This is a genomic window from Ruegeria sp. CL5, assembly GCF_056536485.1.
In genome coordinates this window covers 225,907-275,438 of record NZ_JBQFPS010000006.1, presented here as the reverse complement: position 1 = coordinate 275,438, position 49,532 = coordinate 225,907, and the positions used below count along the sequence as shown (strand labels likewise).

Annotated in this window: 42 protein-coding genes, 1 tRNA gene and 1 pseudogene (1 of these 44 running past the window's edge); 22 read left to right on the top strand and 22 right to left on the bottom strand. The window is 54.7% G+C overall.

What is annotated here, in order from left to right; translation table 11 throughout:
• The coding region (locus ACR0IU_RS12800; RefSeq protein ID WP_480567056.1) for an EF-Tu C-terminal domain-related protein at positions 1-110 on the top strand (110 nt) is incomplete at its 5' end.
• A gap of 87 nt (positions 111-197) precedes the next feature.
• Here ACR0IU_RS12800 and ACR0IU_RS12795 read toward each other — a convergent pair.
• A pseudogene (locus ACR0IU_RS12795) lies at positions 198-538 on the bottom strand (RidA family protein).
• A 369-nt stretch (positions 539-907) separates the two neighbouring features.
• Here ACR0IU_RS12795 and ACR0IU_RS12790 point away from each other — a divergent pair.
• On the top strand, positions 908-1,114 hold the full coding sequence (locus ACR0IU_RS12790; RefSeq protein ID WP_010443359.1) for a hypothetical protein: 207 nt from the start codon (positions 908-910) through the stop codon (positions 1,112-1,114).
• Positions 1,115-1,180: 66 nt separating this feature from the next.
• Here the strand turns inward: ACR0IU_RS12790 and ACR0IU_RS12785 are convergent, their stop codons facing one another.
• Positions 1,181-1,885: a lysophospholipid acyltransferase family protein gene (locus tag ACR0IU_RS12785; RefSeq protein WP_480716516.1), complete on the bottom strand. Its 705-nt coding sequence runs from the start codon at positions 1,883-1,885 to the stop codon at positions 1,181-1,183.
• A 132-nt stretch (positions 1,886-2,017) separates the two neighbouring features.
• On the opposite strand from ACR0IU_RS12785, the gene ACR0IU_RS12780 reads away from it, so the two are divergent.
• A tRNA-Trp gene (locus tag ACR0IU_RS12780) sits at positions 2,018-2,093 on the top strand.
• Between the two features lie 222 nt (positions 2,094-2,315).
• Here ACR0IU_RS12780 and ACR0IU_RS12775 read toward each other — a convergent pair.
• Together ACR0IU_RS12775 and ACR0IU_RS12770 are read right to left on the bottom strand one after the other, a co-directional pair.
• Positions 2,316-3,557, bottom strand: coding sequence for a hypothetical protein (locus tag ACR0IU_RS12775; protein WP_480716515.1), 1,242 nt, complete (start codon positions 3,555-3,557; stop codon positions 2,316-2,318).
• Positions 3,554-3,943 carry a plasmid mobilization protein gene (locus ACR0IU_RS12770; protein ID WP_480716514.1) on the bottom strand — a complete coding sequence of 130 codons (390 nt, stop codon included), beginning with the start codon at positions 3,941-3,943 and terminating at the stop codon, positions 3,554-3,556. Before ACR0IU_RS12770 ends, ACR0IU_RS12775 begins: the two co-directional genes overlap by 4 nt.
• Before the next feature lie 329 nt (positions 3,944-4,272).
• Between ACR0IU_RS12770 and ACR0IU_RS12765 the strand changes: the two genes are divergently transcribed.
• Positions 4,273-4,452, top strand: coding sequence for a hypothetical protein (locus tag ACR0IU_RS12765; protein WP_480716513.1), 180 nt, complete (start codon positions 4,273-4,275; stop codon positions 4,450-4,452).
• 59 nt (positions 4,453-4,511) lie between these two features.
• Positions 4,512-4,700, top strand: a complete 189-nt coding sequence (locus tag ACR0IU_RS12760; RefSeq protein ID WP_480716512.1) for a hypothetical protein — start codon at positions 4,512-4,514, stop codon at positions 4,698-4,700.
• A 214-nt stretch (positions 4,701-4,914) separates the two neighbouring features.
• Here the strand turns inward: ACR0IU_RS12760 and ACR0IU_RS12755 are convergent, their stop codons facing one another.
• Positions 4,915-5,127, bottom strand: a complete 213-nt coding sequence (locus tag ACR0IU_RS12755) for a hypothetical protein (RefSeq protein ID WP_480716511.1) — start codon at positions 5,125-5,127, stop codon at positions 4,915-4,917.
• Between the two features lie 616 nt (positions 5,128-5,743).
• Between ACR0IU_RS12755 and ACR0IU_RS12750 the strand changes: the two genes are divergently transcribed.
• Positions 5,744-8,512: an AsmA family protein gene (locus ACR0IU_RS12750; protein WP_480716510.1), complete on the top strand. Its 2,769-nt coding sequence runs from the start codon at positions 5,744-5,746 to the stop codon at positions 8,510-8,512.
• An 11-nt stretch (positions 8,513-8,523) separates the two neighbouring features.
• Here ACR0IU_RS12750 and ACR0IU_RS12745 read toward each other — a convergent pair whose 3' ends face one another.
• The 5 genes from ACR0IU_RS12745 to ACR0IU_RS12725 all read right to left on the bottom strand — a co-directional run bounded on the left by ACR0IU_RS12745 (position 8,524) and on the right by ACR0IU_RS12725 (position 13,837).
• On the bottom strand, positions 8,524-9,024 hold the full coding sequence (locus ACR0IU_RS12745; RefSeq protein ID WP_170361923.1) for a hypothetical protein: 501 nt from the start codon (positions 9,022-9,024) through the stop codon (positions 8,524-8,526).
• Positions 9,025-9,148: 124 nt separating this feature from the next.
• The gene (locus ACR0IU_RS12740; RefSeq protein WP_480716509.1) at positions 9,149-10,762 is read right to left on the bottom strand and encodes a mechanosensitive ion channel family protein; all 1,614 of its coding nucleotides are present in this window, start codon (positions 10,760-10,762) and stop codon (positions 9,149-9,151) included.
• Positions 10,759-12,081: a mechanosensitive ion channel family protein gene (locus ACR0IU_RS12735; protein WP_480716508.1), complete on the bottom strand. Its 1,323-nt coding sequence runs from the start codon at positions 12,079-12,081 to the stop codon at positions 10,759-10,761. Before ACR0IU_RS12735 ends, ACR0IU_RS12740 begins: the two co-directional genes overlap by 4 nt.
• A 199-nt stretch (positions 12,082-12,280) precedes the next feature.
• The gene (locus tag ACR0IU_RS12730) at positions 12,281-12,646 is read right to left on the bottom strand and encodes a cupin domain-containing protein (protein WP_480716507.1); all 366 of its coding nucleotides are present in this window, start codon (positions 12,644-12,646) and stop codon (positions 12,281-12,283) included.
• Positions 12,647-12,724: 78 nt separating this feature from the next.
• Positions 12,725-13,837, bottom strand: coding sequence for an AI-2E family transporter (locus ACR0IU_RS12725; RefSeq protein ID WP_480716506.1), 1,113 nt, complete (start codon positions 13,835-13,837; stop codon positions 12,725-12,727).
• Positions 13,838-14,155: 318 nt separating this feature from the next.
• On the opposite strand from ACR0IU_RS12725, the gene ACR0IU_RS12720 reads away from it, so the two are divergent.
• The 10 genes from ACR0IU_RS12720 to ACR0IU_RS12675 all read left to right on the top strand — a co-directional run bounded on the left by ACR0IU_RS12720 (position 14,156) and on the right by ACR0IU_RS12675 (position 29,835).
• Complete coding sequence (locus tag ACR0IU_RS12720; RefSeq protein ID WP_480458161.1) at positions 14,156-15,217, top strand: HlyD family secretion protein; 1,062 nt, start codon at positions 14,156-14,158, stop codon at positions 15,215-15,217.
• Positions 15,207-16,250 carry a hypothetical protein gene (locus ACR0IU_RS12715; protein WP_480716505.1) on the top strand — a complete coding sequence of 348 codons (1,044 nt, stop codon included), beginning with the start codon at positions 15,207-15,209 and terminating at the stop codon, positions 16,248-16,250. Before ACR0IU_RS12720 ends, ACR0IU_RS12715 begins: the two co-directional genes overlap by 11 nt.
• 515 nt (positions 16,251-16,765) lie before the next feature.
• Positions 16,766-20,071, top strand: a complete 3,306-nt coding sequence (locus tag ACR0IU_RS12710) for an adenylate/guanylate cyclase domain-containing protein (RefSeq protein ID WP_480716504.1) — start codon at positions 16,766-16,768, stop codon at positions 20,069-20,071.
• A 123-nt stretch (positions 20,072-20,194) separates the two neighbouring features.
• Positions 20,195-21,760, top strand: coding sequence for an FAD-binding oxidoreductase (locus ACR0IU_RS12705; RefSeq protein WP_480716503.1), 1,566 nt, complete (start codon positions 20,195-20,197; stop codon positions 21,758-21,760).
• Between the two features lie 39 nt (positions 21,761-21,799).
• Positions 21,800-23,473, top strand: coding sequence for a hypothetical protein (locus tag ACR0IU_RS12700; protein ID WP_480716502.1), 1,674 nt, complete (start codon positions 21,800-21,802; stop codon positions 23,471-23,473).
• Positions 23,466-25,226, top strand: a complete 1,761-nt coding sequence (locus tag ACR0IU_RS12695; RefSeq protein WP_480716501.1) for a ferritin-like domain-containing protein — start codon at positions 23,466-23,468, stop codon at positions 25,224-25,226. Before ACR0IU_RS12700 ends, ACR0IU_RS12695 begins: the two co-directional genes overlap by 8 nt.
• Positions 25,223-26,533, top strand: a complete 1,311-nt coding sequence (locus ACR0IU_RS12690) for a radical SAM protein (RefSeq protein ID WP_480716500.1) — start codon at positions 25,223-25,225, stop codon at positions 26,531-26,533. The genes ACR0IU_RS12695 and ACR0IU_RS12690 overlap by 4 nt, the downstream gene beginning before the upstream one ends.
• Before the next feature lie 4 nt (positions 26,534-26,537).
• Positions 26,538-27,953, top strand: coding sequence for a flavin-dependent monooxygenase QhpG (gene qhpG / locus ACR0IU_RS12685; RefSeq protein WP_480716499.1), 1,416 nt, complete (start codon positions 26,538-26,540; stop codon positions 27,951-27,953).
• Between the two features lie 72 nt (positions 27,954-28,025).
• Complete coding sequence (gene lptF, locus ACR0IU_RS12680; protein ID WP_480716498.1) at positions 28,026-29,159, top strand: LPS export ABC transporter permease LptF; 1,134 nt, start codon at positions 28,026-28,028, stop codon at positions 29,157-29,159.
• Positions 29,160-29,244: 85 nt separating this feature from the next.
• On the top strand, positions 29,245-29,835 hold the full coding sequence (locus ACR0IU_RS12675) for an HD domain-containing protein (protein WP_480457739.1): 591 nt from the start codon (positions 29,245-29,247) through the stop codon (positions 29,833-29,835).
• Here ACR0IU_RS12675 and speB read toward each other — a convergent pair.
• The 10 genes from speB to ACR0IU_RS12625 form a co-directional block, all read right to left on the bottom strand.
• Positions 29,832-30,674, bottom strand: a complete 843-nt coding sequence (speB, locus tag ACR0IU_RS12670; RefSeq protein WP_480716497.1) for an agmatinase — start codon at positions 30,672-30,674, stop codon at positions 29,832-29,834. The two genes, ACR0IU_RS12675 and speB, sit on opposite strands and share 4 nt — an antisense overlap.
• Entirely contained in the window at positions 30,671-31,840 is a 1,170-nt protein-coding gene (gene nspC / locus ACR0IU_RS12665) for a carboxynorspermidine decarboxylase (RefSeq protein WP_480716496.1), read from the bottom strand. The genes speB and nspC overlap by 4 nt, the downstream gene beginning before the upstream one ends.
• A 106-nt stretch (positions 31,841-31,946) precedes the next feature.
• The gene (locus ACR0IU_RS12660; protein ID WP_480716495.1) at positions 31,947-33,170 is read right to left on the bottom strand and encodes a saccharopine dehydrogenase family protein; all 1,224 of its coding nucleotides are present in this window, start codon (positions 33,168-33,170) and stop codon (positions 31,947-31,949) included.
• A 26-nt stretch (positions 33,171-33,196) separates the two neighbouring features.
• Positions 33,197-35,086 carry a biosynthetic arginine decarboxylase gene (gene speA / locus ACR0IU_RS12655; protein WP_480716494.1) on the bottom strand — a complete coding sequence of 630 codons (1,890 nt, stop codon included), beginning with the start codon at positions 35,084-35,086 and terminating at the stop codon, positions 33,197-33,199.
• Positions 35,087-35,188: 102 nt separating this feature from the next.
• Positions 35,189-36,274, bottom strand: coding sequence for a DUF1513 domain-containing protein (locus ACR0IU_RS12650; protein ID WP_480716493.1), 1,086 nt, complete (start codon positions 36,272-36,274; stop codon positions 35,189-35,191).
• 3 nt (positions 36,275-36,277) lie between these two features.
• The gene (locus ACR0IU_RS12645) at positions 36,278-37,288 is read right to left on the bottom strand and encodes an imelysin family protein (RefSeq protein WP_480716492.1); all 1,011 of its coding nucleotides are present in this window, start codon (positions 37,286-37,288) and stop codon (positions 36,278-36,280) included.
• Between the two features lie 3 nt (positions 37,289-37,291).
• Positions 37,292-38,839, bottom strand: coding sequence for a di-heme oxidoreductase family protein (locus tag ACR0IU_RS12640; RefSeq protein WP_480716491.1), 1,548 nt, complete (start codon positions 38,837-38,839; stop codon positions 37,292-37,294).
• On the bottom strand, positions 38,799-39,284 hold the full coding sequence (gene bfr / locus ACR0IU_RS12635; RefSeq protein WP_010443342.1) for a bacterioferritin: 486 nt from the start codon (positions 39,282-39,284) through the stop codon (positions 38,799-38,801). The genes ACR0IU_RS12640 and bfr overlap by 41 nt, the downstream gene beginning before the upstream one ends.
• Positions 39,232-39,525, bottom strand: coding sequence for a (2Fe-2S)-binding protein (locus ACR0IU_RS12630; protein ID WP_010443341.1), 294 nt, complete (start codon positions 39,523-39,525; stop codon positions 39,232-39,234). Before ACR0IU_RS12630 ends, bfr begins: the two co-directional genes overlap by 53 nt.
• A gap of 128 nt (positions 39,526-39,653) precedes the next feature.
• Positions 39,654-40,922 (bottom strand): imelysin family protein, encoded by a 1,269-nt coding sequence (locus tag ACR0IU_RS12625; protein ID WP_480716490.1) that lies wholly within the window; start codon positions 40,920-40,922, stop codon positions 39,654-39,656.
• Positions 40,923-41,137: 215 nt separating this feature from the next.
• Here ACR0IU_RS12625 and ACR0IU_RS12620 point away from each other — a divergent pair, with 215 nt between their 5' ends.
• A complete protein-coding gene (locus tag ACR0IU_RS12620; protein ID WP_480716489.1) occupies positions 41,138-41,689 on the top strand; it encodes a ZrgA family zinc uptake protein in 552 nt (183 codons plus the stop codon).
• Positions 41,690-41,695: 6 nt separating this feature from the next.
• On the opposite strand, the gene ACR0IU_RS12615 is transcribed toward ACR0IU_RS12620, so the two are convergent.
• Positions 41,696-43,006 (bottom strand): GH1 family beta-glucosidase, encoded by a 1,311-nt coding sequence (locus ACR0IU_RS12615; RefSeq protein WP_170780698.1) that lies wholly within the window; start codon positions 43,004-43,006, stop codon positions 41,696-41,698.
• Between the two features lies 1 nt (position 43,007).
• Positions 43,008-44,039, bottom strand: a complete 1,032-nt coding sequence (locus tag ACR0IU_RS12610; RefSeq protein WP_480716488.1) for a LacI family DNA-binding transcriptional regulator — start codon at positions 44,037-44,039, stop codon at positions 43,008-43,010.
• Between the two features lie 213 nt (positions 44,040-44,252).
• Here ACR0IU_RS12610 and ACR0IU_RS12605 point away from each other — a divergent pair, with 213 nt between their 5' ends.
• From ACR0IU_RS12605 to ACR0IU_RS12585, 5 genes are all read left to right on the top strand, one after another.
• Complete coding sequence (locus tag ACR0IU_RS12605) at positions 44,253-45,608, top strand: ABC transporter substrate-binding protein (RefSeq protein WP_480716487.1); 1,356 nt, start codon at positions 44,253-44,255, stop codon at positions 45,606-45,608.
• A gap of 65 nt (positions 45,609-45,673) precedes the next feature.
• Positions 45,674-46,681 carry a carbohydrate ABC transporter permease gene (locus tag ACR0IU_RS12600; protein WP_170476810.1) on the top strand — a complete coding sequence of 336 codons (1,008 nt, stop codon included), beginning with the start codon at positions 45,674-45,676 and terminating at the stop codon, positions 46,679-46,681.
• 12 nt (positions 46,682-46,693) lie between these two features.
• A complete protein-coding gene (locus ACR0IU_RS12595; protein ID WP_010443334.1) occupies positions 46,694-47,842 on the top strand; it encodes a carbohydrate ABC transporter permease in 1,149 nt (382 codons plus the stop codon).
• 9 nt (positions 47,843-47,851) lie between these two features.
• The gene (locus tag ACR0IU_RS12590; RefSeq protein ID WP_480716486.1) at positions 47,852-49,507 is read left to right on the top strand and encodes an alpha-glucosidase; all 1,656 of its coding nucleotides are present in this window, start codon (positions 47,852-47,854) and stop codon (positions 49,505-49,507) included.
• 3 nt (positions 49,508-49,510) lie between these two features.
• Positions 49,511-49,532, top strand: partial view of an ABC transporter ATP-binding protein gene (locus ACR0IU_RS12585; RefSeq protein ID WP_480716485.1) — the start only. 1,061 nt of this gene lie beyond the right edge of the window; 22 of the gene's 1,083 nt are visible here — the first part of the coding sequence; its start codon is at positions 49,511-49,513; its stop codon lies beyond the right edge, outside the window.

Sequence of the window (49,532 nt, the reverse complement as noted above, 5' to 3'; positions counted from 1 at the left end):
TCACCGTCGAGCTGATCGCGCCGATCGCGATGGAAGACGGCCTGCGTTTCGCCATCCGCGAAGGCGGCCGCACCGTCGGCGCCGGCGTCGTGTCGAAAATCATCGAGTAATCAGTAGGCCGGGATTCAGCCCGGCACATCGGTGAGACTAAAGAAGGCCGTCCCAAACCGGGGCGGCCTTATTCGTTTGCAGCGAATTTAGTCGCAGGCAGCGTCCACTATGAATTCTACCTTCAGTTCTGGGCGTGCCAGTTTGGCTTCACCACAAGCGCGTGCAGGGGCGTGGCCTGTTGGAACCCAAGCGTTCCAAACCTCGTTCAAACCAGCGAAATCCTTCATATCAGCCAGCCATATCGTGACGCGCAGCATTTTTTCTCGTGACGATCCCGCCTGTACGAGTAGGGCATCTATTTTGTTGAGGCAATCCGAACCTGCTCCTGAATCGTCTCACCCTCGGCAACTTGTCCAGTCAGATAGGCCACGCCGTTGTGCTTCACGATTTTCGAGGACCGTTCGCCGGTATCAATGCGTTCAATCATGGGCATTCTCGTTGTATTAGATTTGGTATGGTTGTTCTTGGTCACAAGATGCCTTGCTTGGCAAACAGAATTCTATTGAGTGGGTTTCAGCGAAAATGAATTAGGGGTGATCGAGTTTGGCGTGAACATATGTTCTGAAGAAGGACTCTGGATCATTGAAGATACACCAAACTCCTCGAATACATCGGGGATGGTGAGGAGATTCTTCATCAAATAATTTTAGGCCACAATGCCGAGATTAATAGAAACACGAATGGGGCTTTTCTTAATCAGACGTTCACCCCAATCAAAGACTAAAAACCCACCTGTGAAATGCAGCGAGTGACGTGGAACGCGGAAGCGGCGAACCGCTGAGATCAGGGGGAAATCATGTTTAGTTTTGAATTCATCAACTATGGAACTCAAATCCTTCACAGCAAGGATCTGGAGGATATGCGAGACGCGGTTCTAGGCGGAAATGACCACGAAGTTGATTGCAATGTCAGCGATTTTTGTCGTGAGCGAAAACGGTTCGACATCAAGCTTGCTGACGTATCAGAAAGCGCACAACGGGTCAGTGCCAGATACAAATCATGATTCGCAGGTACTGGGAATAGCCGGGTGCGGGCTGATCCGTTTGGGCATTATTGCGTTGGAGAGTTATCAAGTGCCTTTGGACCAAGGCTCCCGCCCCATCATGCGGTCGGCTTCGGCAGTGATGTCGTTCATATGCCGCTCGAGACTTAACCGCAGCGTTTCTATTTGTTCTTCGGTTGCCTTTCGCGGAACTGGGTCGGTCCACTCACGGCACAGGAACACGCCTTCGTTGCGCCAGGGGCGGGGCATCAGCAGACGATCCCAGGTTCCTGCTTCGCGCCCGTGCCTGGCGGAATAGGTGATCCCAAAGACACGTTTGCCCGACGTCCGCGCCCACACCAGCGGTACAGTTGAAGACACCCGTTCAGGACCTCGGGGACCATCGGCGGCGATTCCGATTGAGATGCCCTGTTTCATTTTTCCGAGCACCTCGCGGGACAAGGCGACGTGGCGTTTGCGGCTGGACATCGCGATCGTGTCCATACCAAACAATTTCTGCACACGGCCCACCATACTGCCTGCGCGGGCAGCAGAGGTGATCGAGCAGATGCGGCCCTTGTCCAAGGGAAAGAAGTAAGGCGACTGAGCCAGACGCTGGTGCCAGAGAACCACGATGACGGGTTCGCCTTGTTCGGCCAGTTGATCTAGTTCTTCGTATCCTATGCGCCGCCAGTTTGTGTTGCGATTGACCATCCTGATATAGCTGGCAATTCGCCGCGCGACCCAGTTCAGAACGGCTTCGCTGTCGGCGATTTTCTTGCGGATGCTCAAGGCTGCGCTCCTTTTGCTAGCCGAACCTTGTCTTAAAGAACTGTGCGCGGGGTGCAACTTTTTTGTCGGAGGCAAAAACTCAAAAATCCTCTTGAGTCCGCTGCGCCTCTGGCATATCTGATGGCCCAGCCTAGGGGTATAGCTCAGTTGGTAGAGCGACGGTCTCCAAAACCGTAGGTCGCGGGTTCGAACCCTGCTGCCCCTGCCATTAAAATCAAATACTTAGACGCGTTTGTATTTGCCTGCACGAAATTTTTTGTGCGGTTTTTTGTGCGTTATTCAAAAAAACAGAACCTGATTCCATTGCGTCTAGTCGCCTGAAACGGTTTGCAGCTTGGGTTCGATTTTCTTGTGGTGATAGTTGAATATGAACACAAATAGAATCATCTAGTGCGTGAGCACTGGTATCTTGGCATGCATCCAAGACCCCTCACTTATCAGCGGCAGCAAAACGAAACGCGAGCGACATAATAGCGTTGGCCTTGGCCATCTGTCGCTTCAGAATTGCCGCCAGCTTCTTCAATATGTAGGGATCATTGATATCGGGCGGTGCATCCAGATCGGCAGCAGTCAGATCGCTACTCCTGTTGGCTGCGAACTGTCGGGTTTCTGATTTTAGGTATGTAGCGGCAACCGCGAGCTCGACCGCTTCACTTGTTAGCTCTTGGCTATCGCCGCCAGCACCTTCAACAGTGCGTTTTGGCGACGGATCATTTCTTGGTTGCTGTGGTGAATCTGTTCCTGTCCCGAGATGATCACCAAGAGTAGATCCCGAAGCGGGGCCTCGCTCGATTGCGAGACATGGTTCTTTGTCGGATCTGAGGTCATGCAGTTTCTCCCTTGTTTTCTCAATGAATTTGGCCACGTCTGCGGCTTTAACTCGCAAAGTGCGGTTTGCGTTGTGGGGCTTCAGGTCGCCGCCGAGCTCGATGTTGATCCGGCTACGGCCTCGGCCATCCTGAACAGCGTTGGCCAGCTCCAAGCCTTGACGGTCGATCAGTTCGGCTAGTGCTTTCGGCTGATCTGAACGGTCCAGCTCGGCCAGCTCCTTCAGGCTTTGGCGAAGGGCAGGCAGGTCGAAGTCGTTTCGCTTCGCTTGCTGGTATTCGTCGTGGCTGTAAGCGGCGCGGGGTTTGTCTTCCCCCAGAGCTGCGGCCAGCCTGTCTGCCAGCTCGTCGTGACCTTGCTCGCGTAGGCGCATTTCTGAAAACTGGTTGTGAGCGCCAGACGTGATCTTATGGCCCATCTCAAGCTCCATGCGTCGGCTGACGGCCTCGTCTTTGCATTTGGATCTGAAAAGCTTGTAGGTCTTCCCAGTCTGGCTATCTGCGGCTGGACGGATCAAATGATAGTGCTGTTGGGTCGATCCATCGGCACGCTTGCTTTCGTGCATCGCCAACGTTTCAGGATCATCATGATTGAAACCGAAATCCTCGCGGATCGCCGACACGGTCGCGCCCAGCTCGTCGGGTGTCAGTTCTTTATCAGGGCTGATGATGACATGTAAAAGTCCGTTTTTTCGGCCTTTGGCTTCTGCAAATTCATCAGCAACCAGAAGTTCAGCGGACGAGTCTTTCAATACCTGGACTCGTTCGTTTTCACCCTGCCGGATGGCATAGGCGCAAATGCGGTTGCCATCACCCGCAGATATGGTGCCGGTCTTGATGATCACTTGAGTTTGCCGAGCTGGCCTCTCAGCTCGTCCAATGGCTCAAGCCAGATGCGGCGGGCTTCGGCAATGATCTTGTACATTGCATCGAACTGATCAGCGTTCAGGGTGCCGTCTTTCTGGGCGGTGTTTACTGCGGCCATCGCCTGATTGATGTTGTTGCCGATCCCGGCCAACTTCGCGGCGATATCCTGTAACTTGGTGGCATTAGGCAGGCCGTGTGCGGTCGTCCCGAAAACCACTTTTCGGACGTAATCAGCCTGTGTCAGCTCGTGCTTGTGGGCGGTAGTCTTGAGCTGGTTGGCCTCGTCCTCGGTAAGTCGCATTTTGAACTGGCGGGGTCTGCGGGCTACAGGGTCCAGCGGGGTCTCAGGGTCTTTAGGGTCCATAAAAAATCCTTTTTTTTTAAATGTGGCCCTCGGGGGTCAAGGGGGAGGTTTCCTCCCCTTTGCAAGTGTCCAGTCGCCCCCCTCGGGGGGTGAATGGTCCCACTTGCTTCCCTTATTCGGGCTTCTGAATTTTAAATTGTCGGAAATCCGAAAAAAGCAAATGCGTCGTGTGGATAACGGGAACAAAGGGTCAAAAGGAGCCATCGGTGCCTAGGGGGTAAGAGGGCCATTGCATGACAAGGAAAGAGTGGATTCAACGATTGTTAGTCAGGCTGGTGATTGGTGATCATGGATAACGCCAGCTCCATGATGCGGCAGCTCTTGAGACGATGAGAGAGGCGCATATCGCCTATCGACGCTTCAAGGAGCCGGAAGATCAAAAGGGCGCAGCAGAGATTGTCGTGAAGGCTCAAGGTGCTGTGCTTGCCCGCGCTCTGAAGAAGTACGGCGAGGTTACTAATCTGCCGAGGCCTGATCCTGAGTATCATGCAGGGTTTCGGAAATATTAACGATGGGTTGCGCTGCGTCTCCTTCTGCACACCTGAAAAGCAGGTCAAGGAGGCCAGATATGATAAAAAGATCTACGATTGAGACCGAAGAATACTTTGAAATTAAGAGAGCTTTTGAGACGTACTTTCGTGAGCAACACGCGCAGCAAGAATTGATCGCTACGGAATTGGCAAAAGTGGTACGCCAACAGGGAGCTTTGCTTGCTATTTTTGCCCACTCTGTTGAGCTTTTGCGGGGCAAGAAATGAGCCGTTTATTCATGGGGCTGTTCGGGATGGGGTTTGTACTAACAAACCTCATTAACAGACATCTGGGGGAAGCTCTGCGGGCTTCAATAGGCCATAAGGTTCCAGTTAACAATCAGGTGAATCGTACGGCTGCACTTGGGTTGATGAAAGCTTGGGCAGCGTTCGTCCAAGCAAAGAAAGACGTTTCATATTATAGCCGTTTGGGGATGTGATTTCACGACTTTATGGAATCAGCAATGATTTGTTCAATGTCGATACCATCACTGCCCAGTCCTGAGTCGTTGGGATTCCAACGGTCTCCCATTTCCTCCAAGAGTTCGACCATTCGACGCCCTGTGAGGGCCTGAGCTGCTTTCCACCATCGGCTAGAGCAGTGGTCCAAATGCGCAATGGAATCTTCGATTTCCGATAGTTTCAGATAAGTCATTTTGCAGGTCTCCTTGTTTTAATCGCTAAGTAAATGGGCGGGTAGATACAAGGAACCGTAAAAAAGAGACTGACTGCCCTTGGCCTTTTCGGGCCTCCCGGCTGTAGACGTCAGAAATGCGCAGAAAGCTGACTTTGCAAAGTTTCGAGGACGGCCCTTTTCAAGTTTTATGAAGTCGACTTTGATGCCGCACTGGGGCGAATCGAAGCTGCCGTTCGTTGCATGCGCAATTACTAGTGCCGGAGTATTCTGCCTCCAAGGAACTATGGACTATAGGTCTATCTCCATCTGTCAGGACGACTGAACACCAGCAACGAAAAAAGACCGCACAGCACAATCGGAGACAACGTCCCGACAGAGCTGATGAAACTGCCAGGCGCATTCAGCCCGTCTATGTGATCAAAGGGCGGAAAATCTAATCGCGAGCGGGGACACTTCCGGTAGCACAGCACAAACCCATGGACTTTCGTTTTGAACAAGCTGACCTGGGGGAGAGGCCACCAAAACTCAGAAAATAGGATGTAATCGTACGAACGCAACCAACGCGACGTAGCAATCACTATATCCTTAGTTGCCAGAAAGATTGGAGATTTCCGATTTGCGGTTAAACTGAATTATGAAAGCGATCACAGGGAAGCAAATGAGAACTTGGCTGTTTAGGATACTTGGGCTCGTTGCGCTTCTCGCTTTTGCAGCAATCGCATTTGTTTGGTTGCTACTTGCTGCACCGTTGTTCTCAGATATGCGGCGCAACCTTGTGGAAAAGGTTCTTTCGGAGCAAATTGGACAGCCGCTTCTTGTCAACGACGATGTTAGCGTCGCACTAGGTCGCATTACCCACATCTATGTCGGCGGCGTGGTCATCCCGAGCGAGACAATGCCAGAGACCTCTCTTGCAGAATTGAAACTGCTTGAACTGGAACTGGACGTTGCCGCCTTGGCCAACGGACGTCTGCACTTTGACAACCTTTTGGTGGACGGTCTTCAGGCAAACTTTCTTACAGCCTCTGATGGGACAACAAGCTGGCGAAAAAGCCGACCAATGCCAACGCCTCAAACCAACGGGTCGCTTGCAGAGGACAATCAGGATGCTGAGGCCGAAATCGAAACGTCCGAAGTTGGTGGCAAAGAAAACAGTGGGATTCTTACTTTTCTCAGCGACAAGAACGTCAATTTCACATCAATCGGGTTAAACATCGACGACAAGGTGTCGGGCTTCTCATTTGTGTTTGACCTTCAGTCGCTTGCGCTTGAACAAGTAGATAACGGAAAAAGAACAAAGGTCTCTGGTTCCGGCTCGGTCAACGGTCAAGGTTTTGAAATCAAGGGCGACTATCCCCATGACGCGCCGTTTACGACGAGAGCCAACTTTGGAGAAATGACTGTCCGCTACGATGGCGAGCCATTCGCGGAAGACGAAGGTGGCGGTTACCGGGCTGTCCTGGAGATGGATACTGGCGAATTCGGTGACTTTCTCGATGTCATGGGATTGGAACGCGTTCTGGAAGGTAATGGCCAGTTGCAAGCTGAGCTTGTGTCTCAGGACGCCCTAAAGATCGAAGCATTTACTACAACCGTAAGCCTTGAAGATGGGCAAAAACTCGAAGCTGAAGGTTCGATAGATGACCTCTATACAGCTAAAGGCGTCGATCTGCTTTTCAATGCGCGCCTTCACCCAGAGGGGCAGCCGCCTCAAGCAGCAAAGAGTATCCAAGATCTGAAGTTCACTGGCTTTGAAATGCATATGGTTGGATCCCTCGCCTCCTTCGAATTCGAGAAGCTACTGTTCGAAACCAACGCCTTTGACCAAGGGTTGGACGTGATCGGCCCAGCCTCTATCGAGAGCATTCGCCGCATGCCGGATGGCCGCCTCGCGATGTTGGGCATTACCTTGCAAGCCGGCCCAATTGAGGAGCCGGTACTAAAAGCCCAAGGCGAAATACTCGACCTGCTTCAGCTTCAGGACGTGAGCTTCGATGGCATGCTGAATGGGCCTGCCAAATTGATTTTGCACGATCTCGATGAAGACTATGTTGACCAATTCGGCGGCATCAAAGCCGATTTCAACATATCCAATGCGAGCGGGCCGGTTTCACTCAACAGCTTTAACGCGACTACTTACGACACCGATCTTTGGGCGCTCGACCTTGCGTTGTCGGTCAATGAGCTCAAAGGGCTGGCCGGGCTTGATTTCGACGTGAACCTGGATGTGGGCGATGGTGCTCAATTTCTGAACGCGCTCAACCTTCAACGTATCGAAATTGGCGCACTCGGCATTGATGCTGAAACCTCAAAGCAGGGCGAGGACTTTAAAGCTGCAATCGAGTTCGAAGCTGGCTCCTCGCAGCTTCTAGCGGCTTTAGATGCAAAATTTCCGGATGGCTCTTCTGTTGTTCGCGGCTACGTTACCAGCGAGAGGCTCGATCTCAACGACCTGAAGAACCTGACTGCCGTGCTGGACCAATTGAAAAGCCTGGTAGGGGAGACCCCAAAAGAACCTGAAGCCGAAGTTCAGCCTTTGGTTTTGCCGAAGGAGACAAACGTCCAGCCCTTGGTGTTGCCAAAGGAAAAAGGGAAACCTGCCGATCTTCTGGATGTGCAACGCGTGCTGCGAGAAGCTGACGTCGAGGTACAGATCGAATTCAATGAGATTGTAGGCCAGCAAGGCGTAACATCTGTTTCCAGTCAATTGTCTGCAAAAGACGGAACCGTGGATTTCGGACCTCTTCAGATAGCTTATGGCGGCGGAACCTTCAGCCTGCGGGCGGTCATGGATCTGATTGACTCACCTGATTGGCTTTCATTGTCGGGGTCGACCTCAGGGTGGGAGTTCGGTGAGATCCTTGATGAGTTAGGGATTGGAATTGATGCCTACGGGCGTTTGAGTGGTGAATTCAACGTTTCGGGCAGTACCGCTTCTGGCAGGGCGTTCATCAACTCCATGCGTGGCAATGCGTCTTTGTCAATGTCTCAAGGCTACGTAAGCACCAGTTTGCTGGAGTTGGCGGGGCTTGGTATTTTCCCTTGGCTGTTCTCTGAAGAGCTGCGGCAAGGTTACACCGACATCACTTGCGTCGTGGCCCCTGTTAATATTGAAGCCGGGCAGGTAAGCACAAACTCCATCGTCATTGAGACAGCTTCGGTTCAGTTGGTGGCCAGGGGACAAGTCGACTGGCTGAACGATACGATTGCAATACGAGCGGAGCCACGGCGCGTGGGCAAACCCCTTTCCCGAAGCGCTTGGCCCTTTGATGTTACGGGCCAGCTTTCGTCGCCTAAATTCAAGCTGGATGTGGGCGGGTCCAGAAACAAGGCTCCGGTCGGTGCTGATGAAATGCCAGTAAACAGGCAGCCATGTGTGCCGGACATCAATCAATTGCAATAATTGGACGCGTCCTAGTTCTTCAGTGGTTCCGGCTGTTCGGCCTGACACGCCAGAACGGCCTCAATGGCTTTTGCGGATCCGCTTAAATCGAGTTCGACTTCGGCTCCGCTTTCGCCAATGATCGTAACGCTTTGGCGTTTTCCAAACTCGGTTACAAATGCCGGATTGTCGAAAAATGCGTAGCCACCGGGCACGCCATTCTTGTAGACACCTACGGCCTCACCTTCGAACTGCGCATCGCCAAAATCAAATCTTACTATGCCTGTCGCACCGTCCTCGACTTGAACCCAGGCCGGATTGTAGGCGGCAAAAAAGCCGCCAGCCTGGTTTGGTGCAGCGCCAATTTCTACTGTCATATCGTCTTCAAAGGCTCTCCACGCGAGACAACCGTTGCCTTTTTCTGGATCGATGAGAATTGCCCAGTCGCCGGACTCACCCCACTGTTCCATCCCGGCTGCGTGAACAAACCCAGGCAGAAGCACTACAGTTGCGGAAAGTACCCACTTGATCATCCGGAGCCTCACTGAGTTCTGAAGATTTCTTGTTTGATTCTAATCATTGCGCAATGTCAATCAATCCAATCCGATGACGGTGGTATTGCGTTTTTGAAGTTTCATAGATGACCCTGACGAGTTGTTAGTCAGATATGTGAGCAAGCTCACCATCCCAATCAGCTGAAGGTATTTTGGGTTCCGGTGGATCAGCGATGTAAGACGGAGTCATTATTTGAGTTTCGTTTTCATTAAAAACATCGACAATGTTCTCGCGAAGATCCGACAAGATTTTTGGCAAACTCGATCCACGAGAAGTGTACGCGTTGATTTCATAGTTGATCGCGTAATCTGCCAACTGGGTCCAAAGCACAAATGGCTCCGGGCTCTTTCTCAACCCTTGCGTTCGGTGTGCCGCCTCAATCAGCATCGCTTTGATTTTCTTGGGAGGCTCCTCGTAGCCAATCCCCACCGTCGTGTGCACCAAAAGCCCCCGACCATCCACTTTTCGTGAGTAGTTCACAACTTCGGAATTGAGCAGCTGGGCATTTGGAATACTTATCATCTCGTTTTTGATCGATTTGATGAGTGTTTCCATCAGTTTGATCTCTGTTACGTCGCCGATCTTGTTACCGACCTGAATTCGATCACCCACATTGGTGCTGCGTCTGTAGATGACAAACAGACCGGCCATCATATTTGAAACAACAGTGTTAGACCCCAGCGACACCATGATGCCGGCAAGAATAGTCAAACCTTGGAAGGCGCGAGAGTCGGAACCAGGAATGTAAGGGTACGCAAACACCAACGCGATAACGATGAACAAAGCCCTGCACAGCATTTTTGTTGGTGCAATCCAATGATCCTCGAAGTCCTTTAGCTCAAAGGCTCCGCTCTCAATGTTTTCGAAGAAAAGATCGAGGCCTCGAATTCCCAGCCGAGTCACAGCGGCTATAATCGCAAGCATGATCAGATTTGGAACGTAACCGACAATGGCCAGAACCACAGTGACCAGCGGTTCACTGACATATTTCAATAGGATTTGGGCTATGCCCTGCGTTTGTGCGAAAGAAAGCAGAACAAGGGAAAGATAGTAATAGAAGAAAAAAAGGAAGAAGACCCACATCAAAACGTGGATTGCATAAACGATGATGGCGGCGATAGCCTTGCTTCTCAAAATCGATTTTGTGGCTTCCTCAAACCCTTCTGCTCGCTTTTCCAAGTTGCTTCTAATGTAGTCCAACAACTTTCGCCGTTTGGTGAAGAACGCATATGAAACCAGTGCAAAGATTACCGTCCAGGCAACGGCAGCAATCGCACTGTCTACCAGCCCTTCATTTGATCGCGCTTTGCGATATTGCAGGATCGCGGTTTCAACCGCCTCGGCCTGTAGTGCGGCCAAACTCTCCACGTCCATCTGTTCATATTCGGCATCCGCTTGGGTCGTCGTTGTAATCATCCGACCGTCGGCTCTTATGAGTTTACCGAACTCAGAGTCCATGATTTCGACATTTACGCTCGAACTCTGAGAAGCATCGCCAACCTCAGAAAGGCGCTCAGCAACCTTGTCGGCCCGCTCAGTTGCTGGAAGGGCACTTGAACCACGAACGACGAACAGTTCCTCTCCATCCACAATCACTGGGGCAACAAATTCGGAATCTTCTCTTTCTTCAGTCGGAACAAGCGGTTCTTCTGACTGGGCGAGCGCGACACTGCTGGCAAACAAAACAGTCGTGAACCAAACTACAAAAGCTCTCATGACTTTGCTCCCTCAACGGGTATCAGGTGAACATCGCGCTGTGGGAAAGGTATAGATATTCCCTCTTCGTCAAACCGTTCTTTCGCTTGCCCCGTCAGGTCCCAGTAGACCGTCCAATAGTCGTCTGATTTGGACCACGGGCGACAGAAGATATTGACAGAGTTGTCTCCCAGCTCGCCGACGAAAACCTCGGGCTTGGGTGTCTTCAAACAAAGATTGTGTTGAGCAACCAGTTCCTTGAGAACGTCGATTGCTTGCGCCGCGTTGTCTGAATAGGCGATGCCAAAGACCAAATCGACCCGGCGTTCTTCTGAGGCGCTGACGTTGGTAATCACGTCGCCCCAGATCTTACTGTTCGGGACGATAATGATTTGGTTGTCAAATGTACGGATCTTCGTGGAAACCACAGACATCTCATCCACAAAGCCGGATGATCCTCCGACTTGAATGTAGTCACCGGTATCAAATGGCTTCAAAACCATGATCATCAGACCACTCGCAAGATTGCCTAGGGTTTCCTGAAGCGCGAAGCCCAGGATGAAAGACAAGCCACCAAGAACGGCAAAAAGAGGAGTGACGTTCACTCCAAATAAGGCCAAGACGACGAGTATCCCAAGAACGAACACAGCCCAGAAAACTGCTGTGGCGATGAATCTCTTCAGCATCCTCGAAATAGTCGGAATTTTTTCTAAACCGCGTTCGGTGACACGGCGCACCATTCGGGCGACAAACATCATGGCCCACACGGCTAGCAAAACACCCAAAACAGCCATCAAAAGGCCCACGCCCCCTTCCCAGGAGAACAACCAGGCCCAAGCATTTTGAAATAGTGTCTGAAAGTCAGTTGTTTTGAGCGCCCCTGCCTTTAATGCAAGGATGTAGTCGGAATGGGGTTGCAGGTCTTCTGCCTTGGCCCCTTTCAGTGTCCACGCCTCAAGCACCAACCGATAGTTGTTCAAAAGCGCCGATCCTGAGTCACTTAGGGACGCCAATTGTGACCGGAGGTCGTTTTCTTGCTCCCCACTTGCTGTCCGAAGACCGAGATTAATCTGGGCGACCTCTTCGAGTTGCGAGCGCACAATTCCTTGCCAAGTGCCCGCGACCTCGGAAAGCTCATCTGCCGTCAACGGAACAAGCAGGATCTCCAAATCTTCGCCCGAAATGGATGTATCAACGACCTTATCAAGAAGTTCGTCTTGCTCTACTTCGACAGCTTCCTGCGCATCCGTCGTTTCTTGGGCGTTGGCAGAAAAAGCGCCTGTGAGGGTCACCATGCAAAGAAATAGCCAAATTGGCCCGATATTGAATAGTCGTCTCATTTATCCGTCCCCCTCTTTAATCGCTAAGGAGAACATACAGGGATGCCATAAATCCACTTTTATATTCAAAATCGAATATTCTGTTGTGACAAATACCGTCTGAAAAAACAGCTTCACATCCACTTGGTTCGGAAGGATGGTTGTTCAAAAAAGCGGACTACCAATTCATTGCAAATCGTCGATTGCCTGCGCCGGGCGGTCAATCTGTTTGAACGATCAAAAGTTTTACGGGTTCCTCACTCTTCACCGAATACGCGTGCCCACTCCCTGACGTGTTGTCCAACCACAGAACATCTCCAGGCCTCAGCTCCAGCTTTTCATCACCTGACGCCTCTACTTCAAGCTGCCCGGATAGGCATACACAAAGCTGAGTTCGCGTAGCCGGGGCAAATCCAGTCGATGTTCCCGGAGGTAGCTCTGCAAAGAAATACCGTTCGCAATTCTCTGCATCAGATACCAAAGTCGAAACTTCCGACATCATATTACCGCTGCCGCGCAGCGTTTTTTTTGTTTGTCCGAAGACTGCTCCACCGTTTTCATCTTCACGCAAAGTATAGATCTGCATCTAAGGATCCTTTCAGACAGTCCAGCCACATTGATTGATGTCAGGCATCTATCTCGGGCCGTCGTCAAATCGGTTTTGCTATCTCGTTTGAACGTCTTGGGACGCATTCTCAGCCGAGCCTGCATCGACCCATCCCATAAACAGCTGGTAACCGGCGGCCAGAAAAGAGGCACCAATGAACATTCCCAGAAAACCCCCTGACATCATTCCGCCAAGAGCCCCAATCAGTATCACTGGCATAGGGACATCCAGACCCCGCCCGAGAACGATTGGTTTCAAAATGTTGTCCACCATGCTTCCTACAATCATTAAAACCGTGAAAATTACATTGAACACCGTCGAATTATCGCCGCCGGTGGACCAAAGCAGAGCAACACCAACCAGGGCGATCAACGTAATGGGGATTTGCATGATCCCAAACAATAGAGCGAGAACAGCAAGGATCCCGGCGCCCGGAATTCCTGAAAGGAAGAAAATGATCCCAAGCAGGAATGCGGTCACAAACGCAATCCCAATAATACCAACGGCCACAGAGCGAACGGTTTTTGTCGTTAGATCTTGAAGCCCCAGACCTCTTTCTGGCCCAGCAAACCGGGAGAAAATCCGGCTCATCGCTCGACTACCTTCTTCAGACCAGGCCAGCATGATTCCGGCGACAATGAGGGCACCAAGAAGTTTGAAGACACCGCCAGCAGTCCCCGCCGCGACGCCTGCGATCCAGCCGCCAAAAGATTTTAGTTGAGGAGTCATTTTCTCAAGGAAAGCGGGCAGATCTGTTGCGGCCGCCGCCCAAGTTTCGTGAAGGTTCTCACCAATTAACGGAAGTTCGGCGACGTCCTGAGAAGGTGCAGGCACTTTGATTGTACCTTCGGACAAACCTTCAGCCAGCACAATGAGCTGTGTTGCAAATGCACTGCCCATTAAGACTGTGGGAACTCCAATCAGAAGAAGACCAACCAGAACCAACATAGTGGCAGGTCGCCCTGAAGAGCCACCCATCTTTGCCTTCAACGCAAGGTAAACCGGTTGAAGGGCTATGGCTAAAACCAAAGCCCAGAGCATAATTGGCAGAAAAGGCGCGAATGCCCAGGTGCACGCCAAAACGATGAAGGCAATTACTGAAAACTGTATCAGTGATGACGTCAGCGCCTCTGAAATTGCCTTGCTCAGTTGATCTGTTTCCCGCTTCAAAGTTGGATCCCCCATTTTCTTCTTTGTGCAGGTCGCGAATTCGGTCGAGACCCAAAGCAAAGCAGCTCATTCTTTCGTCTTTCATTCAATGTTATCTATATATTAGATTGAGTCGAGTATGCATTCCGGCCCGCGTCACTAAATTTAGGATCAGCCGCTAGTATCGAGCGGAATTCCGATGTGAACCTCAGGCTCAAAAATAGGGGGAGCTATTTTGGTCAGTATTCAGCCAAATCTTGCGTTGCACTGCCGAATGCGTTCTCGAAGGATGCTTCTCAAATCCATTCAGCGAGCGCAGGAGTTTGAATTTTGATTTCCATGAAGACTCTATTCAGAACCGCTACAGCAATCGCTGTTTTAGTTCTGGTTTGGTATCTGGCAGCCGACAGAAACACTCCATTCACTTCGAACGCACGCGTCAAGGCCATCGTTACCCCGGTGGTCCCCAAGGTTTCGGGGACAGTGATTGAAGTGCCGATTGCGAATGCTTCGTTTGTTGGTGCAGGGGAACTATTGGCTCGAATTGATCCCCGCCCTTTCGAAATCAGCTTAGCCCGGGCTGAAGCAGAACTGGAAAGTGCAACTCAGGAAGTTGGTGCGAGCTCAGCTGATGTGGAGCGGGCTCAAGCGCAGTTGGTCCGAACCCAGACCGAGCTGGAAAACACCCAGCTCCAGTCTTCCAGAGTTTTGGAACTGGAAAAGAAAGGTCTTATTGCGACCGCCAGGGCAGACGACGCACGAACCGCTCTTTCAGATGCCGAGGCCGCAGTCGATGTTGCCAGAGCGGAACTGGAGCGCGCGCGACAAAACCTTGGCTCTGACGGTGAAGAAAACCCACGAATAAAAGCCGCATTGGCCAATCTGGCGGCAGCTCAACTCGATCTTGCCTATACCGAGCTTCGTTCTCCAACAGAAGGCGGCGTGGCAGATTTGACGATTTCAGAGGGAGCTTCCGCACAGGCAGGGCAACCATTGATGACATTTGTGGACGCCCGCAATGTATGGGTCGAAGCCTATCTGAAAGAGAACAATCTGGGGAATCTTACAATCGGAGACACGGCAAAAGTAGTTCTTGATACCCATCCGGGACGTGTCCTTGTTGGACGAGTCGAGAGCATTACTGGAGCAGCTTCTTTGGGAAACCCAACTCAAGATGGACTGCCTCGCCCGCCATCCGACTCGGGTTGGTTGAGGGCAGCGCAACGTTACCCTGTGCGCATAGTCCTGCCTGGGTATGAGACCGGTGATAAGGACGACGACGTAATGTTTCTTTTGAACGGGCAGGCTGATGTAATTGTTTTTACATCAGGAAACTCGCTGTTGAATACGATAGGAAACGCATACATCCGCGTTGTTTCGTGGTTGAGCTATGCCTACTGATGCTGACAAACACTCTTTGGCGCAAATAACTCCGCCTGAGAATGTTCGTCATGGACTGAGGTTGGCGCTCGCCCCTTGGATCGTCTTTTCCCTTGGCATAGTCACTAACTTGCAACTCGCTTTTATTGGATCGGTTTTCGCGGCTTTGTTTACGCTCGGCCTTAGGCCGGTGCCAGTGTCTTATGGGATTGCGCTGCTGACGAAATCGGCAGCAATCCTTTTGCTCGCGTGGGGTTTATCTATCTGGTTTCTTCCCTATCCTGTTGTTTTCTTAATTTTTGTTTGCCTCGGTGTTTTACTCGCATACAGATTGCAAATAAAAACTGGCGACTTGTTGCTTTCGGTTTTCGCAGTCATCGCAGCACTTCTTGTTCCGTTCCTTGCGAGAATGGATCCGGAACTCGCTGGGACCATCGCCTATTGGCTAATAGCAAATGTGGCAGTGGCCATGATCGTTTCGTGGCTGGTGTTCCTGATCTTGCCTGAACCCGATGCATCTGAGAAAGGCACAAAAATAGCGGCTGATGAAACAAACGTCACTGATACAGAACTACAAATGCTGCGTCTTGCTGCGGTTGTAATTCCATTTGTTTTTTGTGCTTTCGTTTTTGATTTTATTACACCCTTTGTGCTGGTCTTCGTCGCTATTCAGTCATCCCAGTTTGTAGCCGACACAAGTGCGCAAAGTCGCGCCAGTCGGGATATGCTCACAGCAAACATGATTGGCGGTATTGCCGCAGTGCTCGTTTATGAATTGTTGGTTGTGGTTCCATTTCTGCCTTTCGTTTTGGTAACACTGTTTGCTGCAATGGTCTGGTTTTCTCGCCAGTTCATTGCCGGCGATACGCGCATAGTTTCGGCGATCACCGCTTTTTTGATTTTGATCGGAGGAACACTGATGCCGTTTTCTGACGACGCTCAAACCAAAATGATCTTCCGCCTTTGGCAACTCGGCGTGGCATTCGCTTACCTCAGTTTAGCTTTTGCAATCGTGGACCGGTTTGCCCCTGAACGCGTGAGCAAAACCACTTAAGATTCAGCGATCCACGGCAGCAATGACCGCCAATTCGGGATTAGCGAAGTTTAGATGCGAATGTCTGCTTTGGGCTGCGAGCCGCCGCACGCAGGTGCAGCATGCCTTTGATTTTCGGTGGCGGGTCTTGTGCGGAAAATTGTGTATGTGCGCCGATTAAGGGATATTCCAAGGTACGTAAAGTCAATGGAAAACAGATGCTTAAATATGGGTAAGTACTTGGGGATAGGTCGTGGCGACGGTCTCCAAAACCGTAGGTCGCGGGTTCGAACCCTGCTGCCCCTGCCACTCTCTCAAATCGATGATTTCGCTGGGGCAGACGCGTGCATTTGGCGCGCAAGTCAGACTCAATTCTCTTGACGTTTAGGGCAAGAAAGAAAAAGCTTGAACTAGGCTTGCGGAGAGGCCATCAGGGTTATCCGCCTAACGTGCTAAGGTCACTCGACTTTTGTGCCGATGGCAGTAAGCCTGACCGGGTAGGGGAGCCCGGAGCCAATCTGGGGCAAATGGGGATAATGGCAGAGATCGACGTATTTCTTGAAGGGCTCGGGCTGACCAAGTACGCCCCTGTGTTTGCTGCCAACGAGGTCTCTCTGGCTGATCTTGTAAATCTCTCTGAACACGACCTGATAGATATGGGGCTACCGTTGGGTCCGAGGCGCCGACTGACGGCAGCTTTGGGTCAGGCGCGCGGGGCGAATCCGGCACCTATTCATGGCCATGGGAAGATTGTGGCCGAGCGACGGCAACTGACTGTCATGTTTGTTGACCTCGTTGGATCGACTGCCCTGTCAGAACGTCTGGACCCGGAAGATCTGGGTGAGCTGCTGCGACGGTTCAAAGAAATCTGCTCAACCTCAGTAGCTCGGTTTGGTGGCCATGTTGCAAGCTTCATGGGCGATGGGGCGATGATCTATTTCGGCTACCCTCACGCGCTTGAAGATGCAGCGTCACGGGCAGTTCATGCCGGACTGGATATTCTGGGCGGGCTGGCCCGCATCGAAGGTCAGGAAAAACTGAGCGCACGGATCGGGGTGTCGACGGGTCTTGTCGTTGTGGGCGAGATACACGGCGAAGGGCTGAAAGAACATGACGTGGTTATGGGGCGCACGCCCAATCTAGCCGCTCGATTACAGGCGTTGGCCGAGCCAAATACCCTGATCATCAGCCCTTCGACCCGGCGATTGATTGGTAATGCATTTGAGTTAGAGGATCGGGGCTCATTCGCACTGAAAGGATTTTCGGAGCAGGTCCAGGCCTGGACAGTTACAGGACAGGCTCGGATCGAGCGTAGATTTGACATTATGCCGGATGCCGGGGCTGGGAGGCTTGTCGGGCGACAGGTCGAGTTTCGCAAACTGATCGAAAAGTGGCGAGAGGCCTGTCAGGGTGCCGGTCAGTCTGTGTTGGTTTCTGGTGAGGCCGGAATTGGCAAATCACGTTTGATCGAGGGGTTAAGCCAAGAGCTGGAGGATCAGGGCGCCCTTCGGCTCAACTTTCAGTGCTCACCATTTCACGCCAACTCGGCGCTTTATCCGATCATTCAGCATTTGGAGCGCGTGGCGGGGTTCACGCCAACCGACAGCGACGACGATAAGCTCGGGAAACTCTCCTACCTCCTGCGACATCATCCGCGCGAGCATATGCGCCTGATTGCCGATTTGTTGAGTGTCGAAGCGGACGCTTCACTAGGTCCGCTTGATCTGCCGCCACAGGCGAAACTTGAGCAGACACTCGATGCAGTGACCGAGCAACTAGCAGCGTTGGCTCGTGAGAAACCTGTCTTACTGTTGTTTGAGGATGCCCATTGGGTCGATCCGACCACATTGTCGCTGACCGACCGAGTGATCGAGCGCATTCGGGATTTGCCGGTTTTGATTGTTATTACCGCTCGCCCCGGATTTGATCCAGGCTGGGGGCACCATAACAATACGTTGCACTTGCCGCTGAAGCGTCTGGAAAACCGGGACATTGCCGAGATCGTGGCGGAAGTGGCAGGAGGGAATTCTATTCCAGCCGAAGTCTGCGATCTGATCGCGGCCAAAACCGATGGCATTCCGCTTTTCGTTCAGGAAGTAACGCGCGGCCTGCTGGAATCCGGACAACTAAGACTGACCGACCAGGGTTATGCCTTGCGCGGTCCATTGCCAGCGCTTTCTGTGCCGAATACGCTCAAGGATTCTTTGATGGAGCGCTTGGACAGGCTGGGAACCGCCAAAGAGGTTGCACAAACTGGTGCTGTCTTTGGTCGACAGTTTTCAATCGCGTTGCTGGCCTCGGTCTCAATTTTGTCACCAACGGTCTTGGAGGCTGGGCTGGAACAGCTTTCCTCTGCCGGTATCATTTTGCAGGCTCCGGATGAGGCAGAAGATGAGTTCATCTTCCGCCACGCATTAATACGCGACATGGCTTATGACAGCTTGCTGCGCACGGAACGGCAGGTGCTGCACGACCGGGCGGCAGGTGCGCTGCTTGAAAACCAGCCGCAGCTTGCCCAGACTCAACCCGAGCTACTGGCGCAGCACTACACATTAGCGCACCGTGCGGATGAGGCGGTGATGCATTGGCGAAGCGCCGGGCGGCGGGCGATTGAACGTTCGGCCCAAACCGAGGCATTGACGCATCTGTCAAAAGCTCTGGATCAACTGGCAGATCTTCCCAAAAGCAAAGATCGAGATCTGCAAGAGATTGATATTCAAATCCTGCGCGCCGGAGTACTGCGGTCAACCAGCGGTATCTCAGGGGATGCCACAGGCGAAGCGTATGGGCGGTTGCGAGACCTCTGCCATCGAGCGGATGAGACCGACAGGCTGTTTCCGGTTCTTAACGGGCTGTATGCCTTCCATTTGGTGCGGGCCGAATATCGGTTGGCGCAAGATGTATCGTCGCAAATTCTTGATCTGGCGGCGGAAAGCGGCAGGACTGAACACCGAATGGTGGGCCATCGCGCGATGGGTGCTGTGCAGTTGCATTTGGGTAATCTGCCTAAGGCAAAAACCCATCTCGAACAGGCCTGGTCGCTATATGATTTTGATCAACACAGTCAGTTGGCCTATGTCTATGGGACTGATCATGCCGCCATTACTTCAGCGTTCCTGGGTACGTGTTATTGCCTCATGGGGCGGCACCAAGAAGCCTTGCAGATTCAACGCACGGCTTTGGGCTGGGCGAAGGAATTAAAGCACGCCCACAGTGTAGCGCAGATTTTGGTCTATATGTGTAAGGTTCATCTGCTGGCACGCGACATACCCGCGTTGCAGCAGGATGTCGAAGCGTTGTCCAAAGTTGCTGAAGAGCATTCGCTGCCATTCATGGCCACCATCGCGCGATTGTGGGAAAGCTGGGCCAACGCGACCGAATCCTCGGATATTGCGCATATCGATGATCTGCGCCAAGCATCAGAGGACTGGTGGGCAGTTGGGGCCGGGAACTACAAATGTTTCTTCCCCTCTCTGATTGCCGAGCTTCTTATAAACGCGGGTGATCATAAAGCGGCTAAGCAGACATTGTCGCACGCGGCGCAAATGCTGGCTGAAACCGAAGAGAAATGGGCCGAAGCTGAACAGCTGCGAATCGAAGCCAGTTTTGTTGCCGGCACCGGGGGCGACCCAGAGCCTTTGCTGTTGCGGTCGATCGAAACGGCGCGACGGCAAGGGGCACACTTGTACGAACTGCGTGCAGCGGTTGCGCTGACACGTTGGCGGCTGGACCATGGAAAGCCTGCGGGCGATGCACTTAACACCGGTTTGTCTCATTTCGAATCGAACGCTTACCTGGCGGATCTGGAAGAGGCGCGAGCGTTATTGGAAACGACCACTTGACCGACAGGGGCCATTGCTGCCAGCTTGGACAGCGGCAGATATGGGATGATACCGAAAATTCATAGTTATGGCGTGGGGATATGCGTTTCCACGCTACCAATTCATTTGGTGTGAGGAGGCCCGATGAAGAAGATCAGCAAAACGCTTCTGGCCAAGGATATTGTGGCGCAAAGCCGCACTGATCTGGCGCTGCAGCAATATCACTCGATCACGCCCGAGCAGATACGCGCGTTTGAAAAGAAACTGATCGGAACGGTCACTCTGCCCACCGACCCCGACTACAACAATGACCGGCAGGTTTGGAATCCGGCCTTTCAGGACTACCCCGAGATCATCGTCTATTGCGAGACCATTAAGGATGTGCGCGCCAGCCTTGCTTTCGCGCGTGAGCACGACTTGTGGGTTGTGGCACGGTCTGGTCGCCACAGCACGGCGGGGTATTCGGTCAACAACCAGATGGTGTTGGACACCAGCAAAATGCGGTATGTCACCGTCGACCCCAATGTGCCGATGGCTTATGTCGGTCCGGGTACGCCGTTCAAGATGCTGAACTCTGAGTTGAATTCCTATCACTTGCATGTGCCGGGCGGGGCCTGTCAGGATGTCTGTGTCGCCGGCTTCATGATGGGCGGCGGCTATGGCTTTACCTCTCGCCGCTACGGGATGGCCTGCGACAATGTCTTGGGCGTAACCGTGATGTTGTGGGATGGCAGCATAGTGATCGCGGACAAAGACACGAACCCCGATCTGTTCTGGGCCATCCGAGGCGGGACAGGCAACAACTTTGGTGTTTTGCTGGAGATCCGTTACAAGCTTCACCCGCTCTATAAGGTTTGGGGCTGCCATATCACCTGGCCGCTGGACAATGCCGCCAAAGCGCTGGAGTTTCTGCAGGCCAACTACATGAGCACCTGCGAAGATGACCGCTTCGGCGCCTATATCTTTCTGGCTTATCAAGGGGATCGAAAGGTACTGCTGGTGTCGGCGCTCTATGACGGCACGCCCGAAGAGGGGAACGCATTCGTTCAGCCCCTGCTGACCGATGAGATCGGCGGCGAGATGGGTGAAGATGACCAGAATTATGGCACCTATCAGGAAATCAACTCGTGGCTTTACGACGACAAGTATGACATCCCGGTCGTGCCCGATCAGGCGCGCGAAGATAAGCAGGCCGGGTATATCAAGCGCCAGCTCAGCGCGGGTGAATGGCAGCGCGTCGTGGACTACCTCGACAGCACGCCCAACGCCTATGGTGCGGTAGCGATCGAACCCTATGGCGGCGCGATCAACCGGATGCCTCTGGGCAAAGAGGGCAATGCCTTTATTCACCGTGATGTGTCGCTGAACTTCTACGTCGATGTGTTCTGGGTGTCGGAAGAGGAAAAAGAGATCGTTGTGCCTTGGCTCGACGGGTTCATGGAACTGATGACCGAGGAGGGGTATTTCATCGACCGGGTTTATCAAAACTACCCCCGCCGGACGCAAAAGAACTATCGCTGGCAGTATTGGGGCGAGTATTTCAACTCACTGCTGTTCGTGAAGCAGAAATTCGATCCGAACAATTTCTTCCACTACCAGCAGAGCATTTCGCCCGTGCCCGATGATGCGCCGCCGGACATCATCCGCGACACGTCCAAGTCGATCTTTGACGACCCGACCATCACGTATGAGACATATTCGAACCCCTGAAAGCAGGGGCAGCCAAGGCCAAACGGGAGAGGGCCCAGCATGGACACGATTCAGGAGATTTTCTTTCTGCCACCCATGGCGGTTGCCCGTCTTGGACCGGGCGAGACACCGCTGGAAAGCTATGAGTGGCAGCAGGACATGGATGCCCATGGCAATAACAAGACGGTTATACGGTCGAACATAACCTTGCGCGAAGTCGAAGATGGAAGCGTCACTGCCTACCTCCCCGACCCCGACACGATCCGCTTTCGTGACGAAGGCGGCGCGCTGCGTCCGGTTGCCCCGTTCTTTGAGCTGTGGGCGCGGATGCATGATGCCGAAACGGGAGAGGAATATGAGACACCGGTGACGCTGGACCTGCTCGACGATCAGGGGCTGTCGCTGCAGAACGTGCGCTATTCGGTCACCGTCGGGAATACAAAGGCCGAGCGTCGGACCGGTGATGCGGCCTGCGGATTTCGCGCACGGGTGGAGATTGCAGGGCAGGATTTCACCCCGAAACCCCTGCTGGCGTTCAGCCCGTACACTTCTGAACAGCAGCCGATGGTCTACGAGCACAACCCGATCCCTCTGGGCTCGATCCGCGTGATGCATCCGGTGCAGGGTCATGATGAGCCGGTAGAGGGGGAATTCATCGACCGTAGCATCCTGCGCCTGCGCTTTATGCCCCCGAAAGGGGAAGTCTATGGCCCGCCGGATGCGGCTTATGGCCCGGCGACGTTGGCGGTGCCGGGATACCAGAACGACCCGCCGAAATCGGAATATGGTCGAATCCATGAAATCGTGCCTGAACAGAACCGCATCCTGAACCCCGATACCCCATGGTCACGATGGATCATGATGTCTGGCACATCGGACGACCCCGAGCCGCATGACAGCTACGACGGTGCCCGCGTCGGCAATGACCAATCATGGGGTGTGGCCGATGATACCAGCGACGGCGTGATCGAGGCGACGCTGGCTGTGCGTGGCGAACGCCTGACCGCGCGCGCCACGATCATGACCGGACCGCCCGATTTCGCACCTGATGCGCGGCCGTTCTATAGCCTCGAGGATGATCTGGCCGATCGTGATCTGTCGCTGATCTCGGTAACTGAAGAAAACTATACCCAGGCCAAAGACGAGGTGGTCGATATCTTCCGCCGCGCCTTTGAAACCAACAGCCTGATCAACCTCGACGATATCCGGGCGCAGGGCTTGAAAGACAATGCCAAGCTGCAGGCGAAAACCGGGATACCGGCGACGCCGGGCTTGCCGTCAACCGACGCGAAATCCATGACGGAGGAGGATGCAAGGCCACCGGATAAAATCGATGAGTTGATCCGGCCACAGCCGATCTCGGTCTTTTCGAACTCCGTGCCCAATGACCGGCTACCCTATACAGTGGCGACGAAATTCGTGCATGAGCAACTGATCGACGAGGCCAATCTTCTAGATTTCCTGCGACGCCGTCCGGATTTTGTGAAAACGCTGCTGCGCCCGCCTTACGGCATCCTGACCGAGCTTGAGACCGACCCGAACCCCGATCAGGCCCCGAACCCGGAGTTCCGCGATCCCCGGATCATCCGCGACTCGATGCACGATGCGCGGATGCCGCCTTATATGCGTGATTCCAACTATTACCCGCTATCCCTGTCACGCAGGCAATACCATCTGGTGATCTCGTTCATCGACTATCTGGTTGCACAGGAATCGGAGGCTCAGAATGTCTGATCAACCCGGCCAAATCCGCGTCAAACCCCGCAACCTGACCGCCCGCGCGGCCTATAAGGTACCGGGCAACCCTGACAACACGCGACTAGATGGATCGGTGGGCAATTGCTTTCCCGGTCTGGAAATGGATGTACGCAATCTTGATCGGCGTTTTTTCCCCGGTCTGGTTTTCAACGCCGCACGGGTGCCGCTGAACCCCGTGCCCGAGGCGCCGAAGAATTCACAGGGCTTCCATCTGGTTTTTGTCGATTATTTCTACGACCCGATGCTGCCTGACAACAGCCCCGAAGAATGGGTGCAGACCTTGCTGGAGGCCTACAGCGGCGACGTGGGCGTAAAGCTCAGCCAAGGGCGCTGGTTCCTGTCATGGGTCGAACAAAGCGGCAAGCGCATCACTTTCAAGGAGGAAGACGGCACGCCCTATGACGGGCTGATGATCTGGCGGTTTATCCGCAGTCTGGAACATGGCGATGACAAACCGGTCAGTATTGCTCTGGAGCGGCGTAATCACGAAGGCATTGTGGATACTGAGCAGGTGGTCCTGCACGGGTTTCGGCGCCAGTATAGAACCGAGGCGGGGGTCTTCAGCGAAGCCTATGACCCCGGTGAATTGACGCAGAGCCTGTGCAATCCGTGGTCCCATGACTTCCGCGATTGCGGCTGCCACTACTGGCCCTCAAACCACCCCGATGTGGTGATGGCCGAGGTGGCACATGACGACCAGCTGCCATCGGGCCAGTCGAAGAACCCGATCGAAGCCGAGACCTATCTGGACTGGCTGCGCTCGGACAAATCTCCGTCCGGCAATGTCGCAGCGCTGAATACGGTGGAACAGAACCGCCCCTATCAGATCGACCACTATCAGGTTAACCAGATGTGGAGCGAGCTGCCCATCGTCGTCGAAAGTCGCGAAACGGGCGAGGTTTACGAGGTTGATCCCGAAATGCCGGGCGTGGAACCCTATGACACGCCGGAGACGATGATCGAGGACCTTAAGACGCGCCTGGCCGCGATGGAGATGACGCTGAGCCTGCAGTATCTCTATGCCTATTTCTCGTTGGCGGATCCCGAAACGGCGGACACCCAGAAATGGCCGACACTGAAGGACGACCTGATCTTTGCCCGGCGTTCCGTGCTGGAGGTCGCGATTGGCGAGATGACCCATATGCGCTGGGCGAACCAACTGCTGTGGGAGCTTGAGCCAGAAGGGTATGAACCCATCCTGACCCCGTCTGAAACTCTCCCTGCGGGTAAGGGTAAGACGCAGCCCCGCGCGCTGAGGCCACTGACGGCTGAGGCGCTTGCGGATTTCATCGAGATCGAGCGTCCCGGTGGCTTTATCGACCGCGCCTATGCGCAATGTGTTGCAACGCTGGAGCAGGCGGACTTATTCCCCGAGCGCCGTCTCTATGCGCTGGCGGTGCGGATCGACACCGACGGGGACGAGCATTTCCTGCGCTTTAGCCAGATGAAGGATGTTCTGGCCAAGTACGATACCGGCGAAGGTACTCCTGCTTACTTGCGCCCGATTAAGGTCGGGACCGAAGAGCAGGCCAAAACAGCGTTGGAACTCTACGCTAAGGTCAAGGATGGGTTGGCCAATGCCTATACGCTTGAAGCGGATGGCAAATTCGAAGAGTCTCAGACCTTTATCCAGCAGGTGCGCGATGACATGAAGCTGTTCCGGGTCGAGGGCGAAGCGCTGGCGGCCCAAGGGATCGGCATTCCCTTCTGGACGGAGGGCAAGGCGTGATCGCACCCGCCGCACAGGTGCATTTCTTCGAAACAGGGCATGGAGATCACATGCTCGCCATCGATGGCTCGCGCGTCTTCGACGTCCCCGAGGGCACGGCGGGCCGGTTTGAGGCGATGAACACCGCGGGCCAAAGTGCTTTCCTCAGGTCCATGGGGTTGGATGGTACTCCATTCATCGACGATACAATGCCACAGGACCTGCCCGTGCGCTCGCTGTCACTGGCCGTGGCGCAGAAATGCAATCTGGCCTGCACCTATTGCTATGCGGCGGGTGGCGAATTTGGCGGCCCCGCGCGGAATATGGAGTGGGAGGTCGCCAAGGCCTCGGTTGATCGGCTGGTGGCCGAAGCCGAACCCGGTGTGCGGATCAACCTCGCCTATCTGGGTGGAGAACCTCTAATCAACCGTGATCTTGTGCATCGAACCACGGACTATGCCGTCGATCAGGCGCAGGCTTACGGGTTGAGCGTCGGGTTCTCGATCACCACCAATGGGACCTTGCTACGCCCCGAAGACGCGGTGTTTTTTGAAGCGCATGGATTTGCTGTTACCATCAGTCTGGATGGCGTGGGCAAGGTTCATGACAAACTGCGCCCAAATCGTGCAGGGCGGGGCAGTTTTGACACTATCCTGAAACGGGTCGAACCCCTTCTGGCCGCACAGCACCGGATGCAGGTCGGTGCCCGGGTGACTGTCACACCGCAGAATATGAACCTGCCAGAGACGCTGGAGCAGTTCGTGGGGATGGGTTTCCACTCGATCGGCTTCTCGCCAATGCTGGCCTCGCCCAACGGCCAGCATGAGCTAAACAGGAACGATCTGGACGAGATGCTGACTCAGATGATCCGCTGTGGTGAAGTGTTCGAGGCGGCGGTGATCCAAGGACGGCGATATCCGTTTTCAAACATGTCGGCGGCGATGCAGGAAATCCATCGCGGCACCCATCGGCCCTATGCCTGCGGGGCAGGGGGCGGATATTTCGGCGTGTCCGCCGATGGCGGCCTGTTTGCCTGCCATCGCTTTGTCGAGGACGAAGCCGGAGCCATGGGCGATGTCTATGATGGCCCCGACTTGCGACGCGAAAACTGGTTGGCGGACCGTCACGTGCACACCCAGTCACCCTGCAATACGTGCTGGGCGCAGTATCTATGTGGCGGTGGGTGTCATCACGAGGTCATCCACCGCGGACGCCCAGCCTGCGACTACATTCGCGGCTGGCTGCACTATTGCCTTCAGGCCTACGTCCGCTTGTCCGAAGCGAGGCCCGATTATTTTGGCGTGCCTACGCAGGCGGCCTCTGCCTGATCGGATGGTCATCGAGACTGAAATCTGCGTAATCGGTGGCGGCCCAGCAGGCAGCGCGGCGGCGCTGAGGCTAGCTCAACTGGGTCGCCGCGTCTGCCTGATCGAAAGACAAACCTTTCCGCGCCAGCATGTCGGAGAATCTCTGCCACCATCAATCTGGCCGATCCTGAACCTTCTGGGCGTCGAAGAAACCGTGGCGCAAGCCGGGTTTCTGCGCGCAAGCGGATCGATCCTGCATTGGGCCGGAACGTTCGAGCGTCGCGGTGCTGACGGCGATTACCCCGGTCTATTAGTGGATCGAGGCCAGTTTGATGCGGTACTGCTGCGGGCCGCGCGGGCGGCGGGAGTTGAGATCATTCAGCCCGCACGGGCATACCGCCCGATGCGCGATAGATCAGGCTGGGCAATACCGGTCCGCACCGATACCGAAGCATACCAGGTTCAGGCCCGAATCCTTCTGGATGCCGCAGGCCGGCAAGCCGGGCTGGGCCGCAGGTTTCGATCAGCCTCTCAGCCTTTATTGGCGCTCTATGCTTATTGGCAGGTTCCGCCAGGCTTCGGCCCACAAGCGCGGGTCGAAGCAGGCAAGTCGCACTGGTACTGGGGTGCGCTGTTGCCGGGTGGGGTGGTCAATGCAATGGTTTTTGTTGAACCCGAGAGCTGCACAGGGCTTTCACCTGCGGACCGGCGCGATCTTTACCTGAACCTGCTGGCGCAATCGACCTTGTTGTCCCCTTGTCTGGAACAGCGCCGGATCGGGCCAGTCCGGAGGGTGGACGCAACCAGCCGAACCGAGGTCACACCTCCGTCGCATGATCTTTTGCGGGTCGGGGAAGCCAGTTTCTCGGTCGACGCTTTGTCATCGCAAGGGGTGCAATTGGCCGTGGGTCAGGCAGTGCAGGCCGCAGCAGTGATAAACACGCTGCTGGATACGCCCGAACACCGCGAACTGGCTTTGACCTTTTACGCAGACCGCCAGTTTGAGCGTGTACAGACCCACGCCGCGCTGTCGGCGGATTTCTATGTGAGGCAGCATGCGGTCAGTCCTTCGCCGTTCTGGGCCGAGCGGGCACATCCGTTGGACTGGCTCAAATTGCCTCGAACCATTCATAGCCCAGAGATGTCGCGCAACGATCTGGCCCTGACCCTGTCTTCGAAAGCAAAGCTGATTACGTCTGGGGTTCAGGTCGCCGCGCATATTGAGCCGGGACTTGTTTTGAAGCACCCAAATCTGCAGCGGCCTGTCGCAAATCTCGAGGGCGCTTCGCTTGGCCTCCTGTTGCAGCGCTTACATTGGCCACAAAACGCGAGTAAGATCGTTGCATGTTGGTCTGATACACTCGATGCCGAACGAGCGGCTCGCATTCTGGACTGGCTTTGGCACCATCGCATACTGATCCCGGCAACTGATCGGGCTTAATCACGGTTCCCTCTGCCATCCGAATGGCATAAGCTTCTCCGCAACGCCAACCGCCAAGTAACAAGAGGTCGCATGTCGCGTTTTGATGGGTATTTCCTGCGGCAATTGCTGGTGCTGTTTGGCTTTTTCACACTGGTCCTTGTCGGTGTCTTCTGGATCACACGTTCGGTCAGCCTGTTTGACCGCGTGATTAGCGGTGGCCAGTCTGCAATGGTGTTTCTGGAATTCACCGCGCTAACCCTACCGACACTGATCCGGACGGTTATGCCGATGGCGGTGTTTGCTGCCGCTGTTTACGCGACCAACCGCTTGAGCCGGGAAAGTGAGATGACGGTTATGCTGGCGACTGGATCGAGCCCTTGGCGTCTGGCGCGCGCGGTTTTGATGTTCGGGCTGAGCGCTGGGTTGATAATGGCGGTCATCAGTGTGTTTCTTCGGCCTGCATCGGTTGATCAGCTGGAAAAAAGACAGGATGAAGTCGCTGGTGATGTGACCGCTCAGCTACTGAATGAAGGCGAATTCCTGCACCCGGCAGACGGTGTAACCGTCTATATTGGCAGTATCGATCTGGACGGTACGCTGCGCGAGGTCTTTGTTTCGGACCGGCGAGAAACGATAAATCCCGTCAGCTATTCCAGCACCACAGCTTATCTGGTCAACCAGACCTCAGGCATTCATCTGGTTATGCTAGACGGGATTGCGCTGCGATTTGATGAGGCTGGCAACACGTTGTCATCAACGTTGTTCGAAGATGCATCCTACGACATTTCAGAGCTGACACTGAACTCGGAAATGGGCCACCGGAGCCTTGAGGCGATACCTACGATCGAGCTGATCTGGGATCGGGAAGCTGTTGCCGTGAAAGATTACCACAGCGTCGGTCATCTGGTTGATGAACTGCATCAGCGATTCTCATGGATCGCCATTTGTATTGCGGTTGCCTTGGTCGGCTATTCGGCGCTCATGCTCGGCAGTTTTTCGCGTTTTGGCTTGTGGCCCCAGATACTCGGAGCCTTCACGATTCTTGTATTGTTGGAAGGCGTAAGGGGGTTTGTTTCACCTATAGTGATCGGAGATCCACGTTTGTGGATTTTGCTTTACCTTCCGGCGATACTGGGCGTCGCATTGTCAGGCTTGTTCCTGACTATTGCCGGACGCCCTTTGTTACGTAAATCTTCCGGCAACGGCGCCATTTCCTCTGCATGATACTTGGCGTTTTCTGCGTCGAATTCTTTTGCGTTGTTGACCGGTCTGTCTAATCTAGGCGCGAAAGCAGCCACAGGAGCGCGCCATGCTGGACAAAACCCACAAACCCACCTGGACCAGTTTTGAAGAGGCAACGAAGGCCGATTGGGATGCGGTCATGGAGTATGAAGAGGCCTATAACGCGGCTCTGCCAGATCGTATTCTCGATGCCATCCGATCGCTAGACGAAGACTGGACGCCTTATCCGGTGAATCGTTACCAACACAGCCTGCAAGCCGCGACACGCGCTTATGAGGATGGTGCCGATGAAGAGTTGGTTGTAGCAGCTTTGATCCATGACACGGGTGATATCCTGTCGCCTTATAATCACGGTGAGTTATCAGCTGCGATGATGAAGCCATATGTAAGCGAGAGAACCTATTGGATCCTCAAGCACCACTGTGTGTTCCAGGGATATTATTATAATCACCATCTCGGTGGTGACCGGAATGCGCGCGACAAGTATCGCGACAGCCCGTATTGGGAGGACTGCCGATATTTCTGCCACGAATACGATCAGAAAGCATTTGACCCTGATTATCCAACAAAGCCGCTGGAGTTCTTTGAACCCATGCTACGCCGCGTCTTAAACAAGGGCGAGGGGCATATGGAGTTGAACGAGACGTCTGAAGGTTAACAGGCGGCCATCAGTCGATAGACGATCTGAGCTGCGGTAAAGTCCCAGGCGGCATTGCCGTCTGGGGCCAACTCGACCACATCGAAGCCCACACATTTCCGGCCCTTCAGGGCGTGCTCGACCAGGTGTAGCGCCTGATAGTACCCCAGCCCTCCGGGTACGGGCGTGCCGGTCGCGGGCATTTGAGATGGATCCAGCCCGTCCACGTCAAAGCTGACATAAATCAGTTCGGGAAAATCCTCGGGCAGGTCGATCGAATGGATATTACCAGTCACCAATTCTTCGGCGTCGACATGGAAAATACGGTTCTTCAGACGGCCCTGCGCTTCTTCGGTCGAGAAGGCACGAACGCCGAATTGCGCCAGCCGGATGCCTTCTTCGGTTAAAAGGTGCATGACCGAGGCATGGGAGTGCTTTTCCCCCTGATAGGCGTGGCGCAGATCGGCATGGGCGTCGATCTGGACGATGCCGATGGGGTGGTTTAGCGCACGTGCCACACCCATCACAGCACCGTAGCTGAGCGAATGTTCTCCGCCTAAGGTCACGGGCACTTTGCCTGCACGGATGGCAGCTTCGGTGCGTTGGGCGAGGCGTTCCATGATTTCGGGTAGGGCGGCGTCGCAATCGATGGGTTTTTCGGTGAAAATGCCGTCTACGCAAGGTTCTGCGTGGCCCGTGATGCGCTCCAACTCGTTGCTGGCCTCAATGATCGCCTCAGGCCCTTTTGCGGTGCCGGATCCGTAAGAGACCGTGCGCTCCAGAGGCACTGGGATCACGCGAAAGCGGCCGTCTTCGGTGCGCTCGGATGTGGTCAGTTCACTATCAAGAAAAATGCTCATGAAAGGCGGTCCTTAAAGTCGTCATAGCTGAACTTTTTGATGAATTTCAGTTCGTCTGTTTCGCTGTTCCATAAGGCGATGGTGGGCAGGGGAACACCGTTGAAGGTGTTGGTCTTGACCATCGAGTAATGCGCCTGATCGAGGAAAGCAAAGCGCTGGCCGATCTCCAGCGGCTTGTCCCATGTGTAATCGCCAATCACGTCGCCGGCCAGACAGGACGGACCGCCCAAACGGTAGGTATGGCCTGACGCGGCCTCTTCCATCAGGGCTGGGCGATACGGGGCTTCGATCACGTCGGGCATGTGGCAGGTGGCCGAAATATCGGTGATTGCTAGGTTCATGCCATTTGTTGGCAGGTCGAGGATTTCTCCGATCAGAATGCCCGCGTCCAACGCCACCGCCTCCCCGGGTTCAAGATAGACGTCGACGTTGTGTTTTGCGCGGATGGCTTTGATGAAGGCCACCAGCCCGTCGCGGTCATAGTCATCGCGGGTGATATGATGGCCGCCGCCGAAGTTCAGCCACTTGAGCTGGTCCATGAAGGGGGCGAGTTTGGGTTCCACAGCGTCCCAAGTTCGTTGCAGCGGCTCGAACCCCTGCTCGCAGAGTGTGTGCATGTGCAACCCATCGACGCCAGTCAGGGCGTCCGCGGTCAGTTGGCTGACAGGCGTGCCGAGACGTGAGCAAGGCGCGCAGGGGTCGTATTTGGGGATCTCACCCTCGGAGTGCTCAGGGTTGATACGCAGGCCAACCTGTACGCGTGCTGCCTGGGCCGTGAAGAGGAAGCGATCCTTCTGAGCCGGAGAGTTAAAGATGATGTGGTCGGACAGAGTGAGAATTTCATCTATGTCTGTGTCTTTATACCCAGCGCAGAAGGTCGCGACCTCGCCGCCATATTCTTCACGACCCAAACGTGCCTCATAGATACCGCTCGCACAGGTGCCGCCGAGGTATTGGCGGACCAATGGGGCGAGCGAGAACATTGAGAAGGCTTTGAGCGCGCTCAGGACATGCGCGCCTGAGCGGTTGCCGATCTCGGCGAGCATGCTCAGATTCCGCTCGACGGCTATTTCGTCGACCACAAAGCACGGCGTGGGAACCCGGCTGAGATCGAATTTGCGGAAGGCTCCGGCGTCGCCGGCCTGCGTGGTCATCATGTCGGACATAACCGGCGTCTCCGTTGGGTAGACAGGCCGGGGGCTCTGCCCCCGTACCCCTGGGATATTTTTGGCCAGATGAAGCAGGACGGTCGCTCAGACCGATCCTGAGGGATCAGAACTCGACCGGGCCGTCGAGCTCGTGGACCTGCCACGGCAGGCCGTGTTCGTTCAGCATGTCCATGAAGTTGTCCGGGTCGAGCTGTTCCATGTTCCAGACGCCGGGCTGCACCCAGTTGCCTTTCAGCACTTGTGCGGCACCGATCATCGCGGGTACGCCGGTGGTGTAGCTGACGGCTTGGCTGCCGACCTCGGCATAGCATTCCTCGTGGTCGCAGATGTTGTAGATGTAATAGGTTTTCTCACCCGATCCGTCTTTGGCCTGGCCCGTGGCGATGTCACCGATGCAGGCTTTGCCTTTGGTTTCTGCACCCAGGTCACCGGGATCAGGCAGCAAAGTTTTCAGGAATTGGATCGGGATGATTTCCTTGCCGTCATGCATCACCGGATCAATGCGGGTCATGCCGACATTCTCCAGCACTTTGGCGTGGGTAATGTAGGCATCGCCGAAGGTCATCCAGAAGCGGGCGCGTTCGATTTCGGGGAAGTGGGTCGAGAGTGATTCCAGTTCCTCGTGATACATCAGGTACATGTTCTTGGGGCCGATGGCAGGAAAGTCGAACTCGACCTTATGGGTCATGGCGGGGGAATGTTTCCATTCGCCGTTCTCCCAGTGACGTACTTCGGCCAGCACTTCGCGCAGGTTGATTTCGGGGTTGAAGTTAGTGGCGAATTCCTGATCGTTCGAGCCGCCATTAGCGTCCAGCACATCGATCTGACGAATGGTGTCCAGCTTATGTTTCTTTAGCCAAGTGGCGAATACGCTGGTCACGCCCGGATCGAAGCCAGAGCCGAGGATCGCTGTCAGACCGGCCTCTTTGAACTTATCCTGATAGGCCCACTGCCAATGGTATTCGAACTTGGCCTCATCCTCGGGCTCATAATTTGCGGTGTCGAGATAATGGATGCCCGCCTCAAGGCACGCGTCCATCAGCACCAGATCCTGATAGGGCAGGGCGAGGTTCACAAGGATTTCTGCGCCGGTTTCCTTGATCAGCTTGACCGTGTCCTCGACCTTGAAGGCATCCAACTCGGCGGTTTTGATGTCCACGCCCACACGTTCTTTCACCGCCTTGGCGATGGCATCGCATTTCGATTTTGTGCGGCTGGCCAGAGTGATCTCGGTGAAGATGTCCGAATTCATCGCCATCTTGTGCACAGCGGCGTGGGATACGCCGCCTGCGCCGACAACCAGTGTTTTTCCAGTCAAAGAACCCATGGGGGTAATCTCCTCTCACAGGGGGGTTATTCGTAATAGGTGTAGCCGTTGATCGAGTCGCGATAGGCGCTCATCAGGGTTTTGCGGTCCTTGGCTTTCAGAGTACCGGTCGAGATCGCCTCGTCCACCATTTTGCGGAAGGCGGCGACGCAATCCTGTGGGTCGAATTCCACGTAAGACAGGACTTGGCTGATCGTGTCGCCCTCTTGTTCGTGCAGCAGATCAAAGCCTCCGTCAGCACGCAGGTCGATGGTGACGACGTTGGTATCGCCGAATAAGTTGTGCAGATCGCCCAAGGTTTCCTGATAAGCGCCAACGAAGAAGACACCCATGAAGTACTCATCATCTTCGGGCAGGGAATGCACCGGCAAACTGGGTGAGACACCGTCGGCCAGAATGAACCGGTCGATCTTGCCGTCGCTGTCGCAGGTGATGTCTGACAGAACAGCGCGGCGGTCAGGCGTTTGGTTCAGGCCTTGTAGTGGGACGATGGGGTGAAGTTGATCGATGGCCCAAACGTCAGGAAGGGATTGGAACAGTGAGAAGTTGCAGTGGTAGATATCGGCCACTTTCTCTAACTGGTCGTCCACATCCGACTCCAGATAATCATTTGCAGCCAGAGACTTGAGGCGTGCCATAAGCGACAGGTAGATCCGTTCAGCACGGGCCATCTGTCGCAGGTCGACATAGCCCCGCCGGAAGAGCGCGCGCAGCTCGTTGCGGTAGAAGGTGGCGTCGTTCCAGCATTCCTGCAGCCGATCGCTGCTTAGATAGCCATGAACTGCAGCGAGGTCCGAGACCATATGATGATCATCAGCTTCGACTTCGGGACCGGTCGGGGCGTCGTAAAGCGTGCTCTCCAGAACATTAAAGACCAGCATCGAAGATGTGGCCACGACTGCCCGTCCGCTTTCAGTGATAAGTGTGGGATGATCGATTTCAGCTTCGTCCATGGCATAGGCCACAGTTTCGACCACGTTTGCGCAGTATTCTTCAACCGTATAATTGATTGAATTTTCTGCGGCTTTCTTTTCGCCGGTATAGTCCACACCCATACCGCCGCCCAGGTCCAAATGAGTGAGCGGTACGCCTTCGCGCGTGAGTTCGGTATAGTAGCGGCACGCCTCGCCTACAGCGCGGCGCACGTCGTTGACGTCCTGTACCTGTGAGCCCAGATGTGAGTGCTGCAGCTTCAGGCAATGCAGCTTTCCGGCGTCGCGCAGCTTGTCCACTGTGGCAACCAATTGGTCGGTGTTCATCCCAAAGGCGGATCGGTCGCCCGAACTTTCTTCCCATTTACCGCTGATCTGATTGGTCAGCTTGACCCGTACGCCGATCAAGGGCTCGATGCCAAGCTCGTTATAGACCTGGATAACCGTGTCAGCCTCTTTTGGGCTTTCCAGAACGATGACCGTATTGAAACCGATCTTGCGGCTGAGGATCGCAAGCTGGATGAACTCGGCGTCCTTGACGCCGTTGCAGACAATTAACGCTTCAGAGGCCAAGCGGTGGGCCAGCGCGACGACCAGTTCGGGTTTGGAACCGGCCTCAAGCCCATAATTGTATTTCTTGCCGAACTCGACGATACGATCGACGACCTGAGCCTGCTGGTTCACCTTGATCGGGAAAACGCCGCGATATTGGCCTTTGTAGTCAACGCGCTTGATTGCGTCGCGGAAACTTTCATTCAAATGCGCGATCTCATGTTCCAGATAAGACGCCACACGTAGCACCATCGGCGCCTTGATGCCCCGATCATCCAAGTCACTTAGGATACCCGGCAGGCTAATCGCAGTGGCATCAGGAACCATCGGATTACGTAGACCGATCTCGCCCTGATCCGTCACCTCAATGAGGCCTTTGCCCCATTTCTCAACCCCGTAGATGGAATGCGGTGCGATGGGCGGTTGTTTCAATCAGGTTTATCCTTGGAATCAGGGTGCAGGTTTCGCGCCTGCCAATACGGTAGCGGTTCGATTCGTCCAAGCATAAACTGCGAATCGGATTCTCGCTGCGTATTAATCGGTTGTTTGGATTGGGATCAAATGGTTGTCCCATTGGCAATCCTGCCGAGACGAGATTTTGGCGTGCGCGGCATTCAGAGACCCAAAGGCACCGGTACCGGTGGTGAATACCAAATCTTCTGCGCCAGCGCCTAATCCGCAGACGTCCTCAAGCGTGTAGGCGTTCATAAAAGTACCGCTCGTCACATCGAAGCGATGTAGCGCGTTGCCTCTGGGGCAGGTAATTGCAACTGAATGTCCATCGCTGGAGAACGCGATGCTGCCAGCATACCCGTACAACTCGCTTTGCTGTCTTTCAGGGGCGGAAAGCAGGCGAGGGTTTTCGCCAAGTTTGTGCAAGCCCAACAAGGGTGGGTGCTTGGTCTGATTGCCCTGCCATTGCATCGCGAAACCCACAAGACCATCGCCACGCACAGCAAGATGACGGATTGAGTTTTTGTGCTGCGCGCCGGTTAGCTCCACTTTTGCCAATACCGAACCCGATAGGTCGACATAGGCGAGATTGGGCAACATTGTAGACAAGTTAAGCTTCGTTCGGCCGGTATCGGGGTGGGTTTCGATACCACCATTGGCGATAACTAGCATGTCACTGCCGGGCATCAGCCTTATGTCGTGGGGACCAACGCCGCCAGAGGCGAACTCTCCGAGCCGAGCAAAGCTGTTGGCGTCCCAAACGCCTATGACACCTTCTGCGGCTTCATATTTATTCTCGGTCGTGAAGAACCGCGTGCCATCGGACGAGAATGTGCCGTGCCCGTAGAAGTGGCGGCCCTTTGGGGCTGTCAGTCGTTTGATGACATCACCACTTTTGCAATCTACCACAATGGCGAATGTGCCCGGACGGCGTGCAAAGGCGACGGCTTGCGCCTTGGACGGATGGGCGGCCGCAGCATGGCCCCTCGCAGGCAAAGGGATCGAGAAGAGTATGGCGCCCGCGTTATCCAGCCCGGAAAGCCGATAGCTGCCATCGGGGAATAGCCCGGCGGCAAGATAAACAGGCGCGCCCACCGATGACCAGCCGGATGCGGGCGTCAGGCTGGCAGCGGCAAGACCTGCAAGGAAATTGCGCCGGTTGGTCAAAGTTCAGTCTCCGTCCAGTGAGTTGAAGCCAGCACTGATGCCGAGCGTTGGACCAAGCTCGGTTGAGGCGATCTCGCGAATCTTGTGGATCGATTGTTGCAACGCTTCGACCCGGATGCGGCCCTGCGGTGTGTCGACCTTGGCAAAGGCGGGGTCATCCAGCGACTGAGCCCGATCTATTGCCTGTGCAAAGGCTGTATCAAGATCAGCTGCGATTTCGGGGTGGTCGAAGGACAGGCGGGCGGCCAAATCGCTTAGCGCGATCAATGATAGCTCCACATGACGCAATGATCGCATTGACCGACGCGCTTCGGCGCGGTTTGGACGTGGACGTTCGAATGTACCCAAGGGGCGACCGAGCCGTGTATCAGCGGTGAATTCGAGGCCTGTTGTCAGCGCCCGGTACAGTTCCTGCATCGCCTCATCGCCCGTGCGATAGGGGCTGTTGTCATCCGGCTGGGTTAGATTTGGTGCGAAACTCTGCCAATCGGCGTTCATCTCATCTGCATTCCGATCAATGTCGGTAGCGATGGCGCGGATCAGCGCGCAGCGATAGGCGAAGTTGCCTTGTTCGGCCATGGCTGGATCGTACAGCATTCGTTCAAGCGCCAGAAAACCGCGGCCGGCAATCGACGTTTCGGCATATGCGGCGGGCGACTCTACAGCTGTGTCTTCGTCTTTGATGTGCCGGGAAAGGGTTTTTGGTGTGAACCCTTTTGTGTCGGGCCAGAAGGCCATGGCAAAGGCCCGGTCATCCGTCTCGGTTGGACCGAACCGCAAATGACTGGCTGAGATCCAGCTATCGAATGCTGCAGAATAGGCTGCGCGTAGGGTATCCGATTGTGGCTCACAATCGGCCTGCACGGTGGTGGCCAAGGTGTCAGTCGCATCCGCCAATTGCGCAAAGCGCGGCAGGATATGTGTTTCAGTCACATCCATCAAAATCGGAGCGCGATCCTGCGCATAGGCGCCGAATGGGATCAATAAAGCGGTGAATAGGGTAAGGCTTCGCATCAACTATAGGCTCTCTAGAAATTGGATCAGCGCATCACGGTCAGCTTCGGGCATTGATACAACCGTGTCGCGGGTGGCTTGGGCCTCTCCGCCATGCCACAAGACCGCCTCGAGCAGAGAGCGTGCCCGACCGTCGTGCAGGAATTGGGTGTGGCCCGAGACACGTTCTGTCAATCCAATCCCCCACAGCGGCGGAGTACGCCATTCACGGCCCGTGGCGCGGGCCTCGGGGCGGTTATCGGCCAGTCCTTCACCCATGTCGTGCAGCAGCAGGTCAGTGTAGGGCCAGATCAATTGAAAACTGTGTTCGGGTCGGTCGGGCATTCGATGGGTAACATAGGCAGGTGTGTGACAAGAGGCACAGCCAGATGTGTGGAATACTTCTTTGCCGCGCAGAACCTTTGGATCATCAGTTTCACGCCGGGCGGGGACACCCAAATTGCGGCTGTAAAAAGCGACGAGATCCATGCCGATTTGGTCAATCTCAAACCCGCGCACATCAGTGTCACCGTGCGGGGCATCCATGCAGTTGGTCTGCAGCTCGGTGCAATCGCCGAAGGGGGCAGGGTAAAGCGGGCTAGAAATGCCAATATCACCCGCGAAGGCCGCCGATGATTGCTCCATCACCGTAGGCATTCCGGCTTTGTGGCCAAAGCGGCCCATCATCGGTTCGCCAAATTCTAACGACCACACGATGTTCGGTCGTCCCGATATCCCATCGCCATCTTCATCATCAGGATCGGCCCGTGCCAACAGGTCCTCAACCGGGATGGATTCGAGCAATCCCAAGCCGATCATCTGCGGCGCAACTCGGGGGCTGAGCATGGCGTCGGGATGCAATGGGCCATACCCCAAGTCGGCCGCATGGTAGGTCGGGCGGCGAAGCGAAGCAATTTCACCTTCGGACAGCTCGATTGGGACTTCTTCGTATGTGATGCTCAACCGATATTCTGCCGGATGGCCGGCCAGTGCGAAATCCTGCATCTGCCCGCCATAATTCGGGTCGGGCAAGGTGGCGATATAGTCCTCAATCTCGGCAGGAGCATCCTCTGGGTTGCCAGGAATCGAGACCCGTAGAAACATCGAAATGGCGTTGTCATCCGGTCCATTAGGTGTATGGCCGCGCCCATCCTTGATGTGGCACCGCTGGCACGAGCGGGCGTTATAAAGCGGGCCCAACCCATCTGAAGCCAGTGTTGAGGAGGGCGATGAGACCCAGATTTTCTTGAACAATCCATTGCCTACTTTGAAATCCAGTTCCTGTTCGAAACTGATGTTGGCGGAGGGCTGAGAAAACGCATCGGCATCGGTACGAACGCGTACAGTCGCCGCGCCAGCAGATAATTCTTCGAACCGCTGGGGTGCACTGAACTTTTCGGGTGAGGCTGTCACCGCAGCAATCCGCGCACGCTCTTCGTCTGTTCTGGGAATGAAGTTTAGATGTGGGTCCCTTAGCTCGGTCGCGAGGGAGGGGGTGGCCGACAGTGCGGCCACCGATGCCAGGGCGAGCCTACTCGCCCTCGTCCATGGTTGATGCGTTGAGTTGCGCATAGTTGGCTTCGCCAATCCTTTCATAGAGGTCGAGCTGCGTTTCGAGAAAGTCGATATGGTCCTCTTCATCGGACATCAATTTCTCAAACAGAGACATCGACACGTAGTCGCCGGCATCCCGGCAATACTCGCGCGCTTCCTTATAAAGAGCTCTTGCATCAATTTCGGCTGCCAGATCGCATTCAAGAGTTTCCTTGGGTGTCTGGCCGATCCGCAATGGATCAAGTTTTTGCAGGTTGGGGTGACCTTCGAGAAAAATAATACGTTCAATCAGCTTGTCCGCGTGCTCCATCTCTTCGATGGATTCTTCGCGACTTTTCTTAGCCATATGGCCAAGCCCCCAATCTTCCTGCAGGCGATAGTGCAACCAGTACTGGCTAACAGCCGTCAGTTCATGCCGCAGTGATTTGTTTAGATATTCGATAACCTTGGGATCGCCTTTCATGTGACTTCTCCTGTGATGCTCCGGACCGCAATGTTCGAAGCTGCATGGGGACTTCCAGATTATCGTCAGAACGCATTGTGTCTAGGAAAAGAGGCATACATCCGCCGCAATCCGCTGATTTACCAAGGGCATGATAGATCTTGCCAGGGGTGATTATGGTCTGCGGGTCTGCGGTGCGCATCCAGCTGATCGCGGCGCGGATGTCGTGGTCTGAGATATTGGTGCAGTGGCATATAATCATGGCGACTCAGCCTGATTTCGTTATTCTTAGTGAAATAGTTGGTTTATAGTTTTGCGTCCAGTGTCAAGACGCCACACCCATTTCGTAGAAGGGGCAGAGCGCAATTCCATCGCGCCCGGCCATGGCGTTTAATGGAATACCGCGTCAGGATTATCCAGGCTGTCCGAGCCTTCGAACTCGATCTGGTCAAGTTCCAGCAGAGTCACGATACGTTCAATGGTTTTGGTTTGGTCGATCAGTCCATTCACGCCACCCATGATCAGAGCTTCACCGCCTTCGTTGCCGCGCTCCAGCATCTGATCATAAGCAAAACCAGCCTCGGCAGTCGACTTGATGTTGCCCAAAGCTTTCATGGTGCTCGCGAGCTTGGCTTTCATCTCTGCATCCAACGACGGATCGGTTGCGACAACCAGATCGGACAACGATGCACCAGATACCGGAGTGCCATCAATGCGGGTGTAGCTTCCCAGATACACGTTCTGGATGCCCAGACCATCGTAATAGTGGCTGTTATGGGTGTTGTCGGCAAAGCAATCATGCTCTTCTTCGGGATCGTTCAGCATCAGGCCCAAGCGCATGCGTTCACCCGCCTGTTCACCATAGGACAGCGAGCCCATGCCGGTCAGGATTGCACTTACACCGGCAGTCTCGTCTGCTGCCAGTGCGGCACGCGCATCACCGCCTTCAGCCCACTGGGCCGTCATCCATTCCAGATCGCTGATCAGCAGATCGGTTGCGGCGCTCAGATACTGGGCCCGACGATCGCAATTACCGCCAGTGCAGACGTCACCGTCTACATAGTCGGTGTAAGGACGGTTGCCTGCGCCCGCCTCATGACCGTTAAGGTCCTGGCCCCAAAGCAGGAATTCGATGGCGTGATAACCGGTCGCGACGTTTGCTTCGATCCCGTCAGCTTCGTGCAGCGTGTCCGACAACAGGGTCGGAGTGATATCACTGGCGTCGATGGTTTCGCCAGACAGTTCAAAGCTGGGGTTGGCGATGACGTTCAGCACGGCGAACTCGTTCTCATCGCTCGGGCTTCCGTACGACGCGTCCACATAGTCGATCAGGCCTTCGTCCAATGGCCAGGCATTCACTTTGCCTTCCCAGTCGTCGACGATAGCGTTGCCAAAGCGATAAACCTCGGTCTGCTGATAAGGCACGCGCGCGGCGACCCATGCGGCGCGGGCGGCGTTCAGCGTGGCATCAGACGGGTCAGCGATCAGAGCGTTGACGGCAGCTTGCAGCTTCTTCGCGGCAATCAGGCTGTCGTCAAACTTGGCTTCCGCGATGTTGGCATAGGTGCTCAGAATATCTGCTTTAGACGGGGCGTCGGCGACAGCTGCACTTGCGATGCACAACGTAAGGGCGCTGGTCGCAGTGAACAATTTGGTCATTTGGAATTCATTCCTTCTCAACGGGTTCGGTTCCCGTACAGTTACGGGGTGGACGCGGAAATATCTGAGTTAATTAGTCAACAAAGTCAACCTGACTTTTATTGTCGGATATAAAGTCTGAATTTGCCTCCCCATATCTGGTGGGGTTGAAATGCATGTAAGCCAATTGCGCAGGAGGGTAATTAGACTAAAATAATACGAGATTTGTTTGTTTAATGGTGTTTGAGATGAAATGCGCGGCAGTACTGTTAATGCTCTTGCCAACCATACCAATGGCTCAAAAGTTGGCTGCGGTCGAAGCGCATACCCACAGTGTTGGGCGAGTGGCAATATCAATGGATAGTAATGAGTTCACCGTGATTCTTGCGGCCCCGGGCATGGATGTTGTGGGCTTTGAGCACTCAGCAGAAAACGACGAAGAACGGGCAGAAGTTGCGGCCGCGATCTCGGATCTCTCAGAACCGTTGAGGTTGTTCAATTTGCCATCAGAAGCTGGATGCGAAACCGCGTCTGCGAATGTGGCCCTTGTTGGGGTTGGTTTTGGGCAAGTGGATGACAAAACCGAAAATCACACCAGGGAACACGCCGAATTTCAAGCGGACTATGTGTTGGAATGCGAGGAAATAGATTTGGTGACGTCGATCCGGTTCACCTATTTTGAATTATTTCCCGACGCTCAGAAACTGGACGTCAGTTTGATTTCGGTCGAAGGTGCCTTCAGCTATACGGTGTATCGCGATCAGCCGGTGCTGACCCTGCAGGACTAGAGTGCGTTAGCTTTGCGTCAACGCGTTTTTCAAGGCAAAATATGATGCTTTGGGTGTTCTCTCCAACGTTTTGAAATCTACATCGACCAGTCCGAAGCGTTTTTCATACCCCAGCGCCCATTCGTAATTGTCCAGCAACGACCAGACAAAATATCCTTTGATCGGCACACCGTGATCCAAAGCCCGGCGTACTTCAGCCAGATGTTGATCCAGATAATCAATTCGGTCTTCATCCTGTTGGCGCTCAGCGCTCGCCATACCGTTTTCAGTGACATATATCGATAGATCGCCCGTGTAATCGCGTGCAGTTCGGATCAGAAATCGCGAAAGCGCCGCAGGATCAATTTCCCACCCCATCTGCGTTTTGGGCAGCGGGCCTGGAACCTCTTTTAAAGCGGGCCAGGCCGAGTCGGAGTGTGTAATTAGCTTGCGCGTATAGAAATTCAGCCCACACCAATCGACCGGACTGCCGATGGTCTCAAAATCGCCCTGCCAACCTTTGGGTAGGTGCGGTGCTAAACCCTCCAGAACATTCTCGGGGTAGGATTTGTTAAAGACCCCGCTCAAGAAGAACCGGTTGTAGATCCCGTCATATAGGGCCGCCGCAGAATGTGCTTCGGTGCTATCATCGGCAGGTTCCGACCATTCCAGATTGAACACCGCACCCAGATTGGACATGCCCAATCCACGCATAACCTCGATTGCGCGACCATGGGCAAGCAAGACATGATGCATGGCGCGGGCGGTGGCGCGGATATCGCGCAGGCCGGGGGCATGTTGGCCCTCGAAATGACTGAGCCAGCTTACGCACCACGGCTCGTTGATGGATGCCACGCTGAACATGCGATCGCCGATACGGCCCATGATGATTTCTGTAAAATCAGCGAACCAATTTGCGATATCTCGGTTTCGCCAGCCGCCTAAGTCAGCAAGCGGCGAGGGGAGTTCCCAGTGATACAGCGTTGCGCAGGGTTTGATTCCGCGTTCAAGTAGGGCGTCAACTAAACGATCATAGAAATCAAGGCCTTGTTGATTGACTGGCCCGCGTCCCTCGGGCAAGATTCGAGCCCAGCTGGTCGAGAAACGATAGCAGTCGAACCCAGCGTCCTGGATCAGATCCAAATCCTGTTCATATCGATTGTAGTGGTCGCAGGCCAAATCGCCGTTTTCAGCGTTGACGACGTTTCCCGGAGTGGCCGCGAAACTGTCCCAATGGGTCTTTCCTGCGCCACCCTGAGCATGACCCTCAATCTGGTAGGCCGACGTTGCAACGCCAAACTGAAAATCGACCGGAAAATCCGAGCGTTTGTGTTTCATTTCACATCCTTTGTGGTGCTGGACCGGTTGAGCTGCCAACAACAAGCTCGGCCTCTAACAGGCGCGTTTTGGGTGGGTCGTTGGGGGCGTTGATCCGTCCAATCAGCATTTCAGCAGCCAACTCTCCGGCATGTCTGACCGAGGACCGTGTGGCGGTGAATATCGGTACATCTATGCCGTTGCGCATGTAGGACAGTTCGTCATCGTGCGCGATGACTGAAATATCTCGTCCCATTTTCAGGCCGCGATTTTCCAGGGCCCTCCGGACACCAACGGCTGAGATGATTGACGAGGCCAGAATGGCCGTCGGCGGATCGTTCAGATCCAGCATGTCGCAGGCGGTTTGATGCCCGTAAATTTCTGTCATCTCGGCGCTGCGCAACAGATCCGGCGCAATCTCAATTCCTGAGTGTTTTAATGCTGAGACGTATCCATTCCGACGGCGCTGAGCAAAGTCCATCTCTTCCAGCCCGTTGATCAGTGCAATGCGCCGGTGGCCGAGATCAATTAAAAATTGTGTTGCCCTCTCGAATGAGCGCTGATTGTTCACGTCGATCCAGTCGTAAGGAACGTCGGCACCCGTAGAACGACCATGTACAATGAACGGCACCCCCATTTGCGACAGGACGGATATCCGCGGCTCGTTGACTTTGGGGCCCTGAAGCACGACGCCGTCCACGACCCCTCGGTTGAACAGGCTTCGATAGGAGTCTTCGACTGAGGTGTCAGGCGCGTGCGTGAACATCATATCATAGTTATTCTGTGCGTAAGTGCGCGCAGCACCTGCAACAAAATCACCAAATATCGGGTTGACCATCTCGTGCTGAGAAGAGAACGGGATCACGTGCCCAATTACCATGGATCGCCCTGTCGCCAGTCCTTTGGCGCGGCTATTTGGGCGGTATCCGTGTTTTGTAGCGGCAGCCTGAACCCGGATACGCGTTTCCTCATTCACTTCGGGATAACCGTTCAGCGCTCGGCTGACGGTTGTCTGTGAAAGACCAAGAATCTCTGAGAGTTTCTTTAGGTTCATAGTATTCAAAGCGCTTTCAAGTTACGGTCCTATTGTTTTGTTTGGAATTTCAGATTCCGTCAACCCGTTTTGATATTTGAATCTAATAACTCATTTTTACAGCAACTATTTGCGAGATGTTGACAGACTCGGAATGTTAGCGGATAAAGTGATCTATCCAAAGCGCTTTGAAAACGAATCTCGTTTGCGCCGTAAAGTCTGGGAGGAAAATTCATGAAACGCTCGCTTTATGCAGGTGCGGCAGTGACCGCTCTGCTGGCAGGGACCGCGTATGCCGAAGACTTGGCCTTCACACCTGGTGAAGGGCCGTTCAACTGGGATAGCTATAATGCCTGGGCTGAAAGTGCGCCTGATCTGAGCGGTCAGACCGTCACTATCGCTGGTCCTTGGTTGACGCCGGAAGATGGTTATTTCAACAACATGACCGCCTATTTCGAGGCGGCGACCGGCGCGGATGTGATCTACACTGGCTCTGACAGTTTCGAGCAGCAGATCGTTATCGATGCCGAAGCGGGTTCCGCCCCGAACATCGCCGTATTCCCTCAGCCCGGACTGGCGGCGATCATGGCCTCCAAAGGGCAACTAACGCCTTTGGGTGAAGACATGGCCAGTTGGGTTGGCGACAACTATGCGGCCGGAAATTCATGGGTTGACCTAGGCACCTATAAAGATGCCGATGGAAATGACCAGATGTACGGCTTCTTCTACAACGTGAACGTCAAGTCTTTGGTTTGGTACAACCCGGAGAACTTCGAGGATGCTGGGTACGAAGTGCCAGCGACCATGGAGGAACTGAAAGCACTGACTGAACAGATCGTCGCTGACGGTGAGACACCTTGGTGCATTGGTCTAGGATCGGGTGCCGCCACGGGCTGGCCAGCGACTGACTGGGTGGAAGATATGATGCTGCGGACGCAGCCGCCTGAAGTTTATGACCAGTGGGTGACAAATGAGATACCGTTTGATGATCCACGCGTGATCGCCGCAATCGAAGAATTCGGCTGGTTTGCACGCGATGACGCGAAGGTTTCTGGTGGGGCAGGAGCCGTGGCCTCGACTGACTTCCGCGACAGTCCCAAAGGCATGTTCTCATCGCCGCCGCAATGCTACATGCACCGTCAGGCCTCGTTCGTTCCGGCCTTTTTCCCCGAAGATGTTGAGTTCGGTCTCGATGCAGACTTCTTCTACATGCCGTCTTTCGCCGACAAAGACTTGGGCAACCCGGTTCTAGGCGGTGGTACGCTGATGGCCGTTAGTAATCCCTCGGATGCGACTAGCGCGTTCATGGAGTTCCTGAAAGAGCCAATCGCGCATGAGGTGATGATGGCGCAAACAGGTTTCCTGACCCCGCATAAAGGCGTGAATACCGAAGCCTACAAGGACGATACTCTGCGTGGTCTGGGTGACATTCTGTTGGGTGCGACGACCTTCCGCTTTGATGGATCTGACCTGATGCCGGGCGCCGTGGGCGCGGGTACATTCTGGACCGGGATGGTCGACTACACCGGAGGTAAATCCGCCGAAGATGTCACCAGCGAAATCCAGTCGTCCTGGGACGCACTCAAGTAAACCACTGAACCTTTGGGCAACCTATCATTCAGGTTGCCCGGAACCCTAGCAAGGGAGAGGACGCCATGAATCCGGCAATTCAGGGCCTGCTAACAATCGTAATCGGTGTGTCGGGATGCGTGGGCTATTTCTATCTGTCCAACCAGTTCTTGGATAAGGTCCTGTTTCCTGCGCGTGGTCCTAATGCGGGGCGTAATATCAACCGCGCGAACATGATCCGGCCCTGGTTGTTCCTGCTTCCCGCGATCCTCGCGCTTGGGGTCTATCTTGCCTATCCGGTATTCGAAACACTGCGCCTTTCGCTGACCGATCGCGTAGCCGGTGGCGGATACGAATGGGCGGGTTTCGATAACTACTCCCAAATGCTCGCCGAGCCCAAATTCTGGGAGGCAATGCGCAACAACATGCTGTGGCTGATTGTTGTGCCTGCGATGTCCACTGCCTTTGGCCTGTTAGTCGCGCAGCTCACGGATCGCATTCGTTGGGGCAATGTCGCTAAGTCGCTGATCTTTATGCCGATGGCGATTTCCTTCGTGGGTGCCTCGGTGATCTGGAAATTGGTCTATGACGCGCGCCCACCCGATCAGGATCAGATCGGCGTTCTGAACGCGATCTATATCTTCTTTGGTGGAACCGAGACGCACACCTGGCTAACGCTTCCATTCTGGAACAATTTTTTCCTGATGATTGTGCTGGTCTGGATTCAAACCGGCTTTGCCATGGTCATCTTGTCTGCTGCCTTGCGCGGGATCCCGGAAGAGACCATCGAGGCCGCCATTTTGGACGGGGCCAACCCGTTTCAGATTTTCTTTAAGATCAAAGTGCCACAGATCAAGACCACGATCATGGTGGTTTGGACCACCATTACAATCGTTGTGCTCAAGGTCTTTGACATCGTCTTTGCCATGACCAATGGCCAGTGGGAGACGCAGGTTCTGGCCAATTACATGTACGACAAGATGTTCCGCGCCAATGACTGGGGCGTGGGGTCGGCATCCGCCATGGTGATCATGTTGCTGGTGACACCGATCCTGATCTGGAACGTGCGCAATGCGCGCAAAGAAATGCAGTAGGAGGTTGGGGATATGAGCGATATTGCAGGAACCCGTCCGGCCCTCAGATGGGTCGTACACGCCTCGGTTGTATTGCTGGTCGTACTTTGGGTATTCCCTACGCTGGGTTTGTTGATTTCGTCCTTCAGAACAGGGGATCAAATTGCCAGTAGTGGTTGGTGGCGGGCACTGTTCCCGTCTGAACAAAACCTGACTCTGCGTGCTGCTGCACCTGAAACGCAAGTTTTGCAGGATGGTCTCTATGTGATCGAAGGCAATATCTTCGATGGTGAACGGGCCTCGGACATATCGCGATGGGGTGTGAATTCGCGCGCGATTGATGCCTTTGCTCCGGGTGAAAAAGCCGAGCTGCGTCGCGGCGGGACGATCACGGTTCAGGCCAATGGCGACTATCGCATGGAAAACACCGAAGAGTTTTCGGGTAAGCGCGGCCCCCGGGTCTTTGTGACCACAACTCTGCCACCAGAATTCACCTTCGAGAACTATGCCCATGTTCTGTTCAACGCAAATAGTTCAGACAGTATGGGCAAGGCCTTCTTTAATACTCTGACGGTGACGATCCCGGCGACGATCATCCCGATCCTTGTTGCGGCTTTTGCGGCCTATGCGCTGGCCTGGATGGATTTCCCTGGGCGGGCGCTTCTGATTGCTGCGGTGGTTGGCCTGTTGGTGGTGCCATTGCAATTGGCACTGATCCCTTTGCTGAAGCTGCATCTCAATATCGGCATAGGCAAAGGATATCTGGGTGTCTGGATGGCCCATACCGGGTTCGGGATGCCGCTGGCGATCTATCTGTTGCGGAACTACATGGCCGGGCTGCCGCGTGATCTGATCGAGAACGCGCGGGTCGATGGTGCGACTGAGTTTCAGATATTCACCAAGCTTATCCTGCCGCTCAGCTTCCCGGCACTGGCATCCTTTGCGATCTTCCAGTTCCTGTGGACATGGAACGATCTGCTGGTTGCCAAAGTGTTCCTGATCGATGCCAGTGGCCAGACCACGGTAATGACCAACCGTATCGTCGAGCTGTTGGGCACGCGGGGTGGTAACTGGGAAATCCTGGCCACGGCGGCGTTTGTCTCAATCGCGGTGCCGTTGGCCGTCTTCTTTGCAATGCAGAAATATCTGGTTCGCGGCTTGCTGGCCGGTTCCGTAAAATAAGGGCGTGTGATGAACGTGCAGACCAACGCGAGAGCATTTGAAGCAACCAAAGCGGCGTCAGACTGGTGGCGGGGCGGGGTGATCTATCAGATCTATCCGCGCAGCTTTCAGGACAGCAATGGCGACGGGATCGGAGACCTCAAGGGCATCACACAGCGGCTTGGCTATATCGCCTCACTGGGGGTTGATGCGATCTGGATATCGCCGTTCTTCAAATCTCCGATGAAGGATTTCGGTTATGACGTCAGCGACTACCGCGATGTCGATCCGATGTTCGGCACCATGGCGGATTTCAAAGAACTTTTGGATCAGGCTCATGCGCATGGGCTGAAGGTGATGATCGACCTCGTGCTTTCGCATACGTCGGATCAGCATCCATGGTTCAGTGAAAGCCGCGCCAGCCGCGAGAACCCGAAATCTGAGTGGTATGTCTGGGCTGATCCCAAACCGGACGGGACACCTCCGAACAACTGGCTTTCGATCTTTGGCGGCTCGGCCTGGCAGTGGGATGCGCGGCGTCTGCAGTATTATCTGCACAACTTCCTCACGTCACAGCCCGATCTGAATTTCCATTGCAAAGATGTTCAGGATGCCCTGCTGGATGTCGCTCGGTTCTGGTTGGATTTGGGAGTCGATGGGTTTCGTCTGGACACGATCAACTTCTATTTCCACGATGCGCAGCTGCGCGACAATCCCGGCCTGCCGATGGATCAACGCAACGCGTCAATTGCCCCGATGGTGAACCCGTATAACCATCAGGACCACCTCTATTCCAAAAGCCAGCCCGAGAATATCGCCTTCCTAGAACGGCTGCGCGCCCTGACCGACGAATATGAAGGCCGCGCCTGTCTGGGTGAGGTCGGTGACGCACAGCGCGGGTTGGAGATCATGGGGGAATACACCAGTGGTGATAAGCGGATGCACATGTGCTATGCCTTCGAATTCCTTGAAAGGCGGGCTTTGACGGCAGCTTACGCAAAGCAGGTTTTTGACCAGCTTGAGGACAAGGCGGGTGATGCATGGCCCTGTTGGGCCTTCTCGAACCACGACGTGCAACGCCATGCTTCGCGTTGGGGTTTGGACGATTCAGCTGTCCGGCAGCACGCTGTTCTCATGATGTGCCTGCGTGGCTCGGCCTGCCTGTATCAGGGAGAGGAACTGGGTCTGCCCGAGGCGGATGTTGCGTTCGAGGATTTGCAAGACCCCTATGGCATCGAATTCTGGCCTGAATTCAAAGGCCGTGACGGATGTCGCACACCAATGGTCTGGGCCGCGCAGGACGAACAATCCGGGTTCAGCGCGGGTCGCCCCTGGTTGCCGGTCAGTGCCACTCAAGCTGAGCGGGCAGTGGACCGGTTGGAACAAGACCCGGCGTCGATGCTGCACCACTACCGCCATGCGATTGCTTTGCGCCATGCGCACTCGGCACTGATGTCCGGCAAGCAGACAGGGATGTCACAAATCGGTTCGGTCTTGACCTTCACCCGCGAGGATGAAGCAGAGCAGGTTTTCTGCGCCTTCAATCTGGGTGACGATCCGGTGGACGTGACACTGCCAGAAGGCGACTGGAAAGTAATCGGGGAGATGTTGGGTGGCGTTCGCGGGGAAGGTACGTTGATGCTGAACGCCGCTCAATTCTGTCTATTGGCTCGGGAAAAGAGGTAAACCATGTCGGAACTCAAGCTTACAG

What these genes read in the sequence shown, in the direction of transcription:
- nspC (WP_480716496.1), bottom strand. Translation starts at nt 31,840, where the DNA reads ATGTCCGACATGATGACCACGCAGGCCGGCGACGCCGGAGCCTTCCGC.
- ACR0IU_RS12605 (WP_480716487.1), top strand. Translation starts at nt 44,253, where the DNA reads ATGAAACGCTCGCTTTATGCAGGTGCGGCAGTGACCGCTCTGCTGGCA.
- ACR0IU_RS12720 (WP_480458161.1), top strand. Translation starts at nt 14,156, where the DNA reads ATGAAGACTCTATTCAGAACCGCTACAGCAATCGCTGTTTTAGTTCTG.
- ACR0IU_RS12595 (WP_010443334.1), top strand. Translation starts at nt 46,694, where the DNA reads ATGAGCGATATTGCAGGAACCCGTCCGGCCCTCAGATGGGTCGTACAC.
- ACR0IU_RS12760 (WP_480716512.1), top strand. Translation starts at nt 4,512, where the DNA reads ATGATAAAAAGATCTACGATTGAGACCGAAGAATACTTTGAAATTAAG.
- ACR0IU_RS12610 (WP_480716488.1), bottom strand. Translation starts at nt 44,039, where the DNA reads ATGAACCTAAAGAAACTCTCAGAGATTCTTGGTCTTTCACAGACAACC.
- ACR0IU_RS12770 (WP_480716514.1), bottom strand. Translation starts at nt 3,943, where the DNA reads ATGGACCCTAAAGACCCTGAGACCCCGCTGGACCCTGTAGCCCGCAGA.
- ACR0IU_RS12715 (WP_480716505.1), top strand. Translation starts at nt 15,207, where the DNA reads ATGCCTACTGATGCTGACAAACACTCTTTGGCGCAAATAACTCCGCCT.
- ACR0IU_RS12695 (WP_480716501.1), top strand. Translation starts at nt 23,466, where the DNA reads ATGTCTGATCAACCCGGCCAAATCCGCGTCAAACCCCGCAACCTGACC.
- ACR0IU_RS12590 (WP_480716486.1), top strand. Translation starts at nt 47,852, where the DNA reads ATGAACGTGCAGACCAACGCGAGAGCATTTGAAGCAACCAAAGCGGCG.
- ACR0IU_RS12600 (WP_170476810.1), top strand. Translation starts at nt 45,674, where the DNA reads ATGAATCCGGCAATTCAGGGCCTGCTAACAATCGTAATCGGTGTGTCG.
- ACR0IU_RS12625 (WP_480716490.1), bottom strand. Translation starts at nt 40,922, where the DNA reads ATGACCAAATTGTTCACTGCGACCAGCGCCCTTACGTTGTGCATCGCA.
- ACR0IU_RS12640 (WP_480716491.1), bottom strand. Translation starts at nt 38,839, where the DNA reads ATGCGCAACTCAACGCATCAACCATGGACGAGGGCGAGTAGGCTCGCC.
- ACR0IU_RS12705 (WP_480716503.1), top strand. Translation starts at nt 20,195, where the DNA reads ATGAAGAAGATCAGCAAAACGCTTCTGGCCAAGGATATTGTGGCGCAA.
- ACR0IU_RS12755 (WP_480716511.1), bottom strand. Translation starts at nt 5,127, where the DNA reads ATGACTTATCTGAAACTATCGGAAATCGAAGATTCCATTGCGCATTTG.
- ACR0IU_RS12615 (WP_170780698.1), bottom strand. Translation starts at nt 43,006, where the DNA reads ATGAAACACAAACGCTCGGATTTTCCGGTCGATTTTCAGTTTGGCGTT.
- ACR0IU_RS12735 (WP_480716508.1), bottom strand. Translation starts at nt 12,081, where the DNA reads ATGAGACGACTATTCAATATCGGGCCAATTTGGCTATTTCTTTGCATG.
- ACR0IU_RS12630 (WP_010443341.1), bottom strand. Translation starts at nt 39,525, where the DNA reads ATGATTATATGCCACTGCACCAATATCTCAGACCACGACATCCGCGCC.
- ACR0IU_RS12765 (WP_480716513.1), top strand. Translation starts at nt 4,273, where the DNA reads ATGAGAGAGGCGCATATCGCCTATCGACGCTTCAAGGAGCCGGAAGAT.
- ACR0IU_RS12745 (WP_170361923.1), bottom strand. Translation starts at nt 9,024, where the DNA reads ATGATCAAGTGGGTACTTTCCGCAACTGTAGTGCTTCTGCCTGGGTTT.
- ACR0IU_RS12730 (WP_480716507.1), bottom strand. Translation starts at nt 12,646, where the DNA reads ATGCAGATCTATACTTTGCGTGAAGATGAAAACGGTGGAGCAGTCTTC.
- qhpG (WP_480716499.1), top strand. Translation starts at nt 26,538, where the DNA reads ATGGTCATCGAGACTGAAATCTGCGTAATCGGTGGCGGCCCAGCAGGC.
- ACR0IU_RS12750 (WP_480716510.1), top strand. Translation starts at nt 5,744, where the DNA reads ATGAAAGCGATCACAGGGAAGCAAATGAGAACTTGGCTGTTTAGGATA.
- ACR0IU_RS12710 (WP_480716504.1), top strand. Translation starts at nt 16,766, where the DNA reads ATGGCAGAGATCGACGTATTTCTTGAAGGGCTCGGGCTGACCAAGTAC.
- bfr (WP_010443342.1), bottom strand. Translation starts at nt 39,284, where the DNA reads ATGAAAGGCGATCCCAAGGTTATCGAATATCTAAACAAATCACTGCGG.
- ACR0IU_RS12740 (WP_480716509.1), bottom strand. Translation starts at nt 10,762, where the DNA reads ATGAGAGCTTTTGTAGTTTGGTTCACGACTGTTTTGTTTGCCAGCAGT.
- lptF (WP_480716498.1), top strand. Translation starts at nt 28,026, where the DNA reads ATGTCGCGTTTTGATGGGTATTTCCTGCGGCAATTGCTGGTGCTGTTT.
- ACR0IU_RS12660 (WP_480716495.1), bottom strand. Translation starts at nt 33,170, where the DNA reads ATGGGTTCTTTGACTGGAAAAACACTGGTTGTCGGCGCAGGCGGCGTA.
- ACR0IU_RS12675 (WP_480457739.1), top strand. Translation starts at nt 29,245, where the DNA reads ATGCTGGACAAAACCCACAAACCCACCTGGACCAGTTTTGAAGAGGCA.
- ACR0IU_RS12790 (WP_010443359.1), top strand. Translation starts at nt 908, where the DNA reads ATGTTTAGTTTTGAATTCATCAACTATGGAACTCAAATCCTTCACAGC.
- ACR0IU_RS12645 (WP_480716492.1), bottom strand. Translation starts at nt 37,288, where the DNA reads ATGCGAAGCCTTACCCTATTCACCGCTTTATTGATCCCATTCGGCGCC.
- ACR0IU_RS12700 (WP_480716502.1), top strand. Translation starts at nt 21,800, where the DNA reads ATGGACACGATTCAGGAGATTTTCTTTCTGCCACCCATGGCGGTTGCC.
- speB (WP_480716497.1), bottom strand. Translation starts at nt 30,674, where the DNA reads ATGAGCATTTTTCTTGATAGTGAACTGACCACATCCGAGCGCACCGAA.
- ACR0IU_RS12620 (WP_480716489.1), top strand. Translation starts at nt 41,138, where the DNA reads ATGGTGTTTGAGATGAAATGCGCGGCAGTACTGTTAATGCTCTTGCCA.